This is a genomic window from Orlajensenia leifsoniae, from assembly GCF_004570845.1.
Taxonomy (GTDB): domain Bacteria; phylum Actinomycetota; class Actinomycetes; order Actinomycetales; family Microbacteriaceae; genus Orlajensenia; species Orlajensenia leifsoniae.
Map to the genome: position 1 here is coordinate 112,356 of NZ_SPQZ01000007.1, position 54,534 is coordinate 166,889.

Genomic DNA, 54,534 nt, shown 5'->3' on the forward strand with positions numbered 1-54,534 from the left:
GACGTCGTCGAAGGCGTAGGCGGCGTCGACGACACCGATCGGCTCGTAGGTGGCGCTGAGTGCGGACGCACCCTGCAGGTCGATGTCGATATCGCCGGCCTGCACCTGGGGGAACCTGTCGGCATCGGGGCCGAGCTGGCTCGCCGGGTACAGGTCGACCGTCAAGCCGACATCGGCATCCTCGAGCCGCTCCTTGAGCAACTCGACGCCGCAGTAGTAGTTCGGCGTCTGCTCGTTCTGGCTCGTCGCCACGGTGAGGGTCACAGGCTTGTTCTCCGAACTGGCCTCTCCTGTGTCCTCGGGACTGGCGCCGCCTCCGGCACAGCCGGTGACAGCGAGCGTGGTTGCTGCGAGTACCGACGCGGCGAATAGGCCTCGGCGCCTCGATCGGGCTGTGCCCATGGGACTCTCCTCTGTTCTGCGCACGTCTTCGTGCAAGTTCTGACGTGAGATTCGATGGCCGAAGCGCGACGCTCAGTCGACACCTTTCGCATTGGGCGAGATCGTCGTCGACCACGCTGTCGAGTTGCGGCCCGGTGGCAGTGCCGACTCTTACCGACTTCGAACAGTTCGCAAAGCGATGTCCCGTCGAATGGAACATGCCCTCCCGCGCCGCCGATCGGCGACGTCGCCGCTGAATGGAACGACTCCTAGGCGGCGGACTCATCCTGTCATACGCTCAGCTGGCACCGGCACGAAGGCGCCGATGCAGGAGGGACCCGTGACGCAGCCGCTTCGCATCGGAGTCGTGGGAGCCGGCTTCATGGGACGCCAGCACATCGATCTCATCTCCGCTTCGCCGGGTGCCGTCCTGGCTGCGATCGCCGACCCGGCAGCACCCCGCGACGGTGGGCTGGGGTGTCCCGTGTACGAGGACGCCCCGGCGATGCTGCACGCAGGGGGAGTGGATGCCGTCGTCATCGCCGATCCGACCCCCATGCACGCCGAGACCGCCGTCGAATGCCTCGAGGCCGGTGTCGCCGTGCTCCTCGAGAAGCCGGCCGCCATGGATTACGCCGAGTCCAGGCGGCTTGCCGACAGCATCCGACGCCTGAACGGGCGACTTCTCGTCGGCCACCACCGGCGCCACCATCCCGCCGTCGCTCGAGCCCGCAGCGCCATCCACGATGGCGAGCTCGGTGACGTCGTCGCGGTCAGCGGACTCTGGTCGGCGCGCAAGGACGACGCCTACTTCACCGACACCCCATGGCATCGTGCGCCCGGTGCCGGCGTGATGCTGATCAACGTCGTGCACGACCTCGATCTCCTGCGCCATCTCTGCGGCGAGGTGGCCGAGATCCAGGCCATCAGCAGTTCTCGCGCCCGTGGTCTCGAGGTCGAGGACACGGTGTCGCTCAACCTGAGGTTCGAGACCGGAGCCGTGGGCAGCTTCCTGGCCTCGGACGCCGCGGTCTCTCCCTGGGGCTGGGACCAGGCCACGGAGGAGACGCTCGCGTTCCCGTACCTGCCTGACGAGGTCGCCTACAGGATCGTCGGCACGCGCGCAGCATTGTCGGTTCCGAATCTCGCGCTGTACACGTACCAGCAGGCGGTGCCGCCCGACTGGCATTCGCCACTGTCGCGCACGTATCTTCCGGTCGAGCACCGGAGCTCGTTCCGGGCGCAGCTCGATCACTTCATCGAGGTGGCGCGAGGAACGGCGGAACCTCTCGTGTCGGCCGATGACGCCTCTCGGACCCTCGCGCTCGTGGAGGCGGCAGCGCGAGCGGCCAGCGAACGCACGACGGTCGACGTCGTCGCCTTCCGCGCCGCGATCGAGGCAGCGGAACCGACGTGAGTCCGACTCGCGACACCGGAGGCCCGACGTGACGACACGGAGCGACGAATTCGACGCGGTCATCGTCGGTGGAGGGCTCGCCGGCCTGGCGGCTGCGCAGCGTCTCGCCGCGCAGCACCTGAGTGTCGCCATCGTGGAGAAGCGCGATCGTCTGGGAGGCAGCTCTGCACTGAGCGGGGGCTGGTTCGCACTGTCCGGCACCGCGCGCCAACGTCGCGCAGGCATCGAGGACTCGGACGACCTCTTCCTGTCGGACATGGCGGACACGGGCGGGGGCTTCGCCGACGAGGCGCTGTTGCGAGCTCTCATCGACGGACAGGCGAACGCCGTCGCCGCGATCGACCATGCGGGGGTGTGGACCGACGAGCTGAAGATCAGTGCCGGGATGACCGTCGCCCGCGCACACCTGGTCTCGATGGGGGCGCTGCTCGCCCATCTCGAACACGAGGCTCTCGCCGCCGGTGCCGTCATCCTCCCCGCTCGCGCTGCCGTGGGACTCGTCACCGACGGGCCCCGCGTGGTCGGAATCACGTCCCAGGACGGACGCGCGCTCATCGGGCGGTCGGGGGTGGTGCTCGCGAGCGGGGGATTCTCCCGCTCACGTGAGCTTCTCGAGCTCTTCGTGCCCGGCCAAGCGGCCGCCATGCCCTACGGGGGCGCCGGCAACACCGGTGACGGGCTGCGGATGGCATGGATGCTCGGTGCCGGCCTGGCCGACATCGGGCACGTCTCCGGCACCTACGGGCAACACGCCGAGACGAAGGACGACGAGCATGAACTCCTGACCGCCAACTACCTCGGCGCGATCCTCGTCAACTCGCGGGGCGAGCGTTTCACAGATGAGTCCCAGTCGTACAAGGTTCTCGGATCCGCCGTGCTGAGCCAGCCTGACCGCATGGCATTCCAGGTCTTCGACTCGACCGTGAGGGCACGGTCGCGGCCCGGTGTCCCGCTCTCGGACATGGAGCGTCTCGAAGAGCTCGGACACCTCGTGAGTGCGCCGACCATCCCGGCATTGGGGCATGAGCTGGGGCTCCCGACGGGACGCCTCGAGGAGACCGTCGCCCGATACAACGACCACGTCATCGCCAGGCGGCAGGACCCGTTCGGCCGTCGCGGTCTCGTCAACGGTGTCGGTGACCTGGTTCCCGTCGCGCGCGGACCGTTCTACGCGTACGCGGCGGTGACGGCGATGACGTCGACCTACGGCGGGCTGAGCGTCGCCGCCGACAGCTCGGTCACGCGGGTGGATGGAACTCGCATCGACGGACTGTACGCCGCTGGCGAGATCGCCGGCGGCTTCCATGGCGCGTCCTACATGACGGGTACAGCGCTCACGAAGGCCCTGGTGTTCGGGTTCGTGGCCGCCGACGCCATCGCCCTCACCCTGTGATCGTGGGCACCAGCCGGTCGGCGGCGCGGATCCCCAGTTCGTATCCGTATACGCCTGCGCCCGCGATCACGACGCGTGCAGCCGACGAGATGAGGGAGTGCTGGTAGACGGCGTCGCGGGCATGGATGTTCGTGATGTGAACCTCGACGACCGGGGAGACGAGCATCTTGAGCGCGTCGAGCAGCGGCACGGACCGGAAGCTGAAGCCGGCCGGGTTGATCACGACGGCCGCATCCTGACGGAAGGCGTCGTGCACCCATTCCACGAGTTCGTACTCCGCATTCGTCTGCGCGAAGAACAGGTCGAATCCCAGCTCGTCCGCCACCCGCTCGCACTCGCCGCGCACGTCGTCGAGAGTCGTCGTGCCATACAACTCAGGTTGGCGCAGGCCGAGCATGTTGAGGTTCGAGCCGTTCAGTACGAAGAGTCTCCTGGCCATGGTCGTCCTTCTCTCTGGTTCTGGTCAGCCCTCGTCGATGCGTCCCCGACAGCGCTCGCTGCGCCGCGGGGACGCTCCGACGTCGTGTCGTGTGCTACATCAAGCCGAGCCACGTCGGCAGGCTCGTCACGATCACCGGGAACAGCGTCAACAGCAGGAGGACGATCCCGAGCGGGATGAGGAAGGGGAGGATGCCGCGGAACAGCTCGCCCATGGGCCTGCGGGTGATCGAGCCGACGACGAACAGCACCGCACCGACAGGTGGTGTGAGCGATCCGATCATCAGGTTGAGGATCATGATCACGCCGAGCTGGACCGGATCGATGCCGAACTGCCCGATGATCGGCATGAGGATCGGCACGAGCACCAGGATCACCGGCGGGGCCTCGAGCGGGATCCCCAGCAGGATGAGGAGCACGTTCAACATCAACAGGAACACGATCGGGTTGTCGGTGAAGCCGGTCAGCCACTCACCCAGCGCCCGGGACACCTGCTCGCGTGCCAGCACCTGGCCCATGAGGTTCGATGCGCCGAGGATCAGGAGGATTCCGGCGGAGATGACGACGGTCTCCTTACCGGCTCTCCAGAACACCCGCCAGGTCAATGTGCGATAGATCGCACCGAGGATGAGCATGTAGACCGCGGCGATGCCCGCGCTCTCGGTCGGCGTGAACAGCCCGCTGAAGATGCCGCCGAGGATGATCACGGGCAGCATCGCGGGTCCGATGACCCGGACGGCAGCCTTGGCGAGCATCGATCCGACGAACGGCTTGCTCTTCGCGACCTCGGGGTGGCGCCGCACCCAGAAGAAGACATAGGCGGCGAGCCCCAACGCCATGAGCATGGCGGGAATGATCGAGCCGGCGAACAGGGCGCCCGTTGAGATCGATGCCGTCGCAGCGAAGAGCACGGCCGGGATGCTGGGAGGCATCACCGTGCTCATCAGGGATCCGGATGCCGTGAGACCTGCCGAGAAGCCGTACGGATAGCCGGCCTTGAGCATCTGGGGAATCTGGACCTTGCTCGTCGAGGCCGCATCCGCGAGCGCCGATCCGCTGATCCACGAGAAGCCGATCGCGGTGCCGAGATTGACGTAGGCGAGGTTGCCCGGGAGTCGTGGCAGGAGGGCTCGAGCGAGGTCGTAGAGTCGCGTGGCGATGCCGAGCTGGTTGGCGACGGTGCCGACGAAGATGAAGAGCGGGACTGCGAGCAGGGGGAAGCTGTTGATCCCGTTCACGACCGACGAGATCGCGTAACCCGCCGACAGGCCGTGGCTGTAGAAGTACAGCATGCTCGATGCGATCATCGCGAAGGCGACGGGCACCCGGAGCAGGAGGAAGATGACGAACAGCAGGATGTAGAGCCAGAGGTCCAAGGATCAGCCTTCCATCTCGCCGATGTCGAGCTTGTGCTCCGGGCGATTCGCATACGGGATCTTGAAAGAGGAGTGGATCGCTGCCGACAGGAAGCCGACGAGGGCGAAGAGGTACAGCACGCCCACGGGCATGTGCATCGCCGCGCTCAGTCGTCCCCACTCGGTGTCGATCTTCACGAAGGCCTCGTAGGCGAGCGCGAGGCTCGTGGCGACCATGATGACCGCCGAGATGACGCGCAGCGCGACGAAGAGTCGAGTGCCGGCGAGCAGCTCATCGAAGATCTCGAGCACGATGTGGCCGTTTCGACCGACGAGGTATCCGGTCGTGATGAATGTCATGGCGATCATCGACATGAGTGCGACCTCACCAGCACCGACCCAGCCGATGGCCGGGAAGTAGCGGCCGAGCACCTGGTACATGACGCCGAAGACGATGAGGGCGAAGAGGGCGACGCCGATCGTGATCTCGATTGCCGAGAGCACGCGGATGAACGCGGGATCCGCTGGGACGCCCCGGTTCAGTTCGGGTCCTGCGAAGAAGGAGTCGGTATGCGGGAAGATCGAGTCGCCGAGCTCGGCCTCTGACGCCTTGCGAGGCACGTTCCCGGGTTCCTCGGGCCGCCTCTGCTCCGGGTCCAGCCCGCGCTCCTCGTCGGTCATGGCGTCACCGCCACGGTGTCAGGGTGCATGGTCAACCTCTCTGTTGATGCAGGGCCGAGCGTGCTCGCGCACACTGCTGCCTCTGCGACTCTGGACTGCGATCCGATGGGTGCAAAGTCGAGTCTCGCCGAATGGGACAGTTCCCGTACAGACCGATCCGTCCCCGTCGAGGATGACGGAGACGGATCGGCCGGCGAACGGACGGGTTTACTTGATGACTGTCACCGCCCCCGTGGAGGTGAGGCGCTTCTGGACACCCTCATGCAGGAAGTTCGCCTCGAACGTCAGCGAGGTCTTCCCCTCCGGCACATTGTTGTCGAGGTCGGCCTTGTCGAACTGCAGGACGAGCCACGTGCGCTTGGTCAGCTTCGTCAGCCACTTGCTCGTCGTCCGAACGCTCGACGCCTCGACAGGGTTCGTGCTCAGGGGCGTCACCAGTTGCGCTCCGCCCTCGTACACGTATCCGGCCGGGAGGTCGAAGGTCGCCGTCACCTTCTGATTGAGGCGACTGAGCAGGCCTCCCTTGTCGCCGAGATTCAGTCGGCTCGGCACGAACTTCAGGGCGCCCGCCACATCCGTCGGCTCGAGGTAGACCTCGATCTTGCCCGTCGGGCGAGGGTCGGTGCAGTCGTTGAAGAAGTACTCGCCTGCACGATCGAACGTGTGCTCGTACGTCTCTCCTGGCTGCAGCGTGACGTTGAACTCGCCTTCGAAGAACTGCGTCGCGCAATGCGGCTTCACGTTCGGGAAGCTGGGGAAGGTCTCAGCACCCGGATTGCGGAAGGTGACGGCGCTGCCGACGGGCACGCGGAGATGGGTCGGCTGCATCGCGTTCTGCGACACGCTGTCGCGCGCCGCGGCGGTGTCATCGGTGCGGTTGGCCCGTGCGAGGAGCACTGTGTTGCCGACGGTCTCGCCCGCGACGGCAGCACCGCCGACCGGGCGACGGATCGTCAGCGGGGCCGTGTCCGGTCCCTCGGGACTTCCGGACTCGGTGGTGTAGGAACCGCCGAGCTTGAACGCCCACAGGGAGTCGCCCTGCGTGACCGATCCGCCGTACGGGTTGGTCGACCCGGCAGCGAACACGGCGACGTACTGCTCGCCGTCGACCTCGTAGGTGACGGGCGCCGATGCGATGCCCGATCCCGTCTGGAAGCTCCAGAGTTCATCACCGTCCGCGGCATCCAGCGCCAGCATCCGACCGTCGATCTGTCCGACGAAGAGGAGATCGGATGCCGTCGTCAGCGGACCCTGGCCATGCGACATGTCGGTGCCGAGATGGTTGCTCCAGGCGACCTCCCCGGTCGACGCGTCGTAGGCGAGGATGCCCCCGGTCTGGTACTGCCCGATGGCACGCAGGCCGTTCGCCGATGCACCGTTGTAGTGCGCGACCGGGTTCGTTCCGTAGGGGAAGTAGACGAGATTCGTCTTGTGGCTGTACGAGTGGTTCGACCAGTCACCGCCTCCGTTCTGGCTCGTCGTCGAGAGGATGGGGGCGTCCCACTGCGGGTCGTACATGCATCCCTCGCGGTGTCCGGACGGGTGACCGTCAGGGTAGGTGAGGAATGGTTCGTCGACGGCGACGTAGCTGTCGGGGTTGAAGACGAGGTTGCCATCGGCATCCGGCTGGTAGCCGTTGTAGTTGGGCACGGCACGCCAGGGGTCGCCGGGAATGTTCTCCGGGTCGAGCTTCTCCCAGACGACGCACTCGGGCAGCAGCCGGTTCTCGGGGAACGGCTGGGTGGTGGCATGGTTCTGTCGGGAGTCGGTGATCATGGGCTTGTCGATCACCGGGAGCACCGGCTCACCGTTCGTGCGGTCGAGCACGAACTGATGGCCCGACTTGCTGCCGTAGAAGACCACCTTGCGCTCTTCGCCTCCGATCTCCAGGTCGGCGAGTGTCGGCGGGTGAACGTTGTCCATGTCCCAGACGTCATGCCGGATGGACTGGTAGTGCCACTTGTACTCGCCGGTCGCCGCATCGACGGCCACCATCGTGCTGGAGAAGAGGTTGTCGCCGGGACGCAGCGACCCGTTCTGCGAGGAGGTGCAGCTGCGGGCGTTGCCGAAGGTCATGTAGTACATGCCGAGCTCGGGGTCGACCGCGCCGTGCATCCACGACGTCGCGCCGCCCTCCTCGGCGCAGTCGGTGCCATCTGCGAGCACCGGACCCCACGTCTCCGACGCGTCGAACGTCTGTCCGTCCACGCCGGTGAATTCCTGGCCTCGCTTCGGCCCGCCGAAGAAGTGCCACAGGTACGACCCGTCGGCCGCGTCCAGGGCGACGACGGCACCGCGGTCGCCATCGGCGGCGTGGGCGTACACGATTCCGTCGGAGTACACGGTGGCGACCTTGCCGACGCGCCCGAGGTCCTCACCCGCCGGTCCGGCGACCTCGACCGCCCAGACCTCTTCGCCTGTGGTGTCGTCCAGGGCGACGACGCGATTGCCGCCTCCCAGGGTGAAGATCCTGCCGTCGCCCGCAGAGACTCCGCGGCGCGTACCGGAGAGTCCGTAGACGTCGTTCTCCCACTTCCAGAGGGGTTCACCCGTCGCGCCGTCGACTGCGGCCACACCGCCGCTGGGCGTATCGAGGTAGATGACGCCGTCGACGACGATGGGGGTCGTCTGCTGCCCTACGTCGTCGGATGCCGGTGCAACCGCCGACAGATGGGTTCGCCAGGCCGGGGCCAGATGTTTCAGGTTCCGTTTCGTGATCTCGGTCAGCCCGGAATAGTGCTGATTCCCGAGATTGCCGCCGACGGTGGGCATGTCCGCTCCGGTCGGCGCGAGCCCCGTCAATCCGCCCGGCGGAACCGGTTCCGTCGGGCTCGCCGACGCGATGCCGGGTGAAGCGGTGATGGTGAGGGCGATCAATGCCCCGATCCCCGCAATACCCCATCTCGTGGTCTGTCGTGTGCGCATCCCTTGCCTCCTTGATCATCGTTGATCCGCGGCGGTTGGACTCGGGTTCTTTCGCCGTTCCTTCAGAACCTGGCGATCCCTCCGATCCGAAGGTCGGCGAGATCAGCCAGCGCTCGGACGCTAACCCCGCGGTCTCGAGCCGGCAACCTCACGGCTCAGCGAGTGAGACAACTCCCGGGCCGAAGAAAGGGGCGCGGCGAGCGCCCCTTTCTGCCCAGTGGGACACGCTTTGGTAGCGGTGTCGGCGTGTGCGTAGCATGCGGCATCGGCACCAATGCCCATGGACGGAGTTGTCATGGCTGCTTCAGCACCCAGATCGTTGTCCCCTCAACAGGAGCAGGAACTCGATGATGTGTTCGCCCGCGCGAGGGCTGCGCTCGCGGTCATCGCCACCTATGACCAAGAGCGGGTCGACCGACTGATCCAGGCTGTCGCGTGGGCCGTTGCGAACCGCACTGCCTTCCACCGGCTGGTCGGGATGGGCATCGCCGAGTCGGGCCTCGGCGATTTCGAGAGTCGCATGAACAAGAGGATGAAGATCCGCGGGGTGCTGCGCGACGCTCTGCGGAGTCCCTCGGTGGGGATCATCGAGGAGGATGCGGCCAGGGGACTCGTCAAGTACGGCAAGCCGGTTGGCATCATCGGATGCGTAGTTCCGACCACGAACCCCGACCTGACGCCTGCCGGGAATGCGATCTACGCCATCAAGGCACGCGACGTCGTGGTGTTCTCACCGCACCCCCGCTCGAAGCACACCACTGCGGAGACGGTTCGGCTCATGCGGGAGGCGTTGGAGGCGGAGGGTGCCCCGGCCGACATCCTGCAGTGCATCACGCTTCCCAGCCTCACAGCCTCACAGGAGGTCATGAGGCGATCGGACCTCGTGATCGCCACGGGCGGTCAGGGGCTGGTGCGGGCGGCGTACAGTTCCGGCACCCCCGCCTACGGCGTGGGCGCCGGCAATGCGACCGAGTTCGTCGACGAGACCGCTGACCTCCAGGAGACGGCACGCAACTGCATGCTGTCCAAGACCTCGGACTTCGGCTCGGGGTGTTCGGCGGACGGAAACGTCCTCGTTCCGGCAGGCCGATACCGGGCGATGCTCGATGCGCTCCAGAGCGAGGGCGGCTACCTCGCGACATCGGACCAGCGGGCGGCGCTCCAGGCCGTGATGTGGGATGACGAGGGCCACCGCCTCCCGGACACGGTGGCGATCTCGCCCCAGGCGCTCGCGAACGCTGCGGGCTTCGACATCCCCGATGACCGCCGGTTCATCCTCGTGGAGGGGGATGGAATCAGCGAGGACAGGCAGTTCTGCAAGGAGAAGCTCACGACCCTGATGGCGGTGCACGCCTACGAGGGCAGTTTCGAGGATGGCGTCGAGCTTGCCAAGCGTCTCTACGACATCGGCGGCAAGGGCCACTCCTGCGGCATAGCCTCGACCGACGACGCCCACATCGACTACTTCGCACAGCACATGCCCGTCTCTCGGATCATGGTGCGTCAGCCGAACTCGAAGGCGAACGCGGGATCGTTCACGAACGGGATGCCGATGACCTCGTCGATGGGATGCGGCACGTGGGGCGGCAACATCACGTCCGAGAACATCTCCCTCCGTCACTACCTCAACACGACCTGGGTCTCGCGCGCGATCGCGGAGGATCGCCCATCCGACGACGAGCTGTTCGGAGACTTCTTCGACCCGGACCTCGAAGAAGCAGGCCAGGGCCGATGACCGAGGAAACGCCTGAGGAGGTGCTCGCCGAGGCGCGTCGCTGGTGGCACACCGACATCATCGATGTGCGTCCCGGCGAGATCGACCTGCGCGGCTACCCCGTGCAGGAACTGATCGGCACCGTCGGCTTCGTCGACACCATCTGGCTCATGCTTCGGGGAGAGCTGCCGTCCCACGCGCAGGCGGCGCTCCTCGAAGCCGCGCTCGTGGCATCCGTCGACCATGGTCCACAGGCGCCGTCCATCGCGATAGCGCGCATGGCCACCACGTGCGGCGCTCGGATCAACGGCGCGATGGCCTCGGCCATCAATGTCCTCGACGACATCCACGGCGGTCCCGGGCAGCAGTGCATGGAGATCTACCTCCAGATCGACGCGGAAGCGGAGCGGACGGGCGACCTCGGCGAGGCCGTCCGCCGCGTCCTGAAGCGCCAGAGCGATGCCGGCGTCGCGTACATCCCCGGCTTCGGGCATCGCTTCCATCCGCTCGACCCGCGGACCCCGCGCCTGCTGTCGCTCGTCGACGCCGCGGCGGCAGACGGGTCGGTGGACGGACGGTTCGCCGCGATCGGGCGGGCTGTCGAGGATGCCATCAGCGAGGGGAAATCGCGGCGCGTGCCCATGAACATCGACGGCGCCACCGCCGTCATCTACTGCGAACTCGGCTTCACGCCCGAACTCGGGCGGGGAGTCTTCATCCTCTCCCGCTCGGTCGGGATCCTCGCCCATGCCCACGAGCAGATGCAGCAGGGGGGCCGGATCAAAGGCCCCGTGCCGAAGTCGATCGGCTACACGTACACCGGGCCGGCACGACGATCCGTGCCGAACGAACGCGACAAATGAAGGAGAGCAACATGAAGGACCTGGTGTCCAACCAGATCGTCCGGTACCTGGAAGCGCGCGATGTCGAGCACATCTTCGGCTTGTGCGGGCACACGAACATCGCGCTGCTGGCCGCCGTGGAGAAGAGCGACAGCATCTCCTTCGTGAACGTGCGCCACGAGCAGATCGCCGCCCACGCCGCCGACGGGTACGCGCGCGTGACCAAGCGGACGGGGGTCGTGCTGACCCACCTCGGCCCGGGACTGACGAACGCCACCACGGGAGTGGCGAACGCTGCACTCGACTCCATTCCGATGGTCGTGATCGCGGGTGACGTGCCGACGCACTATTTCGGAAAGCACCCCCACCAGGAGATCAACCTTCACGCCGACGCCGCCCAGTACGAGATCTATCGACCCTTCGTGAAGCGAGCCTGGCGAGTCGACCAGCCCCACCTCATCGCAGAGGTTCTCGACAAGGCATTCACCCTGGCAGAGAGCGGTCGGCCAGGGCCGGTCCTGGTCGACGTGCCCATGGACGTCTTCTCCGCGGAGATCGAGGTCGCTCTGTTCGACAGGGTGATCGGCAACACCCGTTCGCTCGCCCGACCCAGCATCGATGAAGATGTCGCCGAGCGGATCGTGCAGAACCTGCTCGATGCCGAGAGGCCCGTCCTCTACGTGGGAGGCGGCATCGTCGCAGCAGACGCGGCGACCGAGCTGGCGGAGTTCGCCAACGCCCTGTCGTTGCCCGTCGCGCACAGTCTCATGGGCAAGGGCGCACTGCCCGACGACAGCCCCCTCGTCCTGGGCATGACCGGGTTCTGGGGAACGGCCTTCACCAACGAGACGACGCGGACGGCCGACTGGATCCTCGCGCTCGGCACGCGGTTCGCTGAGGCCGATTCCAGTTCCTGGTATCCCGAGTACACCTTCGACCCCTCAGTCACGAAGCTCATGCAGATCGACATCGACCCGGCCGAGCTCGGTCGGAACTACCCGCTCGACATCGGCGCGTTGGCAGATCTGAAGTCCGCGCTGAGAGTGCTCACGCGGGTTGCCCATCGTCTCGCCCCGACAGGAGTGCAACGCGACGACCTGCTGGCTCGGATCGCCGAGAATCGAGCATCCGCGAAGCTCCAGAACGCCGACGCCCGAGTCTCCGATGCCTGGCCGATGCGGCCGGAACGGATTCTGGCCGAGACCCGGGAGGTTCTCCCGCCGGATGCGATCATCACCACGGACGTGGGCTGGAACAAGAACGGAGTCGGCCAGCAGTTCGACATCCTCACTCCGGGAACCTTCCTCACCCCCGGCGGTTTCGCGACGATGGGATTCGGGGCACCGGCTGCAGTCGGGGCGAAGATCGCGCGCCCCGACCGCGTCGTCGTCTCGCTCGTGGGCGACGGAGGCTTCGGGCAGAATCCCGCGGTGCTCGCGACGGCGCGCGAGGAGAACGTTCCCGTCGTCTGGGTCGTGATGAACAACAACGCCTTCGGCACGATCGCCGGCCTCGAGAAGGCCGCGTTCGACACGACGTACGGGACCGTGTTCGGCACCGCCGATGATCCCATGTACACGAACTTCGCAGCCATTGCGGAGGCTTACGGTGTCACCGGAATCAAGGTCGAGACAGCGGCGGAGTTCAAGCCGGCCCTCGAGCGGGCGATAGCCCTCGGACGACCCGTCGTGATCGATGTGTCGATGGTCAACGTTCCGACACCGACCACGGGCCACTGGAACATCCTCGACATCTACACGCCCGGCGAGACCGTCGAGCATGTCGCGACCCACTGACCACTCTTCACCGACCGACCGACCCATCCGCGAGGCCCGACTCCCATGAACGTCGTACCCGGTCCTGAGAACGTCTTGATCTCGACGGTGTGCCTGTCCGGCACCCTCGAGGACAAGATGCGCGCCGCCGCAGCGGCGGGGTTCGCCGGGATCGAGATGCTCGACTACGACCTCGTCATGTCGCCGTGGTCGCCGTCTCGCCTGGCGGCCGAGGCCGGCGGTCTCGGTCTCACGGTCGACGTGTATCAGCCGTTCCACGTCGAGACGGTCCATCCCGAGCTGTTCGGTGCCGGCCTCCGCCACGCCGATCGCAAGTTCGACCTCCTGATGGAGCTCGGTGCTCGTGTCCTGGTGTGCTGTTCGTCCAGAACGGCGGGAGGGCTGGACGACGACGACCTCGCGGCGGAACAGCTGCACACGCTCGCGGAGCATGCCGAACACCGTGGTCTGCGGCTCGCTTACGAAGCTGTGCCCTGGGGGCGGGTACCCACGCACGAGGAGGCCTGGCGCATCGTCCAGTCCGTCGACCATCCGGCCCTGGGACTGTGCCTGGACAGCTTCCATGTCCTGTCGCGGCACAACGATCCGACCGTGATAGCCCAGGTGGACGCCGACAAGGTGTTCCACGTCCAGCTTGCGGATGCCCCTCGCGTCAACATGGACGTTCGCGAGTGGAGCCTCCACTCCCGCATGTTCCCGGGGCAGGGATCGCTCGACGTTGCCGGCTTCCTTCGTCAGCTGACGGCGATGGGCTACACCGGCCCGATGGCGCTCGAGGTCTTCAACGACGTCTACCAGCAGGAGGATCCGAGACACACCGCCACCGACGCCATGCGCTCCATGCTCGCCCTGGACGAGGTGGTGAATGAAGGTCGCGGGGGAGCGGACGCTCCGAAGCCATCTCGGCTGCCTCCGGCTCCTGCGCTCAGGGGGTTCGCCTTCGCCGAGCTCGCTGTCGACGAGGTCTCGGCCCCTTTGCTCTCGCGCGTCATCGCTGCCCTCGGTTTCGACCACGTCGGACAGCATCGCTCGAAGGAAGTGCAGCTGTGGGAACAGGCTGGCGCGCGACTTCTGCTCAACCTCGCTCCAGAACGCTCGATCGACCCCGCCAGTGCGTCGATCTGTGCGCTTGCGGTCGAGAGTTCAGACCAGATCTCGTCGATGGAACGCGCCGAGAGACTGCTGGCACCGAAGCTCGCCCGCCGCCGCAGGCCGGATGAGACCGACCTGAGCTCCGTGGCGATGCCGGACGGCAACGCCCTGTTCTTCTGCGATTCCGGTGCTCCTCGTCATTGGCTCGACGACTTCAGCCCCACTGGGGCGACGGTGGCGCCGACGCCCCTGATCCATTCGATCGACCATGTGTCGATCACCGAGTCGATCGACGATTTCGACCAGTCCGCATTGTTCTTCCGTTCGGTGCTCGGCCTGGTGCCGGGAGCATCTGCGGAGATCACCGCTCCGTTCGGGGTCATCCGCAGCTGGTCGGCGAGCGACCCGGGCGGACAGGTGCGCATCACGCTGAACACCAGCCCACTGAGGCGTGGCGATTGGGCGCCCGGGGTGTCGAGCCCGCAATTGGTCGCGTTCGCGACGGATGACGCGATCGCGTGCGCGCGGGTCATGCGTGAACGCGGGGTGCCGATCCTCGAGATGCCGAGCAACTACTACGACGACCTCGATGCCCGCCTCTCCCTGCCCGACCAGTTCATCGCCGCCCTTCGCGCGAACTCGATCCTCTACGACCGCGATGAGACCGGAGAGTTCCTGCACTTCTTCACGGAGATGCTGGGCTCGCGAGTGTTCTTCGAGGTCGTGCAGCGCATCGACGGCTACACCGGTTTCGGCGACCCCCGCAGTGTTCCGCTGCGCATGGCCGCCCACCGACGACAGCGACTGAGCATGCGTGCGAGTGCGCCGACGGAGGTCTCGTCGGAGCACCGCCACGACTATTCGCTCGCCCACCTGACCGCACTCAGCCTGTCGCCGCCGGACCTGGTCGATGCCGCTGCCGGCGCGGGGTACCGTTTCGTGGGTCTGCGTATGACGAGGGTCACGGCGCAAGAGCCCCATTACCCTCTGTCCTACGACGCTGCGCTGATGCGAGCAACGAAGACCCACCTCGCTGCGACGGGGATCGAGGTCCTCGACATCGAGCTCGCTCGCATGACATCGGGCGACAACCCCCGCGACTATCTCCGATTCCTGGAGGCCGGCGCCGAACTCGGGGCACGCCACGTCATCACGCAGCTGCCGGATGCGGACTTCTCACGGAAGGTCGACCGATTCGCCGAGCTGTGCGAGCTCGCCGCTCCGCTCGGCCTGACCCTCGACCTCGAATTCCCGTCGTGGACGGAGACGCCGAATCTGACCGAAGCCACCAAGGTCCTGCGGGCGGCGAATCAACCGAACGCCGGGATGCTCATCGACCTCCTGCACTTCGCTCGATCAGGATCGAGCGTGGACGACCTGCGAAAGCTCCCGTCCCAGTGGTTCCACTACGTTCACGTGTGCGACGCCCCCGGGGAGATTCCAGCCACGACGGCCGGCCTGATCCACACCGCGCGGTTCGAGCGGCTCTTCCCGGGCGAGGGTGAGATCGACATGCTGGGCATCCTCGAAGCGCTGCCGTCCGGGATTCCGTACGCCCTGGAGATCCCGCGAGCGATGCTCGTCGCCCAGGTCGGTGCGAAGGAACACGCGCGCCGCGCGCTCGCGGCCGCGCGCCACCACCTCGACGCGGCTCCTGTGCTCACCTGAAGTCAGGCGCGCCGATGGGACCGAGTATCGCCCACACCGTGGCCCCGGGTGGGCCCTCACGGTGCCATCAGCCTCCGGTGGTCGGCGGCCCGCCGATGACGCCGATGCCCACGGCCTCGTGATCGGGATCGGAATCATCGGGCTTCGCGGCGCGCGGTTCCTCGCCGGGATCGTTCTCCGTGCTCGGCTCGTCGAGTACCTCGTCGGAGGGAACCTCGGATTCCGGCGCTTCCTCCGCTGACTCAGCCGCCTGAGACGTGTCATCGCTCTCGGGTGTCCTGGCATCTGACATGGTGTCCTCCTCAACCGTGAACCTCGGTGCATCCAGCTTGCGACGGATACGTCGGGGTCGACCAGTGGCTTGACGGCGAGTGACAAGACGAGTATCCGCCGGCCGCACGGGGGAGACGGAAGGCCCCCGGATCCGCACGGGTCCGAGGGCCTGTCATCAGTGACGATCGAGTGTCCGTGTGATGCGACTACTCCGCGATCGTCGCCGGAGCGCTCTCGGTCGCCGGGACGGAACCGGTGCGCGGCTTGCTCCAGTCGATCGTCTGCTTCGGCTTGGCGAAGAAGAGCACGACGACGGCCGCGATGGCGAAGCCGATCACCGGGAGCCAGAGTGACTGGGCCATGGCGTCAGTGAATGGACCGGCGACAGCCGCGGGCATCGGCTCGCCCCCGGCACCGGCCTGGCCCGTCGCATTGGCGTCGTAGCCCGGCAGGTTCGCGACCAGGCGGGCGTTCAGCAAGGCCGCGATGGCGGCCGACCCGAACACCGACCCCACCTGGCGGGTCATGTTGTAGACGCCCGATCCGGCACCGGCCAGCCTGGGCGGCAGGTTGCGCGTCGCAGTCGAGGCGAGCGGCGCCCAGATGCCCGACATTCCGAGCCCGAGGAAGGCAGCGGGAATGAGCAGGATCCAGAGGTCGATGGCGGGCGTGATGATGAGTGCCATCCACGACAGGGCCAGAGCGATGATCGTGAAGCCGGTGAAGGCGATCCACTTGGGGTCGACCTTGTCGGTCAGGCGGCCGACGATCGGGGCCATGAAGAGCACGACGAGCGCCATCGGCAACAGCATGAGCGCGGCCTGCGTCGGTTCGAGTCCCCGAGCGATCTGATAGTAGAACGCGAGGGGGAGTGGCATCGCCACTACGGCGAGACCGGTGAGGGTGATGCCGACATTCGCGAGCGAGAAGTTGCGATCGCGGAATAGGCCGAGGGGAAGGAGTGGCTCCGCCCTGTTGAAGTGCTGCCAGACCACGAAGGCGACGAGCACGATGACGCCGGCGATGATGAGACCCCACACCGTGATCGGACCGGCGATCGTACCCCAGTCGTAGGTGGAGCCCTCCTGGATACCGAAGATCACCAGGAACAGGCCGACGGCGCTCAGCACGACGCCCAACCAGTCGAACTTGTGCGAGTGCGTGGTGAGGTTGGGAACGAGCCGCCACGCGAGGATGAAGCCCACGACGCCGACGGGCACGTTCACGAAGAACACCCACTCCCAGCCGAGCGAGTCTACGAGAAGGCCACCGGCGATCGGGCCGACGAGGGTGGCGATGCCGGAGACGGCGCCCCAGAGACCCATCGCCGTCCCGCGCTTGTCCGGCGCGAAGATGCGGGTGATCACGGCCATGGTTTGCGGGGTCATGAGCGCAGCGCCCAGGCCCTGCACCACGCGGGCCAGGATCAGCATCTCGATGCTGTCGGACAGGCCGCACCAGAGGGACGCCAGCGTGAAGACGACGAGGCCGATCAGGTAGATGCGTTTCGGGCCGAAGCGGTCACCGAGGCGGCCGGTGATCAGCAGGGGGACCGCGTAGGCGAGCAGGTAGGCGCTCGTCACCCAGAGCACCGCGGTGATGTCGGTGTCGAGCTCGCGCATGATCGTCGGGTTGGCGATCGAGACGATGGTCGAGTCGACCAGGATCATGAAGAAGCCGATGACGAGCGCCCAGAGGGCCGGCCACGGCTTGGTGATGTTCTCCATCAGTGGTTCTTTTCTGTGAGATGTTCGGGGATCGCGTCGGTCCAGGAGACCTGGCCGTTCGCGATGCGTTCGATGGTCGCGTCGAGCCAGGCGAGCTCGGCGCGCAGCATGGTGGATTGGTAATGGGCGTCCAGCCAGTACCGCTCGGGGATCTGCTTGGACTCGATGGCTTCCTTGGCGAAGCCCAGGGCTTTCAGATCGTCATGGAGGCTGGTGCTGCGTGAACGCAGCAGGGCGAGCACCTCGTCGACGGGCAGATTGTGGGCTTGGGCGACGGCATGCCGGAACTCGGGATACTCCTCGGCCGGCGTCGCGAGCATCGTGGCGACGCGGTTGTCGAGGGCTCGACGTCCGGCATCCGTGATGGCGTAACTGGTGCGTTCGGGCCGATTACCCTCGCGGTCCACCCCGACCGCATCGACGAGCCCTTCACGGGCGAGCCGATCGACGGCGTGATAGAGCGAGCCCGGCCGCACCTTGACGTTGCGGTCCTCTCGACGGTGCACGAGGGTCTGGTACATCTCGTACGGATGCATGGGTCGCTCGGCCAGCAGCGCGAGTGCCGCGATGCCGAGGGGAGTGAGTTCAGCCATGTCGAATCTTCCGTGTCGATTATTCCAGATGGAATATTACGCTCGGAAGATTCGAACAGTCAATCGAGTGGCACGTCCGAGAGGTCAGTCGCCCTCCGCGCGCGCGAACTCCGACTTCCATTGCCTGAAGCCGTCCTCGCTGCGGCCGCGGCGCCAGTAGCCCGAGATCGAGAGCTGATCCCGCTGCAGTCCGCGCTCGGTGCGCAGGTAGGGGCGAATCCCGCGCATGACCTCCTCGGCCTCTCCGTGTACGAAGGCGTGCACCCGGCCGTCGCGCCAGTCGACTGCGCGCACGGCATCCGTCAGCAGCCCGTCTCCTGTTCCGCCGTTGCGGTGCACGAAGGCGATCGAGGCGCCCTCCGGAGCCGCAAGCTGAGGCTCGTACTCCACCGACTCGACCAGCACGATGACGTGCGCCACGGCATCGCGAGGCAACACCTCGAGAGCCGCCGTCACCGCGGGCAGGGCTGACTCGTCGCCGACGAGCAGGTGCCAGTCGGCCGAGGGGTCTGGCCTGTAGGCGCCGCCCGGACCGTTGGCGAGCAGCACGTCGCCGATCTCGGCCGAGGCCGCCCACGGTCCGGCCGTTCCCTCATCGCCGTGCACCACGAAGTCGATGTCGAGGGTGCCGGATGCGACATCGGGATGCAGCGCCGTGTAGGTGCGCACGACGGGCAGGTCCTCCGGCGCCATCGTTCCGCGAAGTTCGCGCACATCGATCTGCTCGGGGTACTCGACTCCGGGCTTCGGGAAGACGAGCTTCACGTAGCGGTCGGTGAAGATGCTTTCGGCGAACCCCGAGAGGTCGTCGGTGTGCAGGCTGATGCGGCGCAGCGACGGAGTGATCCACGAGGTGGCTGTCACGGTGAAGCGGATGGTCGGCATTCTCGACTCTCTTGTACTGGTGCGGTGGTGCGATGGTGCGAGTGGCGCTGTGCGCGCAGCGATGCGTTGCGCTCGTCAACCCGTCTGGACGAGGGTGTATTTCGTGGAGAGGTACTCGTGAATCCCCTCGAGGCCGCCCTCCCTGCCGAGGCCCGACTGCTTGACTCCGCCGAACGGGGCTGCGGCGTCGGAGACGGCGCCGACGTTCAGTCCCATCATGCCTGTCTCGAGCGCCGCGATCATGCGCTGGCCCCTGGCCAGCCCCTCGGTGTGGACGTAGGCGACCAGCCCGTACTCGGTGTCGTTGGCGAGACGGACCGCCTCGGTCTCGGTGTCGAATTCCACGATCGTCGCGACGGGGCCGAAGATCTCGTGCTGCAGGATGCGGCTGCCGGCAGGCACGCCGGTGAGGACCGTGGGCTCGTAGAAGCTGCCGGGCCCGGCCACGCGCCGCCCGCCAGTGACGATGGCCGCACCATGGCTGACGGCGTCCTGAACCAGCTCGTCGACGGCATCGACGGCTCCGTCGGTGATCAGCGGTCCGATACCGACGCCGGGTTCGGTTCCCCGACCGGGTCGCAGCTCGCTGACGCGCACGGCGAGACACCGAGCGAACTCCGCCGCCACTGAGGAGTGCACGAGAAAGCGGTTGGCGGCGGTGCAGGCCTGGCCGGCGTTGCGGAACTTCGCCAGCATGGCTCCGTCGACGGCCTTGTCGAGGTCGGCGTCATCGAAGACCACGAACGGAGCGTTCCCGCCGAGCTCCATCGAGGTGCGGAGCACTGTGTCGGCGGCCTGCTTCATGAGTATCCTGCCCACGCGGGTAGAGCCGGTGAAGCTGAGCTTGCGCAGCCGCGGGTCGGCGATGATGCGCTCGCTCACGCCGGCGGCATCCGTCGTGGTGATGATGTTGAGCACGCCGGAGGGAAGCCCGACCTCCTCGAGGAGCCCGGCGAGGAACAGTGTCGTCAGGGGCGTCAGCTCGGCGGGCTTCACGACCACTGTGCAGCCCGCCGCGAGGGCCGGTGCAATCTTGCGCGTCGCCATCGCCAGCGGGAAGTTCCACGGGGTGATGAGGTAGCAGGGACCGACGGGCTTCCGCGAGACGACCATCTGTCCGGTGCCGTCGGGATTCGTGCCGTAGCGGCCTGAGACACGCACAGCCTCCTCGGCGAACCACCGCAGGAACTCGCCTCCGTAGGCCACCTCGCCTGCGGCCTCCGGGAGCGGCTTCCCCATCTCCAGCGTGATCAGCAGCGCAACCTCATCGCGCCGCTGCTGCAGTAGGTCGAAGGCGCTTCGCAATAGCTCGCCCCGCACCCGGGGGGCCGTCGCCGCCCACTCCGCGCTCGCGGCGACGGCGGCGTCGAGGGCACTCACGCCGTCGTCGGGAGTGGCATCAGCCACACGCTTCAGCAGGAGACCCGTCGCAGGGTCGAACACATCGAGAGTGCGGTCCGCGGATGCCCGCACCCAGCGGCCGCCGATGAACAGGCCATCCGGCACCGAGGCCAGCAGCTCCGCCTCAGTACGAGTCACGGTCATCGCCGATTCCAGTTCCGAACCGAGCCGCGAGCGCCTCGGACCCTCGCGCCAGCAGCGCGACGTCGGCGCCGACGAGCACCAATCCCGCGCCGGCGTCCAGATAGGCCTGCGCAACCGCTGGGTCGAATGCGTTCACGCCCACGGGCTTTCCGACGGCGCGGACGGCGTCGAACGCCCGCAGCACTGCTGCAGTCACGTCGGGGTCCGTCTGTCGACCGAGCAGGCCCATCGACGCCGCGAGATCCGACGGCCCCACGAACACGCCGTCGACACCGTCGACACCGGCAATCTCGGTTGCTGCATCCACTCCAGCCACCGTCTCGACCTGCACGAACAACGACACGTGCGTATCGGCATCGACCAGGTACTCGTCGACACGGTTCCAGCGGGCGGACCGAGCCAGCGCTGATCCCACGCCGCGCACTCCTCGCGGCGGATAGCGCACTGCTCGGACGACACGCTCGGCCTGTGCCGCGGAGGACACCATGGGCACGAGCAGGTTCTGCGCGCCGAGGTCGAGCACCTGCTTGATGACGACGGGGTCATCCGACGGCACCCGCACCATGACCCTCACAGGGTAGCCGGCCACGGCCTGCAGCTGCGCGAGGGTCGCCGGGAGGTCGTTCGGCCCGTGCTCCTGGTCGATGAGCAGCCAGTCGATTCCCGATCCGGCGAGGATCTCGGCGACGAGCGGGCTGCCCGAGCTCACCCAGAGCCCGGCGAGCGGCCGATCGGTGGCTGCGAGTGCGGCGCGTAGGGTCGGGCTCAGACGAAGCGGCACGAGATCGTCCCCAGCTCCCGGTAGTCGGCGAACACTGTGTCGCCCTTCTCGACCCACATCGGCCGGGTGAATGACCCGGCGAGCACGATCTCGCCTGCCTCGAGCCTGTCACCGTGGGCCGCCAGTTTGTTGGCGAGCCATGCGATTCCGGATGCCGGATGCCCGAGCACGGCTGCGGCAACGCCGGTCTCCTCGATGACCTCGTTGCGGTACAGCAGCGCCGAGACCCAGCGCAGGTCGACGTCGTCGACCTTCACCGGGTTGCCGCCGTAGACCACGCCACCGAAGGCCGCGTTGTCGCTGATGGTGTCGACGATCGTGCGACCGGGAAGCTCGATGCGCGACGACAGGATCTCCAGGGCCGGCACGACGTGGTTCGTTGCGCGCAGCACGTCGAAGATGGTGACGTCGGGACCCGCGAGCGGCTCGGCCAGCACGAAGGCCAGCTCCACCTCGATCCGCACGTTCGAGAACCTGTCGTGTTCGATCGCGGAGCCGTTCTCGAACACGGCGTCTGCGAAGATCGCCCCGTAGTCGGGCTCGGTGATCCCGGTGGCGACCTGCATGACCTTGGAGGTCAGGCCGATCTTGCGACCGACCGGGCGCCGGCCTGCCGCGATTCCGCGGCGCCGCCACTCGTTCTGCACCGCGTAGGAGTCCTCGACTGTCATCTCCGGATGCCGCGCTGTGAGCAGTGGCACTGTGGTGCGGTCGCGCTCAGCTGCGGCGAGCTCGTCGGCGATGGTGATGAGTGCGGCTTCATCCAGCACGGTCACTCCCCGCGATCGTTCTCGAAGCGGGCGCGCCACTCGGTGTTGAGTGGGAAGAGTCCTTCGAGTGCTGCGCCGGCGGCGACCTGGCGGGCGATCCAGGCGTCCTCGACCTCCTGCGCCAGGGCGGCGTCGACCACCTCTTCTGCGATGCCCGGTGGGATGACGATCACGCCGTCGACGTCGCCGACGATGATGTCGCCGGGCTGCACGGTCGTGCCGCCGCACGCGATGGTGAGGTCGGAGTCCCACGGAACGTGCTTGCGACCGAGCACTGCGGGGTGGGCGCCGGCGGAGTAGACCGGAAGGCCAACGGCGGCGACGGCGACGTAGTCGCGCAGCCCGCCATCCGTGACGATGCCGGCGGCTCCTCTGGAGTGCGCCCGGAGCGCGAGGATGTCGCCGAGCGTGCCCGATCCGGCCTCACCACGCGCCTCGATCACGATGACCTCACCCTCGGCGACGGAGTCGAACACCCGCTTCTGGGCGTTGAACCCGCCGCCGTGGCTGACGAAGAGGTCCTCCCGGTTGGGGACGAAGCGCAGGGTTCTGGCGATGCCCACGAGAACGGCATCCGGATGCGTCGGACTGACGCCGTCGATGCTCACGTTGTCGAGTCCGCGCTTGCGAAGCTGGGCCGACAGGCTGGCGACCGGGGCAGCCGCGAGCTTCGCGCGGAGCTCGGCGGTCAGAGGTGTGAGCGGCAGGCGCGGCTTGGGTACTGGCTTACTCATCAGTGCACGCCGAGGAACTGCTCGAGGGTCTGCGGATTCGCGTGCAGCAGCGGCTCATGCAGAGTCGAGTCTGGGAACTCGGATGCCTCGAAGAACCAGCGGCGCGACGCCGGCATGCCCCACAGCTGGGCGCGTTTCGGGTTGCTCACGTCCCAGCGGATGGGCACCTCCTCCAGGTCGATGAACTGGTAGTGGGTGGTGAACAGCTCGATGCGGTGTTGGTCGGGATCGCGCAGGTACAGGAAGAGAGCGTTGCTGATGCCGTGTCGGCCGGGTCCGCGGTCGATCTCCTCACCGAAGCCGAGGGCGCCGGCGACATCCGCCGCGTGCAGCAATGAGGAGGCATCCGGAACCGTGAAGGCGAAGTGATGGAGCCGGGGTCCGACGCCGTTGGTGAAGACCAGGTCATGGGTGTTTCCCTTGACCTCCATCCACGTTCCCCAGAGTTCATCGGTGCCGTCGCTGGCCGTGTACTCCGACATGCGCATGCCGAGACCGGTCCAGAAGTCCGTGGCCGTCTGCACGTCGTGGGTGACCACCTGGTAGTGGTCGATGCGCTGGGGAGCCCCCGAGACGAACTCGTCGAAGTTCTGCATCTTGCGCTGCACCTGGTCCATCGAGCTGGTGAGCTCCATGCGGGTGCCGACGGGGTCTGTGAACTGCAGGGTCGGCCCCTGGTGGGCCCTCTCGACGCGCTCGTGTTCAATTCCCGACGAGGCGAAGTACTTCTCTGCGGCAGTGATGTCGGCGTAGGTGCGCACACGGAGTCCGACGCGCAGCGCCTTCGCGGCGGCGCCCCGTTCCAGCACGAGACTGTGATGCGACGATTCCTCGAGGCCGCGCAGGTAGACGGCGTCCTCGGTCTCCTCGGTGACAACGAGCCCGACCACGTCGCGGTAGAAGTCGCGGCTGGCCTCGAGGTCGGTGACCGCGAGCGACACGTGACTGGCTCGGGTGAGGGCGAACGGCGGCTGGGAATTCGTTGTCGGCAACATCGGCGGCTCCTGATCGTGCGGTGGTCTGCTCTGTCAGGCTGTCAGCCGGATGCCGCTGGCGGTAGAACCGAGTCGGTCTGGAGGCCATAGCCCAAAGCTATGGCGGGTGCAGCACTATGCTCTGAATCATGGAGCTCCGTCATCTCCGCTATTTCTCCGCCGTCGTCGAGGCAGGGTCGTTCACCGCTGCCGCCGCGCGGCTGCACATCTCCCAGCCTCCGTTGAGTGTCGCCATCGCGAAGCTCGAGGAGGACGTGGGCGTACAGCTCCTGGTGCGCACGTCGCGCGGGGTCGAGCCGACCAGCGCCGGACGCTACCTGCTCGACGCCTCGTCGCGTGTGCTGGGCGAGATCGACGACATCGTCTCGGCGCTCGGTAGATTCGGCGCGGGCACCGCCGGCGCCCTCACGATGGCCGCGGTTCCCGCCCTCATGTGGCATCGCGTGCCCACTCTGGTGCGGGCCTATGCCGCCGAGGTGCCGGAGGTGGAGATCCGACTCGTCGATCCACCACCCTGGACCGCGATCGACATGCTTCAACAGCGCACGGCCGACGTCGCTGCCATCATGGTGGCCGACCCGAAACGATTCGCCCGACGCCATCGTGGCACCCTCGACATCGTCGAGTGGGGAGAGATCCCGCTAGTCGGAGCCCTCCCGCCCGACGAGCACCAGGCTCCCGACCCTCTGCCGCTGAGCACCTTCGAAGGTCGGATCGTCCTCCTTCCTCGACGAACCGCCGCGGTCCCGAGCCTGCCCGAGGCCGTCGAAGCCGCATTCCGCCGCCACGGGGTGGCGCCGGCATCCGTTCGCACCGTCGAGACCATCCAGACCAGCGTGCCGTTGATCGAGGCCGGCGTCGCCTGCGCGATCCTGCCCGACCCCGACGGCGCGAGCCTGTCGAGGTTCAACCTCACCGTGCGCCGGCTCGAGCCGCAGCCGACTCCCTTGCGAGCCCTCCTGCTCGCGCGCGCTGGCGTGGCGCACGACTCGACCGTCGCGCGGCTCCTCGAACGCATCGCGTCCCCTCCCACGGATCGTGTGCGATAACAGATAGGATCGAGGATGATTCAACCGGATACCGCCGAAGGGGGCGCCGCTCGTGGCCGACAGCAAGTCTGAGCAGGCCTACCAGATCCTCAAACAGCGGATCATGGACGGAACGTACGGGCCGGGCAACCGCTTGGTCATCGATCAGCTGCGACGTGAGTACGACATCAGTTCGATCCCGTGGCGTGAATCGCTCCGCCGTCTCGAGGCCGAGGGCTGGGTCGACATCGTGCAGAACGCCGGAGCCGTCGTCAAGACCTTCGACACCGAGTCGTGGCAGCGCACCATGCGCCTGCTCGCCCGATTGAACGCCCTCGCCACGGCCCTGTCAGCCGAATACCTCACTCCCGAGGACATCGCTCTGGGACGCGAGCTCAACCGCGAGATGGGTGACGCCCTGGCGAACTTCGACCCGCGCAGATTCGGCGCCCTGAACCGCCAGTTCCACAACCTCCTCAGTTCGCGCTGCGACGACGAACGCCTCAACGACCTCGTCGAGGCCGAGTGGACCCGGCTGGAACTCGTGCGTCGTTCGGCCTTCTGGTACGCCCCGGGTCGCGCGCTCGCGTCCCTGGCCGAGCACGATGCCATCCTCGACCTCATCGAGGGTGGGGCGACGGCCGAGATGATCGAGACGGCGTCACGCCGCCACGACATCAACACCCTCGAGGCCGTCACTCACTACGACGCCGAGCTGTCGAAGACCGAGACCCCAGCGGTCACTCGCGCCTTCGGCTGAGCCTGGATCCGACCGGGCGGTGGCATCGCTGGTTTCCATGCGAGACATGCGAATGCCCGGTGGCGGCGGCAATCGTGCCCGCAGCCGTCACCGGGCGTTCCGTCACGCTCAGCCGGCCATCCAGAGCTCGGTGAAGTCCTTCGTATAGGTCGTCGGACCGAACCATTCACCCGAGCGCTGCGCCTCCTCGGTCAGCGGCACGCCCCCGATCGAATCGCGCGTGAACAGCCTCACCGGAATCGTGTATTCGGGAAGCTCGAGATCGAGGCTGAGGCGAATGGCTGCGTCAGCGTCGACCCAGCCCTGGAAGGCGGATGCCTGGGCAGCCGCGGCGTACAGGAAGTTGTCCGACGCCAACATCTGCAGAGCGCCCAGTTGCGCCGCACCGGTCAGACCTTTGATGGAGTCGGCGAGGCCCGCCTGCTGCACCCCGGTCTGGGTCGGCTGGAGGAACTGCTCGTACTGCGAGAAGACGTAGCCGATATCCGGGTTCCTGAGCAGCTCCGAGCTGGTTGAGGACGGCACCAGCGTGAAGGTCGATGTCGAGACTTCGTTGACGGCGACCGTGCAGTCGGCGCAGACCCGTGCGAATTCCTCTTCGCCGGCCGCGGTGTACACAGCCGAGGACGAGCCGTCCGTGCTTTGGTTGATCAGCACGTCGGCATCGCCTCCGGAGTCGAGAGCGATCCATTGGGACAGTGCGACCTGCATCGCCGAACCCGCCGTCGCGATGTAGGCGAGTGTCGGCGATGCCGGGTGCGCAGCGTCGGGGACCTGATTGCTGATGATCACCGGGATGCCCGCAGCCTGAGCGGCATCGAAGGCATTCTGACCGAGGCCGTAGGGAATCGCGTCAGTGATGATGGAGGCGGCGTCCGCCTCCGTCGCCTGAATGATGCACGCGCCGATGTCAGTGGGCGTTCCCTTGCCGTCGCAGACCTGGATGTTCATGCCCACAGTGTTCAGCGCATCGGTGAGTGCCTGCTGCGTGACGCCGAATTGAGGGGCTTGGAGTGAGATCGGAATGTAGTACACGGTCTCGCCGGCGAGGGCGGCGGCCCCCGGGATGGGTTCGGTCGGAACCGGGTAGGCGTCGAGCGGCTCCTGCAGTTGCGCGACATCAGCCGCAAGGTCGGCGTTCGCGCCGGATGCGGTCGTGGACCCCGAGCCGGAGCCCCGGTCGATGCCGGCATCCGCCTCGCATCCGGTCAATGCGATCATCGCGATGATCAAGGCGCCTGCTGCGCCGAGCGCACGAGTACGCCGGCCCGTGGATGGGGATGTTGAATTCATGTTCATTCTCCTTCTTGACGACAGTGGCAATGGGAAGTCGGTACGAATAGCAGTGGGGACGAACGTGGCGGCGGATCAGATGGGCTGCGCCATCACCTCCATGACGTGGTTCGTTGCCGCGACATTGTCGAAATCGTCCAGTCGACCCATCTCCCATTCGCCGATCGCAAGGGATGTGTCGACGATGAGTTTGCAGCGATCGAAGCGACGGTCGAGATACTCGGAGAACGCCGCCTCGAGATCCTCGTGCTTCGAGAGACAGTCGGCGAGAACCACCCCGTCCTCGATCGCCTGTGCGGCGCCCTGGCCCATGTGGGGCGTGATGGCATGGACGGCGTCGCCCAGAAGGACGACCCGTCCGCGGTGCCATGGCCCGGGTGCGATGAGCGACTCCTCCGGGCGCAACACGACGGCGGCCGGATCCTTGATGTGCGCATCCCGCACTCGACCTGTCAGGCCGCCGAACGGAGCGAGATGCTGTTTCAGGACCTCGGCCAGATCGGCATCGTCCGGCCGGTCCGACCGGTCCATCTGGGCGTTGTAGAAGAGGTAGGCGAGATCGGGTCCGATCGGAACGAAGCCCGCCATCCCATGAGGGCCCTCTTGCAGGATGATCCGGTCGATCTCGGGCTCGCGGGGGATGTTCACACGGAACGCGGACTGTCCGATATAGCGAGGCTGGAGTTCCGCGTCGAGAACGAAGCGACGGACCTTCGAGCGCACGCCGTCGGCGCCGACGACGAGGTCCGCCTCCTCGGTCGTGCCGTCGGCGTACCTGACGAGGACGACATCGCCGTCGTCCTCGAGCCTCTCGAATGACGTCGAATAGCGGATGTCGACGCCGACGTCGTCGGCCCTGCTCGTCAGGATCTCGTGAAGTTGAGGGCGGGTGAGGCCGTTCAGCGGCGGCAGATCCGATCCCGCGATGCGCGCCCCCGGCATGGAGTGCAGAAATTTCCCATCGACGTCGTACATGCTGCCCCAAGCCGTGGCCGGGAATCCGACGGTCATGCAGGCCTCGGCGCATCCGATCGCATCCAGCGCCCGGAGGGCATTGATCGGCTGGATGATTCCGACCCCGTACACGGATGAATGGAGATCGTGGTTCCGTTCGACGACTGTGACGTCGAGACCGACATTCCTCAATGCGATCGCGGTGGAGAGTCCTCCGATTCCGCCGCCGATTACGAGTACTTTTCCGTGCATCATCGCTGCTTCCCTACGTCGTTGTGAGAGCGTCGCCATGCACAAGCGTGCATGTCTCTGTTGTCTGTCATTATGACAGACAACTGGCATCTTACCAGAAGCCATCCTTCTCCGGCGCAGGCGTGCGCACGGAACAGGCGTCGGCACCGATGACGGCTGCAACTGGACGACGAGCAGGGTCTGACGGCGAGCAGGGTCAGGCGACGAACCGAGTCAGGCGACGGGCAGGGTGAGGCGACGAGCGGAGTCAGGCGTCCCGGATCGGCCAGAGCGCTTCCATGGGACGATCGCTGCCTTCGAGGTCGAGCAGGATCCGTCTGAGCTCGACGATCAGGTGATCCGCGCCGCCGCTGGACAGTGTCCCGGTCAACCGATCCGTCACCTTCGCCATGCGAGCGGTGCCCTCTCGAACGCCTTCTCGGCCCCGATCCGTGATCGTGAACAGGACGACGCGGCCATGAACGGGGTGCGGTTGATGCTCGACCCAGCCGATCTTGTCCAGTCGGGAGAGGGCGGTCGCCACGCTCTGCGGCGTGACGTGGATGCCCCGCGACAGATCGGAGGCCGACAGGGGTCCGAGCTCGTCAAGGTGCACGGCCAGGCCGAGCTGGGTCACGTTGACGCCGAGATCCTTGATCGCACCCAGGAGGTGGCGGTTGACGGCATTGTCCGCTCGCCACAGGACGTAGGGGAGGCTTTCGCGCCACGAGAATCCCTCAGAATGATTGGGCGTCGTCGACACAGTTTCCCTCCAGGCGTGGTCCACTCATGCTATCGACGTTCACGAGACCGATCGGACTCCCTCCCGCGTCGGGCTCGACCGTCCATCACCTGTCAGACGAAGCGCCATTCCCGATCTGGGCGATGTACGCCTTCCCATAGTCGTTTCCGTTGGGCAGGCGCAGCGTCGTGTGAACGTGGAAGCGGGCGGGCAGCCTGTTGTTGAGCCACACGCCTGCGTGGTGGTCGAGTTCGGCGATGATCACCGGGCTCTGGATGCGGAAGTAGAACGGCTGCGAACCGTCGGTAGCGCCGTACCAGGAGAACCAGGTGTCATCGACATGCGCGTCGACGTCGGCGAGGGTCGCCGCACGCTGGTCAGCGACGAGCAGGAGGAGGAAGTCCTCGACGATCGCATTCAGCAGCCCGCGCTGATGCTCGGTGAGGTGCCCGGCGTTGATGCCCTCGTACGGGATGACCCGATTGTCGCGGAAGGCCCCTGCGACGTGTCTTTCGTCGGCCGGATGCAGCCTGTCGGCCGGCATCGTGGGATCGAGTACGGACTCGTAGACGACAGCCACCTCTCGTTGCTCTGCATCTAGCGACGCAGCCAGCGATAATGCGAGTTGCTCCCGCGCTCCGAAGAGCGGGGGATGGTCGGCATCCGACAGGGCAGGCTCGGCCCCGAGGAAGACCGGTGCGATGACGTGCCGCCCTCCCACGCTCACGAAGTTGAGGGCGACGTGGTGGCCGAAGAGCTGCCACCCCCACGCGGCATCCGTCGACGGAGTTCCGTAGAGGGCGACCCAATAGCTCTGCTCGTTCATGATCGCCGGAAGGTCGACGAGTTCGCCGAGGAAGCCATTGAGTGCCATCGCTTCGCGCACACGCTCGAAGCCCTCCGGGCTGAGCGAGGCTCGCACCATCTCGAGGATCGCCTCGACGGCATCGAAGCTCAACCGCTCGAGGCGGAGTCCGACCGCGTAGATCACGAACTCCGGGTTGCTCCACGCCCGCCACTCCGGGGCGTCGACCGGATAGCGGAACTGTTCCAGCTGCTCCGGGGTGAGCGTGGCGAGCACCTTCTCGGCAGCCGTGACGAGAGCGGCGGCATCCGGAGTCTGGCCTGTCTGGTCCGAGAGCGGGTACAGACCCTCCTGCACCGCCCCGTCGGTTGTGATCCCCACGAAGGGCTCACGGTACAGGCCATCCCAGTAGGCGAGGAGCTCCTGCAGGAACGGTGCCTGGTTGCGGTCCTCGGCGAACTCCTCGAAGTCCAAACCGCGACCGCCGGCGAGCACCGGATCGTCGTGGTCGTAGAGGAACTCGAGATAGTCGCCCTGAGGCAGCTCGATCGCCCCGGCACGTCCTATGACCCTGGCCGTCGAGAAGAAGTCGTCGATGTCGTCGGGGGTCGGCTCGGCAGTCACGTCGCCCTGCTCGTTCACGGGGAACCCGATCAGATCGGGAGGTTGAACAGGCGCTTGGCGTTGCCGTACATGACGGCCTCGCGATCGGCGTCACTGATGTCGAGCGTGTTGTTCATGAACTCGACGCCCTGGCTCATCCAGCCGTAGACGACCGGGAACGACGACCCGAAGAGGTAGTGGTCGGCGCCGTTCACCGCGAGTGCGGCCTCGACCTGGATCTTGCCCCAGGAATGCGGATGCGTCAGGTCGAAGTAGATGTTGTTCTCGAGGTAGCTCTTGATCTTGTCGCCGCCGGTGGGGTCGAGGCGGTCCATGGCCTCCTTCTTGTTGGAGGCATGCGGGGTGAGCAGGGCCGTGTTGGCGAACCAGTTGCCGCCGAGCATGGTGTGGATGAATCGGAGTCCGGGCATCCGGTCGAACATGCCGCTGAAGAGTTCTCGGCCGACGGCTGTCGCCTGGTCGGCGATGCGGCCGTACTCGCGGCGCAGGTTCGTGTAGTCGATGACCGATTTCCACTCCACCGGCAGGGGAGTGTGGTGGACCACCACGGGGATGTCGAGCTTCTCGATCACCTTGAGGTACGGCTCGAAGGCCTCGTCATCGAGATAGAGCTGGCCGTAGTGGCAGGCCAGCTGCACGCCGACGGCGCCGAGGTCGCCGACGCAGCGCTCGAGCTCGTAGATGTTCTCCTTGCCACCCCACGGCGGGACGCACGCTGTCGCGAACAGGCGGCCGTTCGACCGCTTCGTGATGTCGAACGCGTTGTCGTTGACCTCCTTGCACGTGTCGAGTGCCAGCCACTCCTGCCAGACGGGAACCCGCATGACCCCGTAGTCGACCCCGGCGTCATCCATGGCGGCGAGCTTCGACTCGACGGAGTAGTCGCCCTCGACGTAGTTGAGGTTCTGGAAGCCCTTGGGCTTCTCCAGGATCAGCTGTTTCTTGCCGCTCTCCATCGTCTCGACCCTGGCGATCTCGCCGAAACCGCGCGGCGCCGTGTCGAGGAAGCCGTTGAGGGTCCTCTCGTTGGTGAAGAGGTCCTCGGGCAGATGGTGGATGTTGATGTCGACGACGGTCATTCGCGGTGTTCCTTTTCCTTGGTGCGGTTCTCTAGAGTTTCGGCTGTCGCAGGCGCGAGCGCGAGCCGTTGGTGTAGATCGCCTCGACGATCGAGTCCGGGCTGAGATCGCCCGTCAGCTCCTGGCGCACGACTCCGTCGCCGAAGACGAGGATGCGATCGCAGAGCAGGGCGAGTTCGTTCTCGTCGGAGCCGGCGACGATGATGGCCCGTCCGTCGCGCGCTGCGGCGCGGATCGCGGCAACGAGGGTGTGCCGCGCACCGACGTCGACGGCCTGCGTCGGCTCGTGCAGGATGAACAGCATCGGCGCCGTGGCGAGCCACTTGGCCAGCAGAATCTTCTGCTGGTTGCCGCCACTGAAGGTCTTGACGAGGGCTTTCGGCGCGCGCGGGCGCACGTCGAGCCGGTTCATCCACTCGGCCACTCGGTCGCTCTCCGGCCCGCGCCGGATGGGGAGGAGCGCGCGCTTGGATCGACTCGTCTCGGGGAAGGTGGCGTTCTCGGCTGCAGACAGATTCATCGCCAGTCCGGAGAACTCACGTCCTTCCGGCACGAGGGAGATGCCGGCCTCGATCGCCGTCGCTGGCGACAGACCCTTGAGGGCGACGGTACCGCTGGGGAGCGTCACGCTGCCGGCGGTCGCCGGGGTGACGCCGCTCAGCAGGTAGGGGATGTCCTCGTAGCCGGAGCCGACGAGGCCGGTGAGGCCGAGCACCTCGCCCGGGGCCACCTCGAGGGAGACATCTGTCACGCCGAGCCCGGTGAGACCCTCGACGCGCACGGGCACGGCATCCGCTGCGATGACTGGGAGCTCACGTCGATCGAGGTCGTCGAGATTGCGGCCCAGCATGAGCGCGGTCAGGTCGGCTTCATTCAGGCCGACGACCTCCCGGCCGCTCTCGACCACTCGCCCGTCGCGGAGCACGGTCACCCGGTCTGCAGCGTCGACGATCTCCTCGAGACGGTGGGTGATGAGGAGCACGGCGGTGCCCGTCGCCACGATCTCATCGAGGATCTGGAAGAAGTGCTCGAGCGAGCGTCGGCCGAGGGCGCGGGTCGACTCGTCGAAGATGATCAGTCCGGTGCCGGCGTGGGCGTCCTGCAGGGCTCGGGCGATGGCGACAGTGGCCCGCTCCTCCTCGCGCAGGGTGCCGACCTTGGCGTCGAGCGGCACCGACCGGCCGAGCCGCTCGAACACGTCGGTCGCTGCCTGACGCTCGCGACGCCAGTCGATGCGGTGCAGGAACCTGGAGCCGGTGAGACGCCCGACGCGCATGTTCTCCAGTACGCTCTCGCTGTCGACCAGACCGAGGCTCTGGTGCACGACGGCGACGCCGCGGGCACGCGACTCGTCCGGACGCACCGGAAGCTGCAGCGGCACTCCGTCGACCGCGACGCTGGCGCCGGGGTCTGGCGTGTACAGGCCGGTGAGCACCTTGGCCAAGGTCGACTTGCCCGAGCCGTTCTGCCCGATGAGGCCGTGGATCTCGCCCGGACGTACGTCGATGGCGACATCGCGCAGCACCCTGTTGTTGGCGAACGTCATCCACAGGGACTCGACCGACAGGCGTGGTACCGGAGGCGAGAGCGTCGCCGCTCCCGCCTCCGATGGCTGGGACAAGGTCACTTGACGCCCCAGAGTGCGCTGAACTGCTCGGGGAAGTCTGTCGGGCCGTACCATTCGCCCGACAGTTCGGCCTCCTCTGTGAGGGTGACATCAGCGATGGTGTCCTGGGTGAACAGGCGCACCGGGATGCTGTACTCGGGAAGCTCGACGCCGGCGATGAGGCGCAGGGCGGCGTCGGCATCGACCCAGCCCTGGAACGCCGCAGCCTGGCCGGCGGCAGCGTAGAGGAAGTTCTTCGCCTGGAGCTGCTGCAGGCCGCCGAGCAGTACCGAGCCCGTGACGCCCTTGATGGACTCGACGCCCGACTGCTGCACACCCTCCTGCGTGGGCTGGAGGTACTGCTGGAACTGCGACTCCACGTAGGTGATGTCGGGGTTCTTGAGAAGCGCAGAGCTGGTCGACGAGGGAATCAGCGACTGGTTGGCCGAGGAGACCTCGTTGATGGTGATGGTGCAGTCGGGGCACTCGCTGTCGTAGACGGCCTGGCCGGCCGCGACGAAGACAGCGGGTGCTGGGCCGTCAGTGCCCTGGTTGATGAGGACGTCTGCTGCGGCGCCGGAGTCCAGAGTGATCCACTTCGCGAGGGCCTCCTGCATCGCGGACCCGCCGGCCGGAATGTAGGCCAGGGTGTCGGAGGCGGGGTGCTTGTCATCGATCACCTGGTTGCTGATGATGACCGGGATGCCGGCAGCCTGAGCAGCGTCGAAGGCGTTCTGGCCGATGCCGTAGGGGATGGCGTCGGTGATGATCGCCGCGGCCTGGGCCTGGGTGCCCTGGGTGATGCAGGCGCCGATGGCCGTCGGTGTTCCCTCACCGTCGCAGACCTGGACGGTGGCTCCGACGCTGTCGAGAGCCGCGGTCAGCGTCTTCTGCGTCACCGCGAACTGTGGTGACTTGCTGGTGACGGGGATGTAGTAGAACACCTTGCCCTTCGCTCCGCTCACATCGGAGACGGGCTCGGTGGGCACGGGATAGGCGTCGAGCGGCTTCTCCAGCGCGGCGACGGAGGTGGCGAGCTCCGAGTCCGCCGCGGCGGTGGAGGTCGAGTCACCCGCCGATGCGGCACCGGTGGAGTCTGCCTCGCACCCGGTGAGTGCGAGCGCCGTGATTGCGATGGTGCCAGCCGCGGCGAGCATGCGAACCCGTCTGGTGCGGATCAGTGAGGCTGTGTTCATGGTCGTTCTCCTATTTGACAGCATTGGCAAGGGATGAATCAGAAGGGCGGATCAGGACTGCATGGGTCGTGCGGACAGTTGACTAGCGGGCTTTCTTGTTCAGGACGGTCGAGATGGTGACGGCGATCACGAGCACTCCGCCGTAGAACACACTCGAAACCCACGAGGTGGCTCCGAGCAGCTGGAGTCCCAGCACGCCGGTCGCGAGGAAGTACACGGCGATGAGCGTGCCGAGGGGGTTGAAGCGGCCCGGCGTGAGGATTGCTGTGCCGAGGAAGGTGGCGGCGAACACCGGCAACAGGTAGCTCTGCGAGACGGCGGGGTCGAACCCGCCCGTCGCGGCCGCGGAGATCACGCCGCCGAGCCCGGCGATCAGGCCGGCGAAGGTGAAGGCGCCGAACCGCACCCGCGTCACCCTCACCCCGGCGAGCCGACTCACCTCGCGGTTCTCACCGACGAAGCGCATGTTCCGCCCGAGCGGGGTGAAGCTCAGGATGTAGGCGAAGCCGAGCATGAGAACGACACCCAGGTAGAAGCTCACCGGCAGTCCGCCGATCTTGAACAGCGCGATCTGCGAGAAGTACGGCGGCAGGCCGCTAACCGGGGTGAGATTGCTGATCCAGAGGGCGATGCCCAGGATGAACGTGCCCATGCCCAGGGTGACGACGATCGTATTGACCCCGAGTTTCACCACGAGCCAGCCGTTCAGTGCTCCCACCGCCGTGGAGACGGCGATCGCGATCACGGCGGCGACCCAGGTCAGAACGTTGTAGTTCACGTTCAGCACGGTGACGAGGATGGCTGCGAGCCCGAAGTTCGAGGCGACGGAGAGGTCGACGAACTCGCCGACGATGATCGTGCAGAGGAGGGCGGCCGTGAGGAACACGAGTGCCTGCTGGCTGCCGAAGATGGTGCGGAACGAACCGAGCGTGAGGAAGGTCGTCGGCTCGAGAAGTCCGAACAGGATGATCAGCAGAATCCACACGCCGATGACGGCGAAGCGTGAGCTGAACCAGCCCAGCGAATCACGGAACGATCTCTGCGACGGAGTGTGCGCGTTCACCGCTCCCGTATAGGGATCGGTGGTTGCTGTCGCGGCGCTCGAGGTGTTGGTCATCCGGTCGTGCTCCCAGTTCTCGCTCTCTGCGCACGGCTGTGTACGCATCGACACTCGCCGGCTGCATCGCTGGAACCGAAGAGATATCGTGTGCGAAATCATATGCGGATCCGGAGCTCATCTGTAGCAATTTCTCGCTCATTTTGGAGCGTTCTCTGTTAAATACCTGTTCAGAAGGGTTATATGAATTTCGGCTGCGATGTAGTGCTCGCAACACGAAAGGTGGGATGGAACACTCTTTGGTTGAAATCGTGTGCGATCTTCCATACGATCAACGCACGCCTCACAGCTGAGCGCGGGTCAGCCGGCCCTCGAACCCGCTGCGGGATGTCGATGCAGAGAGAAGGGCGACAGATGGGAGACCTCATCTCACGCGATGTCGGCTACAGCCATGACGGATGCAGCATGCTCGGCTATCTGGCACTGCCCGACACTTCCGATGATGCCGAGCCTCTGCCCGCGATCCTCCTGGTGCACGATGCCTTCGGACTGACCGGCGACATGATCGCCACGGCCGAGCGCTATGCGGCGCTCGGCTTCGCCGTGCTCGCCGCCGATGTCTGGGGCGATCGCACCACGCCGGCGACGGAGCCCGAGATCGGCCCATTGATCGGTGGCATGGCTCGCGATCGCGAGCGGTGGATGGGCCGCATCGCCGCGGCGCACGAGGCACTCATCGTGCTGCCCGAGGTGGATGCTGCATCGGTCGTCGCGATCGGCTACTGCTTCGGAGGCTCCTCGGCGCTGGAATACCTGCGTATCGGCGGCGACATTCGCGGTGCCGTCAGTATCCACGGCGGACTGGATCTTCTCGCTCCTGACTGGAGCGCCTGGCCGGCGACGGATGTGGTGACGGATGAAACGACATCCGTTCACGTGCTCCTCTGCACCGGCGCCGACGACCCGATGGCAACGGCGCCCATGCGGACGCAGCTCGAGTCGTCGCTGAGCGCCGCCGGCGTCGACTGGGAGACCGATCTCTACAGCGACACGAAGCACGCCTTCACCAATCCGAAGTCGGCCTTCTCGCCGATGCCCGACGTCGTCGCCTACAACCCGCGGAGCTCGGCTCGCGCGTGGGCGTCGACAACTCGATTCCTGGCAGAACTCTTCCCGGAGGCGCAGCTGGCCTGACCGGCGCACCCACATCGAACCACCCGTGCCGTGACCATGGCGGTCAGGCGCAGAGAAAGAGGAACACGTGACCACCACACTCGACATAGCCATCATCGGCGCCGGGCCCGCCGGCCTCGCTGCCGCGCTTCGCCTGCACCAGCGCGGCTTCCGCCCGCGTCTGTACGAATCAGTTTCCGAGCTGAAGCCGCTCGGTGTCGGGCTCGACGTGAAGGTCTACGGCACCAAGGAGTTCGACGAGCTCGGTCTGCTCGAGGAGTTCCGTGCGATCTCCGTCGACGCGCAGGAGTCGATCTTCTACAACAAGTACGGCCAGGAGATCTACGCCGAGCTCTGCGGCACCCACATGGGGTACCTCTACGAACAGCGCTTCGTGCACCGCGGTCGCCTGCAGATGCTGCTCTACCGCACCGTGATCGAGCGCCTCGGCGAGGATGCCGTCGTGCAGGGCGCCCGCTGCCTCCGCTACACGAACCACGACGACAGCGTCACGCTCGACCTGCAGCACACCGACGGCACGACGTCGCAGATCGAGGCCGACATCGTGATCGCCGGCGACGGCATCAAGTCGGTCGTTCGACGCCAAATGCACCCCGAGAGCTCGGAGCCCACGTACTCGGGCATCACCATGTGGCGGGGCACCACCCTCATGGAGCCCTTCTTGACCGGTGGCACCATCCTGCACATCGGCGCCCCGCAGATCTCGAGCATGATCGTCTACCCGATCGCCGACGACTTCGAGGGCTCGGGCCTCACCCTGGTGAACTGGGTGGTCGAGGCCACGCGGGACGAGACCGTGGAGGACTGGAACCAGCTCGGCACGGTCGAGGAGATCCTGCCCTACTACGACGAGACCGACCTGCCCTTCCTCGACGTGCAGCAGATGCTCCGCGACGCCCGCGAGGTGTACCTGTTCCCGCTCATCCGTCACGAGCCGCTGGAGTCCTGGGTCGACGGGCGGGTCGTGCTCATCGGCGACGCCGCTCACGCCATGTACCCGCGGGGAGGCAATGGTGCCTGCCAGTCGATCGTCGACGGGGCGGTGCTCGCCGAGAAGCTCGCGACGATCGACGACCCCGCCGAAGCGCTCCAGGCCTTCCAGGACCAGCGCCTGACCATCGTGAACAACATCGTGCTGTCGCACCGCGGTGAGGGCTACGAGGTGATCCGCCGCATGGTGGAGGAGCGTACGGACGGCGAGCGCTTCAGCGACATCGAGGACGTGCTGCCGCTCACCGAGGCCGACGAGATCTTCAGTAAGTACCACGCCCTCGCCGGCCAGCCACGTCCTGGCCACGAGACCGGCCAGGCGACGGGCTTCCGCACCTGGCAGCTCGCGGAACGATGAGCACGGACATGCCTGTCCAGACACCGGATGCCGCCACGCGAGCGGAGCTCCTCGCCGTCGAGGAGCGCCGCTGCCAGGCGCTGCTCGCCGCCGACGTCGCGACGCTCGACGAGTTGTTCGACGACAGCATCGTGCACATCCACGCGCCGGGGCTGACGCACGACAAGGCCCAATTGCTGGAACACGTCGCCACCCGCCAGGCCTACCTGAGCATCATCCGCGGCGAGCTCGACGTCAGGCTGGTCGGTGACGTCGCCATCCTCACCGGACCGATCTCCAACCGCCTGCGCAACCCCGACGGCAGCGAGCGTACCGTCGAGGGCGTCGTCACCCAGGTGCTGCGCCGAGACGATACCGGAGTCTGGAGCTATCTCAGCTTCCAGATGACACCCATCGGCGAGCAGGTGTGGGGTGTGCTGCCCTCGCAGCAGGTCGAGGACGACGAACAGGAGACCTCATGAAGCTCGCCCGATTCCGCGTCGGGGACGGCCCCACCCGCATCGGTCGCGTCGATGCCGGCCGGATCACCGATATCTCAGATGTGCCTGGCGTCGGCACCTCGTTGCGGGCGATCCTCCCCGAGCTCACCACCTTGGCGCCGGCGATCCTCGCGGCTGATGGCGAGAGCCATCCGCTCGAGGCCGTCGTCCTCGAGGCTCCCATCGACGACCCGCAGAAGTATCTCGGAATCGGCATGAACTACAGGGAGCACGCCGAGGAGGCGCGAGCTGCCGGCATCCCCACACCCACGACCCAGCTCTGGTTCAACAAGCAGGTCTCCTGCATCGGCGGACCCTACGATCCGATCGTCAAGCCCGATGTGTCTGATGCCCTCGACTACGAGGTCGAACTCGCCGTCGTCATCGGCCAGCGGTGCAAGCACGTCGCCGTCGAGGATGCGCGTGCGGTCATCGCCGGCTACCTCGTCGCCAACGACGTGTCGGTGCGCGACTGGTTGCAGAAGCTCTCACCCACGTTCACGCTGGGCAAGTCCTTCGACACCCACGGCCCGATCGGCCCCTGGCTGACGACTGATGACGAGATCGACGACCCCCTGGCACTTCGGATGCAGCTCTCGGTCAATGGCGAGGTGCGCCAGGACTGGACCACCGACGACATGATCTACGACATCTACGAGCAGATCGCCTATCTCACCCAAGTGATGACCCTCATGCCCGGCGACATCCTGGCCACGGGAACCCCAGCCGGCATCGGCGCTCCGACCGGGCGCTTCCTGAAGGTCGGCGACATAGTGCGCGCCGAGATCGACGGCCTGGGCGCCATCGAGAACCGCGTCATCGCCGAGAGCCGCTGACCTGTGCCACGTCGCGAGAGCATCGAGCTGCCGGGGTTCGGCCACGCCAACCCGATCCCGGCAGCGAGCCGCATGGGCCCCTTCCTGTTTTCCGGGGTGCTCACCGGCCGGGATCCCGAGACCCATCGGATGGCGAAGACCCTCGACGAACAATGCGCCAACGTGTTCACCCACGTACGCGCGCTGCTCGCCGCCGCCGGCGGAAGCACCGACGACATCGCCAAGATGACGTTCTGGCTCGCCCACTACCGCGACCGCGACGCACTCAACCGCGAATGGGTCGCGATGTTCCCGGATGCCGCCAGCCGACCTGCCCGCCAGGCGATGGCGGCGCAGCTCGACGGCGGCTCCCTCGTCCAGTGCGACCTGGTAGCCGTACTCGACTGAATCGTGCCGCGGCAACGAGTGGCAGGGCGCGACCGTGCTCAGGGAACGACGATGTTGAAGCCGGGGTCGCCCTGGTCGAGCACGCCGAGCAGGGTCGTCAGAACAGACCCGTCACCCGTGATGTCGAGACCGGGAGAGCTCATGTCGCCGGCCAGGACCCCGAGCAGCCGACCCTTCGTCGTGCTGATCGACGCCGTCGCGTCAGGGTCCGCCGACGCCTTCCGGGAGATCAGCACCCCGTTGCGGAGGGTGAGGCGATAGGCCGTGTCCAGATCGGTGAACGTGACGTTGATCGACAGGTCGAGGTCCCAGGCCTTCGGGCCGTCGACGCAGATGGCGATGGCGTCGAAGAGCTGTTCCGGTGTCAATTGAGCCAGGATCGCCGGCGCGGAGGTGGCGGTGGGAGTTCCGAAATTGCCGTCCCGCAGCTCGGTGGCACCCGAGAGGAAGAAGTTGCGCCACGTTCCGTTCTCCGACCCGTACGCCAACTGCTCGAGGGTGTCGGCGAGCAGCTCGCGTGAGGGTCCGTGGTCCGGATCGGTGAAGACGGCATTGTCGAGCAGGGTCGCCGCCCACCGGAAGTCCCCGCTGTCGAAGGCAGCCTGGGCGAGCTCGACGACGCGGTCGAGACCGCCGATCGCGTCGACGTAGCGCTTCGCCTGCTCGGCCGGCGGATGCGGCCAGAGCCGGGCCGGGTTGCCATCGAACCACCCCATGTACCGCTGGTAGATCGCCTTGACGTTGTGGCTCACCGAGCCGTAATACCCGTGGGTGTTCCAGGCCGCCTCGAGTGCTGGCGGCATCTCGATCATCTCGGCGATCTCGGCGCCCTGATATCCCCGGTTGATGAGCCGGAGGGTCTGGTCGTGCAGGTAGGCGTAGAGATCGCGTTGCAGCGACAGGTACTCCACGATGCGCTCCCCGGTCCATGTCGGCCAGTGGTGCGAGGCGAAGGCGACATCCGCTCGGTCAGCGAAGGTGTCGATCGCCTCCGTCAGGTATTGCGACCAGATGTGCGGGTCGCGCACGAGAGCTCCCCGCAAGGTCAACAGGTTGTGCAGGGTGTGGGTCGCGTTCTCCGCCATGCAGAGCGCGCGGTACTTCGGGAAGTAGAAGTGCATCTCCGACGGCGCTTCGGTGCCCGGCGCCATCTGGAACTCGATCTCGACGCCGTCGATGACGTGAGTCTCGCCGGTGGTGGTGACCTCCAGCGTCGGCGGGATGACCCCGACCTCACCGGCGGATGTCGTCTGTCCGAGGCCCGCACCGACCTGACCCTGCGGTCCACGTGCCAGGACGGCACCGTACATGTAGCCGGCGCGGCGTGACATCGCGGTGCCCGCATAGACGTTCTCGGAGACGGCGTGCTCGATGAATCCTTCGGGCGCGATGATCTGCACTGTGCCGGCTTCCACCTCCGCCTCGCTCGTGACGCCGAAGACACCGCCGAAGTGATCGACATGGCTGTGGGAGTAGATGACGGCGACGACCGGCCGTTCGCCTCGCTGAGCGCGGTACAGCCCCAGAGCAGCTGCGGCGGTCTCGGTCGAGATGAGCGGGTCGATCACGATGATGCCGGTGTCACCCTCGACGAAGGTGACGTTCGAGAGGTCCAGGCCGCGCACCTGGTAGATCCCCTCCACCACCTCGTACAGCCCTTGCTTCGCGACGAGCTTCGACTGACGCCACAGGCTCGGGTTCACGGATGCCGGCGCCTCACCCTCGAGGAAGGCATAGCTCCCGGCATCCCACACGACGTGGCCATCCGGGCGACTGATGATGCCCGGTTCCAGTGCTGCGATGAATCCGCGATCGGCATCCTCGAAGTCGGCGGAGTCGTGGAATGGCAGGGACGCCGCGGCGAGGCGCTGTGCCTCCTCGACGATCGGGGTGACGGGCTTGCTGTTCATGGTTGCCTTTCGTCGAGGGCAGGAGGCCACTCTCGACTATGGCACCGGTGCGCAACGCAAATCCATCATCGGGACGAATCGTGGTTCACGAGTCCGACGCGGACAGGCCTGAGGGGGCCATCCGGCCCCCTCCGACGCGACCAGGCCCGTGGTCGGGAGGGTTCGGGTCGCCCCCGACCACGGACCCGTGCACCGCGGTGCAGCCCCTGTACGCTCCCGAGGCGAAAGCCTCGAGAGTTCCTGCGGGATGTCCCGCAGGTACGAGAAGTGCCACCACCTGACAGTGCCAGGCCGCTCGAGCTCCAGCCCGAGGACGGGATCGCCGCTCGGACCGAAGCGTCGATGCTCACGAGCCTCCGGGGGTGAGGTCACCGATCCGAGGACTCGTAGCACTCACGATACGTGTCCTCCAAAATGAGGACAACGAGGTTCCCGGCCCCACTTCGGGGATCGGACGCCCCGGCATCCGTTCGAAGAGTCAACTAGGGAGGCTCTCGGATGCCGGCCGCGACGCGAAGAGGTTGAGGCCGAGCGCCTTCGACAGGAAGCGGGTGGCGCTCTGGCCGCGCACGCTGTTGCCGGCGGCGTCGAGTCGAGGGGAGTAGGTGGCGAGGCCGCCCTTGCCCGGCGCGATGGTGATGATGCCGCCGGACACACCGCTCTTGCCGGGCATCCCGACCTCGAAGAGCCACTCCCCGGACATCTCGTAGAGGCCCGTCGTCGCCATGACGGCGAGGGTGTCCGCGCACACCTCCTCGCCGACCACACGTCGGCCCGTCACCGGGTTCACCCCGCCGTCCGCGAGGGTCGCCGCCATGACGGCGAGGTCGCGGGCGGACACCAACAGCGAGCACTGCATCGTGTAGATGTCGGTGACCTCGATCGGATCGCCCGGCAGGTGGCCGTAGCTCTGCAGCAGGCGGGCGATCGCCTGATTGCGATGATTGGCCGCGGCCTCGGACTCGTACACCACGGTGTCGATCTCCAGCTCACGGCCGGCGAACGCCGAGAGTCCGTCGCGGATGAACGCCCAGCGGGACACGGCCGTCTCGCCGGGTGCGAGGGCCGTCGTGGCGAGGGCACCGGCGTTGACCATGGGATTCATCGGCCGGCCGCCGTTCAGCTCCAGTGCCATCACGGAATTGAACGGAAGCCCGGTGTTGTTGACTCCGATCGCCCGCCACACCTGCTCGTGGCCGAGCGCCTCGCAGACCAGCGCGAAGACGAACGCCTTCGAGATCGACTGGATCGAGAACAGGTGATCGGCGTCGCCGACAGCGCGCGCGTCGCCGTGCACCCCGACGATCGCCAGCCCGAACAGTGCAGGATCCGCCGTGCCCAACGACGGGATGTAGTCGGCGACGGCGCCGTCGTCCAGTGACGCGAACTGATCGTGTGCCTGCTGCATGAGGGCTGCGACGCGCTCGGCGTTCGGCAGTGAGCCCGTCGAGACCTCCCGTGGCAGGTCCGTCTGGAGTTCGGTGTCCCGACCGCTCACATGCAGCTGGGCTCGTGCCTCATTGCGCTCCGTCTGCGGCATCGTCTACTCCGATCTGAAGTTCATTGCGAAGTCGACGAGCAGACGCGCCCCGAACCCTGTGGCGCCCTTCGATCTCCAGGCCTCGTCCGTGGTGGACTGCATCGTGCCGGCGATGTCGAGATGCGCCCACGGGATGCCGTCCACGAACTCGGCGAGGAACAGGGCAGCCGTCGTCGCGCCGGCGTGGGGTCCGCCGAGGTTCGAGATGTCGGCGATGTCGGAGTCGAGCTGCTTGCGGTAGCTCTTCTCCAGGGGAAGCTGCCAGACCGATTCTCCGGATGCCGCCCCTGCATCCTTCACGCCCTCGATGACAGCCTCGTCATTGCCGAGGAGGGCGGCGGTCGCCCCGCCGAGTGCCATGAGCGCGGCTCCGGTCAGCGTCGCGATGTCGACGATGGCGTCGGGCTTGCCCTCGCTGGCGAGCACGAGCGCATCCGACATGACCAGACGACCTTCGGCATCGGTGTTCTTCACCTCGATGGTGGTGCCGTTGCGTGCGGTGAGCACGTCGCCGAGCTTGTAGGCGGAACCGGACGGCATGTTGTCGGTGCACGACAGGAACGCCGTGACGGCGGTGGGGGAGTCGAGGTCGCGCAGAGCCGTCACAGCACCGAGCACGGCGGCGGCGCCACCCATGTCCATCTTCATGAGCAGGTGCATGGGGTCCGATGGCTTCAGGCTGATGCCGCCGGAGTCGTACATGATGCCCTTGCCGACGAACGCGACGTGGCGGCCGTTGGCGGAGGACGGCGCCGGCGTGAAGCTGAGCCTGATCATGCGCGGCTCCTCAGCGCTGCCGGCGTTGACGCCGAGCAGGCCGCCGCACCCCATCTCGATGAGCTGGGCCTTGTCGTACGACTCGACGTCGAAGCCGAACTCGTCGCCGAGCTGCGCCGCGATGTCGGCCAGGTCGGTGGCGGTCAGGTGGCTGGGTGGGGCGTTCGCCAGGTCGCGGGCGAGTGCGGCGCTGCGCGAGGTCACGACGCCCCGCCGGATACCCGTGGCGAGTTCGTCGACGGATGCCTCGGCCACGGCGATCTCGACCGCAGCGAGGGGCGTGTCCTTCGGAGCCGACTGGAGGGCGGAGAATCGGTACCGGGCGAGCAGGATTCCTTCGGTGATCACGGCACCGGCCTCAGCGGCCGAGACGGCCGGGTTCCCGGGCACGACCAGCCCGATGCGGGCGGACGCCTTCGCTGCACGGGCGAACGCCGCCGCGACATCGCGCAGCGTCGAGCCCGTGAGCGCAGCGTCGCCCGCACCCACGGCGATGAGCTCGGCGCCGTCGTTCGTGGGCACCAGCAGCGTCTCGCCCGTCTTGCCCGTGAAGCCGGCGCGGCCGAGGGCGGCGCGGTCCAGGCCGACCGCGGCGGGCACGTCGCCGTCGGTGCCGATGACGTAGCCGATCGCCTCGAGGGCGGCATCCGGAGTCTCGACAGCCGCCACTGCGATGGCGCGCCAGGCCTCGAGCGACGGGATGGCCGTGAAGGTGGCCGGGATGATCTTGTAGGCGCTGGAGGTCATGCGCTGTCCTTCCGGGTGGTGGCCGCAGCGGTGAAGCCCGCAGCGGTGTATCCCGCAGCCGCGGCGTCCTCGTCGGCATCGGAGATGGTGTCGTCGACGATCGCGTCGGGATCATCGGGCTCGAGTCTCTCCGGGAGTTCGTCGCGCATCCGTCCGGGCATCCGTCCGGCCGGGATGATCGCCAGAAGCGCCAGGAAGGCGAGGGCGAGCAGGGAGATCTGCAGGGCGCGCAGGCGCGCGTCGGCGTTGACAGCCAGGGCCGCGACCACCTGCAGGGGAGAGGCGGATGTCTGAGAGAGCACGTCCTTCAACTGGGCGTTCGTGATGAAGTTCGTGTTGTCGAGATTCACCTGCGAGATGAGGGCCGGCGGGAGTTCGGGATGCTCCTCGGCCGTGGTCGCGACGATGCCGCTCAGCACTCCGACGGCGAAGACGCTGATGACGGCGATGCCGACGCTTCCCGACAGGTTGTGCACCAGCCCGCGCCAGGCGCCCACGTCGCCGGCGAGCTCCTTCGGCGCCGCCGAGAGCAGCGTGTTGAAGACGAGCGCGACGATGGCACCCTGGCCGAGGCCGAGCAGGATGAGTCCGAGCACCACCAGGAACTGCCCCCAGTCGTTGCGGATGGTGAACGCCAGCAGAGTGAGGGCTGCGGCCACCACGATGAAACCGCCGCGAGCGAGTTGGCGCGGAGGGAAGCGCGAGTACAGGGTGGCCACGAACGTGCTCGCCACGAAGATCGACAGCGTGTACGGGATGATCGAGAACGACGTCTGGATGCTCGAACGGCCCTGCACCACCTGGATGTAGAGCGGGATGAGGAAGTTGGCCGCGGTGCCGACGAAAAGCATGATCGCCATGCAGGCCGTGACAGCCCGCTCGGATCCTGTCGCGAGCACGCGCAGGTCGAAGATGCGGGGGAGCTTCGCGGCCTGACGGCGTCGGAGCCAGAGGAAGAATCCCTGACCCACGATGAGGCCCAGCACCACGAGGATCGGCGCGGGCGAGACGCCGAGGATGTCGAAGGGGGCCTGATCCGTGGCCAGCACGAGGCCCCACGAGTTGAGGCCGCTGAAGCCGAAGCTCAGCAGGATGATGGCGATGGCCGCGAGCACGGCGCCGGTCCAGTCGATCTGCAGCAGCGGCTGCGAATCGACCTTCTTGAGCCTGAAACTGAGCAGCAGGTTCACCGCTCCGAGTGCCGCAACGAGGGCGAAGGAGTAGCGCCAGCCGATCGTCGAGGCGAAGGTTCCGGCGATGAGGAGCGCGAGCACACCGGCAGCGGGGATGGCGGCGGCGAGGAGGCCGATCGCCTGGGCCTGCTGCTTGCCGTTGTAGTTGCTGGCGATGAACACGACGAGGGCCGGGGCGATGAGGGCGATGACGGCACCGGATGACGCCTGCGCGACGAACAGCATCGCCGGGCTCACGCTCAGGGCGACGGCCAGCATCGCGACAGCGTGGATGACGACGGCGATCTGGAACACGCGCCGGCTGCCGAAGCGGGCTCCGAGCTTGGCGCCGAGCAGGATGAAGGCGGCCATCGCGAAGGTGCCCGCCGTGATGGCCGTTCCCACCGAGGTGGCCGGGGTGTCGAGGTCCGTCGTGATGCCCTGCATCGAGACCGTCAGCGCGTTCACGGCGAAGGATGCCTGGATCTGCGTGAGGACGACGACGATGAGCGGCAACCAGCTCGTCGCTCGGATCGCGGTGGATGCCGCCGGGTTCGCCGGAACACTCATGGGGACCTCCGTCTGCAGGGTGTGGGTGCACCCGTTATGGCATCAGTCTGGCCTACAGCCGAGAGGTGGGGCCAGTGACGCGGCGGGCGAAGATGAATATCCGTCGACCCGCTCGGCTACAGTCGGCGCTGTGACGGATTCCGCGCTGACGCTCATCATCCTGGCGTTGGCCGTGGTCGCCTTCATCAGCGGGCGCATCCCCACCGGGCTCGTCGCCATCGGCGTCTCGCTCGCCCTGCTCGCCACGGGCGTCATCGACCTGCCCCAGGCATTCGCCGGGTTCGCCGATCCGGCGGTCATCCTCATCGCGGCGTTGTTCGTCGTGGCGGAGGGACTCGACGGCACGGGCCTCACCGCCTGGGCCGGCCAACAGCTCGTGCGCCGCGGAGGCGGCGACCTGCGCAGGCTGACCGTGCTCGTGATGATCGTCGTCGCCGTGCTCTCGGCCCTCATCAGCGTGAACGGCGCCGTCGCCGCACTGCTGCCCGTCGTCGTGGTCATCGCATCGCGCATCCTGGTCGCTCCCGCGAAGCTGCTGCTGCCACTCGCCTTCGGCGCGCACGCGGGGTCGCTGCTCACCCTCACGGGCAGCCCGGTCAATGTGCTCGCCTCGGAGTACGCCGACGACGCGACGGGGCATCCTTTCGGCTTCTTCGACTTCGCCGTGGCAGGCCTGCCCATCGTCATCGGATCGGTGCTGCTCGTGCTCGTCCTGCAGCGATTCGTCATCCCCGCCCGCACCCCGGCCACGATGCCGCGCGACCTCAGCGACCAGGCTCGGGTTCTCCTGCGTGATTACCCCGGACTGCGAACGGATGCCGCACAGCCGCCCCTGCTCGACGCCGAGTCGGGCGTTGCCGAGGTGCTCGTGCCTCCGCGGTCGGCGTTCGTCGGAGCGACCGTGTTCCCCGGCATGGTGACCGAGAGCGGCGACCTGGTCATCCTGGCGGTGCAGCGAGCCGGCGAGCAGCTGGAGAACGGCGACATCGTGCTCGAGGTGGGAGACGTGCTGCTGCTGCAGGGCGACTGGGACGCCCTCGATGCGAACCTCACCGACCCGGCCGTCGTCGTGGTCGATGCGCCGAACGCGGTGCGTCGTCAGGCCGCCCCGCTCGGCCGTCGTTCCTGGACGGCGCTGGTCATCCTCGTGCTCATGGTGGTCGCGCTCGCCACGGGCGTGTTCCCGCCCGCGGTCACCGGCCTGCTCGCCGCCGGGGCGATGGTGCTCACCCGCAGCGTGACCGTCGAGCGGGCGCACCGCTCCATCTCCTGGACCACCCTGCTGCTCGTGGCCGGCATGATCCCGATGTCGACGGCCATCACCCAGACCGGAACCGCCGAGCTGATCGCCACAGGGCTCATCGGCATCGTCGGCGACTCCGGTCCGCTCGTCGTGCTCGGCGCGCTCTGCCTGGTCGCGCTGGTGTTCGGCCAGCTCATCAGCAACACCGCGACGGCGCTCATCATCCTGCCGATCGCCATCTCGGTCGCGACGGAGATGCAGGTCTCGCCGCTGCCGTTCCTCATGGCCGTCGCCGTGGTCTCGGCCGCAGCTCTCCTCACGCCTGTCGCCACGCCGGCGAACCTCATGATCCAGGGCCCGGCCGGCCTCCGCTTCGGCGACTACTGGAAGCTCGGGCTGCCCGTGATGGTGGTCTTCTACGCCGTGGCCGTGGGCATCGTGCCGCTGGTCTGGCGGTTCTGAGCGGCGCGAGCGCTCGCTCGCTCCGATCGCTCACTCCGGAACGACGTCGCCGGGCCTCTTGTCGGATCGGATGCCGCGCCACGTCGGATGCCGCAGGCTGCCGGTGCGCGTCCATCCGGAGAACTCCACTTCGCCCACGAGGGTCGGCGCCACCCAGTGAGCATCGCCGGCGTCCTCGCGCGGCACGGAGATGAACGGGTTCTCGGTCTGGGCGAGGGGCTCGAGGCGCTTCATGACGCGCGCGAGGTCCTGGTCGCGGAGCCCGCTGCCGACGCGGCCGACGTAGCGCAGCCCCTCGGGAGTCGGCAGTCCGACGAGCAGCGACCCGAAGGTTCCCGCGCGGTTTCCCTTGCCGGTGCGCCAGCCGCCGATGACCACCTCCTGAGTGGAGAGGTGCTTGATCTTGATCCAGACGCCCGACCGCCGACCCTCCTCGTAGTGCGAGCCGGTCTCCTTGGCGACGATGCCCTCGAGCCCGAGGTTCCTGCTGAACTCGATGGCGCTCTCGGCGTCGCCGTCGAAGGCGTCGGGGACGGCGATGGGCGAGCCCCGAGGCGCGTCGATCACCTTCGCGAGCTGCGTGCGGCGGGTCGAGTAGGTGTGCGCCGTGAGGTCTTCGCCGTCGAGTTCGAGCACGTCGAACAGGAACAGGCGCACGGGGCGCCGCTTCCTGGCCGCCTCGATCTCGCCGGGCTTGACCAGGTTCATGCGCTCCTGCAGGAGCCCGAAGTCGGGCCGGCCTGCGGCATCCGTCGCCACGATCTCGCCGTCGAAGACCCCGGAGCGCACGTGGGCGACGTCTGACAGGGCGATGAGTTCGGGATAGGCCGCCGTCACGTCGTTTCCGTTGCGCGTCATGAGGCGCACGGAGTCTCCTTCGATGGAGGCGATGGCACGGATGCCGTCCCACTTCATCTCTATGGCCCACTCCGGCCCGTTGCCGAGGTCGGCGAGGGAGCCGGCCCGCGCGAGCATGGCCTGGTGCGCGGCCGGCGGCACCGGCGCGTAGCGGCGCCGAGCTGCGGGGGAGTAGTGCGGGGTCGTGGACTTCATGCGGTGCAGCAGCCAGTTCGACTTCGCGCCGTCACCGGCACTCGTGCGGATGAGCGCGATGCGCACGGGCTCGCCGAGTCCGCCGGCCGCCGAACCCGTGAGGGTCACGATCACCTCGTCGTCGCGCCACTTCTCGAGCTCGTAGCTGCCGGAGTCCCAGATGCGCATGGTGCCGGCGCCGTACTCGCCGGCGGGGATCGTGCCCTCGAAAACGCCGTACTCGAGCGGGTGGTCCTCGGTCTGCACGGCGAGGTGGTTGCGCCCGGGATCGGCCGGAACCCCCTTGGGCACGGCCCAGCTCACCAGCACTCCGTCGTGCTCGAGGCGCAGGTCGTAGTGCAGCCGACGGGCGTGGTGCTCCTGGATGACGAAGCTGCGGCCGTCGGTCTGCGTGCCCACGGCGTCGGGAACGGGCTCGGGGGTCTTCGCGGCGTCGCGCTTCGCCCGGTACTCGCTGAGTCGATCGCTGCCGGATGCCGCAGCCGCCGTGGCGCGCTCACCGTGCGTGGCAGCATCCGGAACCGGACCCACGCCGGCATCGATGGCGGCCAGCGCATCGCCCTGCTTCGCCACCCTGGTGAGGACCTCGTCGTACTCGAGCTGTGCGAGGCTCGGCGACGACAGCTCCTTCCAGGTGCGCGGAGCCGCCACGGTCGGCCGGAAGCGCCCACGCAGGGAGTACGGAGCGATCGTGGTCTTGTTGCCGTTGTTCTGGCTCCAGTCGACGAGCACCTTGCCCGTGCGCAGGGTCTTCTTCATGTCGCTGACCACGAGGTCGGGGTGATCTGCCTCGAGAGCGCGGGCCAGCTCGCGGGCGACGGCCGAGACCTGGTCGGAGGTCTGCCGCTCGTCGAGCTGCGCATAGAGGTGGATGCCCTTGCTGCCGCTCGTGACCGGCAGCGGGTCGAGGCCCATGCCCATGAGGATGGTTCGGGCGAGACGGGCGACCTCGGCGCATTCCGCGAGTCCGATGCCGTCGCCGGGGTCGAGGTCGAGCACGATGCGGTCGGGATTCCGGCGTGCGCCATCGGCGGTGAACCGCCACTGCGGCACGTGGATCTCGAGGGCAGCCGCCTGGGCCAACCAGGCGAGAACGGCCGCATTGTTCACGAGGGGATAGGTGTTGTCGTGATCGGAGTGCGGGATGTCGGCTCGCGGAACCCAGTCGGGCGTGCCGGCGGGCAGGTCCTTCTGGAAGAACGTCTGGCCCGGAGCATCCGGCGTCCCGACTCCGTGCACCCAGCGCTTGCGCGTGGCCGGGCGGAAGATCACGTGCGGGAGCATCACCGGGGCGATGGCGGCGTAGTACCCGAGGACGTCGGCCTTCGTGGTACCCGACTCGGGGTAGAGGACCTTGTCGAGATTGGAGATCTTGAGGCGGTGCCCGGCGACGCCGACGAGCTGCGAACCCGAAGCCTTCGCCATCACATCCTCCAGCCGAGCCTGTCAACCCACGCGGCAAACCTAGCCGATACGGGTGTTGCGGGTGTGTACTGGTCGGATGAGGTCCATCTGGAAGGGCGCGCTCTCGTTCGGGCTCGTCAACGTGCCGGTGAAGCTGTACAGCGCCACGGAGGATCACGACGTGGGTCTGCATCAGGTTCACGACGCCGACGGCGGTCGCATCCACTACGAGCGGCGCTGCGACGTGTGCGGCAAGATCGTGCCGTACGCGCACATCGACAAGGCCTACGACGACGGCGAGCGCACGGTGGTGCTCACGGCCGACGACCTGGCCGCCATGCCCGCGGAGCGCTCGCGCGAGATCGAGGTCGTAGAGTTCGTGCCGAACGAGCAGATCGATCCGATCATGTTCGACAAGAGCTACTTCCTCGAGCCAGACGGCGCGTCGCCCAAGGCCTACGTGCTGCTGCGCCGCACCCTCGAGTCGACGGACCGCACGGCCATCGTGCGTTTCGCCCTCCGCCAGAAGACGCGACTCGCCGCCCTGCGCGTGCGAGGCGACGTGCTCGTGCTGCAGACGCTGTTGTGGAGCGACGAGGTGCGCGAAGCGGCGTTCCCGGCGCTCGACGAGACCGTGCGCATCTCGAGCAAGGAGCTGGAGCTCTCCTCGAGCCTCGTCGACTCCTACGCCAGCGACTTCACGCCCGACGAGTTCGTCGACGAGTACCAGAAGGAACTGCGCCTGCTCATCGAGCGCAAGCTCGAGCAGGGCGACGCCATCGACACCGAGGCGACGTTCGGCGAGGTCCCCGAGAAGGAGGAGGGCGGCGGCGAGGTCATCGACCTGATGGACGCCCTGCGCCGCAGCGTCGAGAGCGCTCGCGGGTCGAAGTCCGGCGATGGCACGAAGTCCTCGGGTGCCGGTACTGCTGCGAAGAATGGATCGGGTTCTTCGAGCTCGACTGGCTCGTCGGGTTCATCGAAGGCGAGCGCGTCGAAGAAGGCAGCCCCGAAGAAGGCCACGGCGTCGAGGAAGACATCCGCCAAGTCGGATTCCGACTCGGATGCCGCCCCGAAGCGGAAGGCGCAGTGATCCGCGCAGCAGGGGGCGCGTCGTGGTGCGCCTGAGGCACGTCGAGCCGTACACCAGCCCCGGGTACACCCGTCGACGCTCCGGCAAGGGCTTCAGGTACCTGGACGGCGCCGGGCGCGCACTCGAGTCGGACGAGCGTGCACGCGCCGAGGCCCTCGTCATCCCGCCGGCCTGGACGGACGTGTGGATCGCCGACAGGCCGAACGCGCACATCCTCGCCGTCGGCGTCGACGATGCCGGGCGACGGCAGTACATCTACCACCCCGACTGGACCGCCGCCCGGGACGCCGTGAAGTTCGATCGCATGCGCGAGCTCGCCGCCGCCCTGCCTACTGCACGTGGGCGCGTGACGCGCGACCTCGCCGTCGAGGGGCTCTCACGCGAGCGCGTCCTCGCCACCTCGTTCCGCCTGCTCGACCTCGTGGCAGTGCGGGTCGGAGCCGAGGCGTACTTCGAGGCGAACGGGAGCTTCGGGCTCTCGACGCTCCTGGTGCGTCATGTGAAGCTCGACGGCGAGGTCATGCGCCTGGCGTTCCCGGCGAAGAGCGGCCAGAAGATGCAGGCCGAGGTGACGGATGCCGCCCTCGCCGCGGTCTCCGCGGAACTCCTGGAGCGCACCCCGCGCTCCCGCTACCTGGCGTGGCAGGACGAGAACCGCTTCAGGGCCCTCGGCGGCGCGCAGATCAACGAGTACGTGCGCACGGCCACCGGGGGAGACTTCACGGCCAAGGACTTCCGCACTCTGCGCGGCACGATCGCCGCGGCGTCGGCGCTCGCTGCGGCCGGTCCGGCGTCATCCGAGCGGGAGGCGAAGCAGGCGGTGCGCGCTGCGGTGGTCGCGGCATCCGAAGTTCTCGGGAACACCCCGACTGTCGCGAAGGGCAGCTACATCGACCCGACAGTCATCGACCGCTATCTCGCAGGGGAGACCATCGCGCTGACGGGTTCGCCCGAGAAGGCCCTGCTCGCTCTGTACGAGCGCGACTGAACCGGCTCGTTCAGGCGAGCGGGCGTCAGGCGAACTGGCGTCAGGTGTTCAGCGTCAGGCGCTCAGCGTGTGCCGGACGGAGGCGTCCTCGTATCCGCCGAGGGTGCCGATGAAGGCGGCCTGTCCGGGGTTGTAGGGCAGACCGGGGAATGCCGGGGCGCCGGGGTAGGCCGGGTACCCACGCGAGGAATGTCCATAGGCCCGCACCAGGCGGTCGTCGACGATGGTGCCCAGGTAGTCGCCATCGGGGGTGACGGCCTCGGCATCGCCCCAGGGGAACCAGCCGATCCACTCACCGGTCGGATCGAAGAGATACGTGCTCTCGGTGGTCGCCCTGAAGGCGATCCAGTCGCCGGAGAGGTCGTAAAGGTACTCGGTCATTCTGATTCGCCTTCGTTACGCGTTTCGGGTCGCGGGAGGTGAATGAAGTAGGGGGTTCAATCAGGAGAATCATGCCGCCCGAACGGGGGCGACGCAAGCATTTCCGTCATATTTCCTTCCATCGAGTCAGGATTTCATCAATTCCCGCGTCCGAGGGGCACGAAATCGTCCTTTCCAGGGTCCGGATGCCGCAGATCGGCGCGCTGCGTGTCGATCAACCCCGAGCGATCCTCATCATCCGCTGGTCGAGTAGCCCCCGAGCGCAGCGAGGAGGCGTATCGAGACCACTTCTCGGCCGGCCGCACCCGACCGATCCGCAGGCAATGCTCCCGTCCTCGATTCGCCGCCTGATCGGGACTCCTCCCCAGTCAGCAATCTCAGAATGTTGTCCCGATTCGCCCTGAGGGACCCTCGTTTTTGAGACAATGGATTCATGCCCGCACCGGCCCAGTTGCTCACCGGAATGACCGCCTCTCTGGCGTCGTCCGGGGTGTGTGCGGCCACGTTCGCGGCGTTGGCCGATGACGAGTTGCTGTCGACGCAGAGCGCGTTGACGGGGCCTCGGCAGGTACTGGATCGGTGGGCGGCATTGGCTGCGGCCGAGATCGCCCGCCGCTCCACCCCCGAGCACGGTCTGGGGTCGTTGGCGCGCCGATCGGGCTTCACCGACGCCGACACGCTCGTCGTCTCGATGACGGGGTCGACGAAGGCTGAGGCGCGCTCGTTGGCCAGGGTGGGTGAGATGATTGCGGTGACGGATGCCGCCACCGACCTGGCCGCAGCCCGCGACGCCCACTCTCGGGCAGACACCGATCTTGCCGCCGCGGTGCCGCCGGTGGAGGTGCCCTGGTACGCCGCCCTGGCCGACGCCGTCACCGCCGGGCGGATCTCGGTCGCGGTGGCCGACGTGATCCAGACTGGTCTCGGCGAGCCCACAGACGACGTCACGCCCGAGTCCCTCGAAGGTGCCCTGACCGACCTCCTCGCCGAACTGCTCGGACCCGACGGCACTCGACGCGTGCATGTGTCCGAGGCGCGGAGAGCGGCGCGGGCAGCGCGAGACGACATCGACACGGCCGGGGTTGTGGTGCGGGAGGCGGTGTTGCGGAACAAGCAGTACTGGCGCACCTGGACCGCAGCCGACGGGATGTTCCACGGCGAGTACGCATTAGATCCCGAGAACGGTGCCCTGGTCACTGCCATCCACCACCAACTGACTCACCCACGACGGCATGCGACCGGAGCCCGGCGTCCGTTCGGTGCTCCGCCGAACCGGCAGGACCAGTACGTCGACCGCTCCATCCGGGAACGCGACGCCGCTGAAGGGCTCGTCCAGCTTCTCAGGGCAGGCGCATCCGTCGACCCGATGCGCCTCCTCGACGCTGAAGCTCCGTCGGTGCGGGTGGTCGTCAACGAACAGGCGCTGCGCACCGGGGACGGGTTCGGTGCCGTCGAGGGCCACCCGGGCGCCGTCTCCCTGGCGAGCGTCGAACGCGGACTGTGCGCCGGCTACCTGCCCGTACTGTTCTCCTCGACCGGGCAACCGTTGAACCTCGGACGCGACGAACGC

Annotated in this window: 44 protein-coding genes and 1 pseudogene (1 of these 45 cut by a window edge); 17 read left to right on the forward strand and 28 right to left on the reverse strand. The window is 67.2% G+C overall.

Going from position 1 to position 54,534, the window contains the following annotated elements; genetic code table 11:
* A protein-coding gene (dctP, locus tag E4M00_RS15945; protein ID WP_167756927.1) for a TRAP transporter substrate-binding protein DctP crosses the window boundary here: on the reverse strand, positions 1-264 show its start. Its footprint begins 654 nt before the window's first position; only the first 264 of its 918 coding nucleotides appear in the window; it begins with the start codon at positions 262-264; its stop codon lies off the left edge, out of view.
* Positions 265-721: 457 nt separating this feature from the next.
* Here dctP and E4M00_RS15950 point away from each other — a divergent pair, with 457 nt between their 5' ends.
* Positions 722-1,798, forward strand: coding sequence for a Gfo/Idh/MocA family protein (locus E4M00_RS15950; protein WP_167756928.1), 1,077 nt, complete (start codon positions 722-724; stop codon positions 1,796-1,798).
* Between the two features lie 28 nt (positions 1,799-1,826).
* Positions 1,827-3,191 (forward strand): FAD-dependent oxidoreductase, encoded by a 1,365-nt coding sequence (locus E4M00_RS15955; RefSeq protein ID WP_167756929.1) that lies wholly within the window; start codon positions 1,827-1,829, stop codon positions 3,189-3,191.
* On the opposite strand, the gene E4M00_RS15960 is transcribed toward E4M00_RS15955, so the two are convergent.
* The 4 genes from E4M00_RS15960 to E4M00_RS15975 all read right to left on the reverse strand — a co-directional run bounded on the left by E4M00_RS15960 (position 3,181) and on the right by E4M00_RS15975 (position 8,590).
* A complete protein-coding gene (locus E4M00_RS15960; protein ID WP_135121468.1) occupies positions 3,181-3,630 on the reverse strand; it encodes a type II 3-dehydroquinate dehydratase in 450 nt (149 codons plus the stop codon). The genes E4M00_RS15955 and E4M00_RS15960 overlap by 11 nt on opposite strands.
* Before the next feature lie 94 nt (positions 3,631-3,724).
* Complete coding sequence (locus E4M00_RS15965; protein ID WP_135121469.1) at positions 3,725-5,005, reverse strand: TRAP transporter large permease; 1,281 nt, start codon at positions 5,003-5,005, stop codon at positions 3,725-3,727.
* A gap of 3 nt (positions 5,006-5,008) precedes the next feature.
* Positions 5,009-5,665: a TRAP transporter small permease gene (locus E4M00_RS15970; protein WP_135121470.1), complete on the reverse strand. Its 657-nt coding sequence runs from the start codon at positions 5,663-5,665 to the stop codon at positions 5,009-5,011.
* A 207-nt stretch (positions 5,666-5,872) separates the two neighbouring features.
* The gene (locus tag E4M00_RS15975) at positions 5,873-8,590 is read right to left on the reverse strand and encodes an outer membrane protein assembly factor BamB family protein (protein ID WP_135121471.1); all 2,718 of its coding nucleotides are present in this window, start codon (positions 8,588-8,590) and stop codon (positions 5,873-5,875) included.
* Positions 8,591-8,885: 295 nt separating this feature from the next.
* On the opposite strand from E4M00_RS15975, the gene E4M00_RS15980 reads away from it, so the two are divergent.
* Genes E4M00_RS15980 through E4M00_RS15995 form a run of 4 tightly spaced genes read left to right on the forward strand, consistent with a single transcriptional unit; the run spans position 8,886 to position 15,702 of the window.
* A complete protein-coding gene (locus E4M00_RS15980; protein WP_135121472.1) occupies positions 8,886-10,325 on the forward strand; it encodes an aldehyde dehydrogenase family protein in 1,440 nt (479 codons plus the stop codon).
* Positions 10,322-11,167: a citryl-CoA lyase gene (locus tag E4M00_RS15985; protein ID WP_135121473.1), complete on the forward strand. Its 846-nt coding sequence runs from the start codon at positions 10,322-10,324 to the stop codon at positions 11,165-11,167. The genes E4M00_RS15980 and E4M00_RS15985 overlap by 4 nt, the downstream gene beginning before the upstream one ends.
* Positions 11,168-11,178: 11 nt before the next feature.
* Positions 11,179-12,942 carry a thiamine pyrophosphate-binding protein gene (locus tag E4M00_RS15990; protein ID WP_135121474.1) on the forward strand — a complete coding sequence of 588 codons (1,764 nt, stop codon included), beginning with the start codon at positions 11,179-11,181 and terminating at the stop codon, positions 12,940-12,942.
* A gap of 45 nt (positions 12,943-12,987) precedes the next feature.
* Positions 12,988-15,702, forward strand: coding sequence for a TIM barrel protein (locus E4M00_RS15995; protein ID WP_193555601.1), 2,715 nt, complete (start codon positions 12,988-12,990; stop codon positions 15,700-15,702).
* A 67-nt stretch (positions 15,703-15,769) separates the two neighbouring features.
* Here the strand turns inward: E4M00_RS15995 and E4M00_RS16000 are convergent, their stop codons facing one another.
* The 9 genes and pseudogenes from E4M00_RS16000 to hpaD all read right to left on the reverse strand — a co-directional run bounded on the left by E4M00_RS16000 (position 15,770) and on the right by hpaD (position 24,005).
* Complete coding sequence (locus tag E4M00_RS16000; RefSeq protein ID WP_135121475.1) at positions 15,770-15,994, reverse strand: hypothetical protein; 225 nt, start codon at positions 15,992-15,994, stop codon at positions 15,770-15,772.
* A 187-nt stretch (positions 15,995-16,181) separates the two neighbouring features.
* Complete coding sequence (locus E4M00_RS16005; RefSeq protein WP_135121476.1) at positions 16,182-17,702, reverse strand: DHA2 family efflux MFS transporter permease subunit; 1,521 nt, start codon at positions 17,700-17,702, stop codon at positions 16,182-16,184.
* Positions 17,702-18,295, reverse strand: a complete 594-nt coding sequence (locus E4M00_RS16010) for a PadR family transcriptional regulator (protein ID WP_135121477.1) — start codon at positions 18,293-18,295, stop codon at positions 17,702-17,704. The genes E4M00_RS16005 and E4M00_RS16010 overlap by 1 nt, the downstream gene beginning before the upstream one ends.
* Positions 18,296-18,379: 84 nt before the next feature.
* Complete coding sequence (locus E4M00_RS16015; RefSeq protein WP_135121478.1) at positions 18,380-19,180, reverse strand: siderophore-interacting protein; 801 nt, start codon at positions 19,178-19,180, stop codon at positions 18,380-18,382.
* A gap of 75 nt (positions 19,181-19,255) precedes the next feature.
* A complete protein-coding gene (locus tag E4M00_RS16020) occupies positions 19,256-20,725 on the reverse strand; it encodes an NAD-dependent succinate-semialdehyde dehydrogenase (protein ID WP_135121479.1) in 1,470 nt (489 codons plus the stop codon).
* A complete protein-coding gene (locus E4M00_RS16025) occupies positions 20,706-21,506 on the reverse strand; it encodes an HpcH/HpaI aldolase family protein (RefSeq protein ID WP_135121480.1) in 801 nt (266 codons plus the stop codon). The genes E4M00_RS16020 and E4M00_RS16025 overlap by 20 nt, the downstream gene beginning before the upstream one ends.
* Complete coding sequence (gene hpaH / locus E4M00_RS16030; protein ID WP_135121517.1) at positions 21,491-22,276, reverse strand: 2-oxo-hept-4-ene-1,7-dioate hydratase; 786 nt, start codon at positions 22,274-22,276, stop codon at positions 21,491-21,493. Before hpaH ends, E4M00_RS16025 begins: the two co-directional genes overlap by 16 nt.
* A 2-nt stretch (positions 22,277-22,278) precedes the next feature.
* Positions 22,279-22,968, reverse strand: a pseudogene (locus tag E4M00_RS16035) (RraA family protein); the annotation flags it as partial.
* Between the two features lie 41 nt (positions 22,969-23,009).
* A complete protein-coding gene (gene hpaD / locus E4M00_RS16040) occupies positions 23,010-24,005 on the reverse strand; it encodes a 3,4-dihydroxyphenylacetate 2,3-dioxygenase (RefSeq protein WP_135121482.1) in 996 nt (331 codons plus the stop codon).
* 128 nt (positions 24,006-24,133) lie between these two features.
* Between hpaD and E4M00_RS16045 the strand changes: the two genes are divergently transcribed.
* A complete protein-coding gene (locus E4M00_RS16045; RefSeq protein ID WP_135121483.1) occupies positions 24,134-25,054 on the forward strand; it encodes a LysR family transcriptional regulator in 921 nt (306 codons plus the stop codon).
* Positions 25,055-25,106: 52 nt separating this feature from the next.
* Positions 25,107-25,793, forward strand: coding sequence for a GntR family transcriptional regulator (locus E4M00_RS16050; RefSeq protein WP_240037217.1), 687 nt, complete (start codon positions 25,107-25,109; stop codon positions 25,791-25,793).
* Between the two features lie 108 nt (positions 25,794-25,901).
* Here E4M00_RS16050 and E4M00_RS16055 read toward each other — a convergent pair whose 3' ends face one another.
* The 8 genes from E4M00_RS16055 to E4M00_RS16090 form a co-directional block, all read right to left on the reverse strand.
* A complete protein-coding gene (locus tag E4M00_RS16055; RefSeq protein WP_204773026.1) occupies positions 25,902-27,086 on the reverse strand; it encodes a sugar ABC transporter substrate-binding protein in 1,185 nt (394 codons plus the stop codon).
* 75 nt (positions 27,087-27,161) lie between these two features.
* On the reverse strand, positions 27,162-28,397 hold the full coding sequence (locus E4M00_RS16060) for an FAD-dependent oxidoreductase (protein WP_135121484.1): 1,236 nt from the start codon (positions 28,395-28,397) through the stop codon (positions 27,162-27,164).
* Positions 28,398-28,539: 142 nt separating this feature from the next.
* The gene (locus E4M00_RS16065) at positions 28,540-29,034 is read right to left on the reverse strand and encodes a MarR family winged helix-turn-helix transcriptional regulator (RefSeq protein WP_135121485.1); all 495 of its coding nucleotides are present in this window, start codon (positions 29,032-29,034) and stop codon (positions 28,540-28,542) included.
* An 85-nt stretch (positions 29,035-29,119) separates the two neighbouring features.
* Positions 29,120-30,442: a DUF3500 domain-containing protein gene (locus E4M00_RS16070; protein WP_135121486.1), complete on the reverse strand. Its 1,323-nt coding sequence runs from the start codon at positions 30,440-30,442 to the stop codon at positions 29,120-29,122.
* A gap of 29 nt (positions 30,443-30,471) precedes the next feature.
* On the reverse strand, positions 30,472-31,521 hold the full coding sequence (locus tag E4M00_RS16075) for an amidohydrolase family protein (RefSeq protein WP_135121487.1): 1,050 nt from the start codon (positions 31,519-31,521) through the stop codon (positions 30,472-30,474).
* A gap of 31 nt (positions 31,522-31,552) precedes the next feature.
* Positions 31,553-33,067, reverse strand: coding sequence for a sugar ABC transporter ATP-binding protein (locus E4M00_RS16080; RefSeq protein ID WP_204773027.1), 1,515 nt, complete (start codon positions 33,065-33,067; stop codon positions 31,553-31,555).
* A gap of 77 nt (positions 33,068-33,144) precedes the next feature.
* Positions 33,145-34,323, reverse strand: coding sequence for a sugar ABC transporter substrate-binding protein (locus E4M00_RS16085; RefSeq protein ID WP_204773028.1), 1,179 nt, complete (start codon positions 34,321-34,323; stop codon positions 33,145-33,147).
* An 82-nt stretch (positions 34,324-34,405) separates the two neighbouring features.
* Positions 34,406-35,440, reverse strand: coding sequence for an ABC transporter permease (locus tag E4M00_RS16090; protein WP_135121489.1), 1,035 nt, complete (start codon positions 35,438-35,440; stop codon positions 34,406-34,408).
* Between the two features lie 354 nt (positions 35,441-35,794).
* Between E4M00_RS16090 and E4M00_RS16095 the strand changes: the two genes are divergently transcribed.
* From E4M00_RS16095 to E4M00_RS16115, 5 genes are all read left to right on the forward strand, one after another.
* Positions 35,795-36,574, forward strand: a complete 780-nt coding sequence (locus E4M00_RS16095; RefSeq protein ID WP_167756930.1) for a dienelactone hydrolase family protein — start codon at positions 35,795-35,797, stop codon at positions 36,572-36,574.
* A 67-nt stretch (positions 36,575-36,641) separates the two neighbouring features.
* Positions 36,642-37,922: an FAD-dependent monooxygenase gene (locus tag E4M00_RS16100; RefSeq protein ID WP_135121491.1), complete on the forward strand. Its 1,281-nt coding sequence runs from the start codon at positions 36,642-36,644 to the stop codon at positions 37,920-37,922.
* A gap of 8 nt (positions 37,923-37,930) precedes the next feature.
* On the forward strand, positions 37,931-38,383 hold the full coding sequence (locus E4M00_RS16105; protein WP_204773029.1) for a nuclear transport factor 2 family protein: 453 nt from the start codon (positions 37,931-37,933) through the stop codon (positions 38,381-38,383).
* Positions 38,380-39,237, forward strand: a complete 858-nt coding sequence (locus E4M00_RS16110; protein WP_135121493.1) for a fumarylacetoacetate hydrolase family protein — start codon at positions 38,380-38,382, stop codon at positions 39,235-39,237. Before E4M00_RS16105 ends, E4M00_RS16110 begins: the two co-directional genes overlap by 4 nt.
* Before the next feature lie 3 nt (positions 39,238-39,240).
* On the forward strand, positions 39,241-39,624 hold the full coding sequence (locus tag E4M00_RS16115; protein WP_240037219.1) for a RidA family protein: 384 nt from the start codon (positions 39,241-39,243) through the stop codon (positions 39,622-39,624).
* Between the two features lie 38 nt (positions 39,625-39,662).
* Here E4M00_RS16115 and E4M00_RS16120 read toward each other — a convergent pair whose 3' ends face one another.
* The 4 genes from E4M00_RS16120 to E4M00_RS16135 form a co-directional block, all read right to left on the reverse strand.
* Positions 39,663-41,534 carry an alkyl/aryl-sulfatase gene (locus E4M00_RS16120; RefSeq protein ID WP_135121494.1) on the reverse strand — a complete coding sequence of 624 codons (1,872 nt, stop codon included), beginning with the start codon at positions 41,532-41,534 and terminating at the stop codon, positions 39,663-39,665.
* Positions 41,535-42,012: 478 nt separating this feature from the next.
* Positions 42,013-43,074 carry a glutaminase A gene (gene glsA, locus E4M00_RS16125; RefSeq protein WP_135121495.1) on the reverse strand — a complete coding sequence of 354 codons (1,062 nt, stop codon included), beginning with the start codon at positions 43,072-43,074 and terminating at the stop codon, positions 42,013-42,015.
* A gap of 3 nt (positions 43,075-43,077) precedes the next feature.
* Complete coding sequence (locus tag E4M00_RS16130; protein WP_135121496.1) at positions 43,078-44,598, reverse strand: leucyl aminopeptidase; 1,521 nt, start codon at positions 44,596-44,598, stop codon at positions 43,078-43,080.
* Positions 44,595-46,340 (reverse strand): MFS transporter, encoded by a 1,746-nt coding sequence (locus E4M00_RS16135; RefSeq protein WP_135121497.1) that lies wholly within the window; start codon positions 46,338-46,340, stop codon positions 44,595-44,597. Before E4M00_RS16135 ends, E4M00_RS16130 begins: the two co-directional genes overlap by 4 nt.
* Between E4M00_RS16135 and E4M00_RS16140 the strand changes: the two genes are divergently transcribed.
* Positions 46,276-48,045 (forward strand): SLC13 family permease, encoded by a 1,770-nt coding sequence (locus E4M00_RS16140; RefSeq protein ID WP_135121498.1) that lies wholly within the window; start codon positions 46,276-46,278, stop codon positions 48,043-48,045. The genes E4M00_RS16135 and E4M00_RS16140 overlap by 65 nt on opposite strands.
* A 30-nt stretch (positions 48,046-48,075) precedes the next feature.
* On the opposite strand, the gene E4M00_RS16145 is transcribed toward E4M00_RS16140, so the two are convergent.
* Positions 48,076-50,523: an ATP-dependent DNA ligase gene (locus tag E4M00_RS16145; protein ID WP_135121499.1), complete on the reverse strand. Its 2,448-nt coding sequence runs from the start codon at positions 50,521-50,523 to the stop codon at positions 48,076-48,078.
* 76 nt (positions 50,524-50,599) lie between these two features.
* Here E4M00_RS16145 and ku point away from each other — a divergent pair, with 76 nt between their 5' ends.
* Entirely contained in the window at positions 50,600-51,595 is a 996-nt protein-coding gene (gene ku, locus E4M00_RS16150; protein WP_135121500.1) for a non-homologous end joining protein Ku, read from the forward strand.
* Positions 51,596-51,617: 22 nt separating this feature from the next.
* Positions 51,618-52,583, forward strand: coding sequence for a DNA topoisomerase IB (locus tag E4M00_RS16155; RefSeq protein WP_240037221.1), 966 nt, complete (start codon positions 51,618-51,620; stop codon positions 52,581-52,583).
* Positions 52,584-52,637: 54 nt separating this feature from the next.
* Here the strand turns inward: E4M00_RS16155 and E4M00_RS16160 are convergent, their stop codons facing one another.
* The gene (locus tag E4M00_RS16160; RefSeq protein ID WP_135121502.1) at positions 52,638-52,964 is read right to left on the reverse strand and encodes a hypothetical protein; all 327 of its coding nucleotides are present in this window, start codon (positions 52,962-52,964) and stop codon (positions 52,638-52,640) included.
* 433 nt (positions 52,965-53,397) lie between these two features.
* On the opposite strand from E4M00_RS16160, the gene E4M00_RS16165 reads away from it, so the two are divergent.
* On the forward strand, positions 53,398-54,534 hold a 1,137-nt coding region (locus tag E4M00_RS16165), incomplete at its 3' end, for a DUF222 domain-containing protein (protein ID WP_135121503.1).

What these genes read in the sequence shown, in the direction of transcription:
- E4M00_RS16015 (WP_135121478.1), bottom strand. Translation starts at nt 19,180, where the DNA reads ATGCCGACCATCCGCTTCACCGTGACAGCCACCTCGTGGATCACTCCG.
- E4M00_RS16130 (WP_135121496.1), bottom strand. Translation starts at nt 44,598, where the DNA reads ATGACCTCCAGCGCCTACAAGATCATCCCGGCCACCTTCACGGCCATC.
- E4M00_RS16080 (WP_204773027.1), bottom strand. Translation starts at nt 33,067, where the DNA reads ATGACGTTCGCCAACAACAGGGTGCTGCGCGATGTCGCCATCGACGTA.
- E4M00_RS16055 (WP_204773026.1), bottom strand. Translation starts at nt 27,086, where the DNA reads ATGAATTCAACATCCCCATCCACGGGCCGGCGTACTCGTGCGCTCGGC.
- E4M00_RS16120 (WP_135121494.1), bottom strand. Translation starts at nt 41,534, where the DNA reads ATGAACAGCAAGCCCGTCACCCCGATCGTCGAGGAGGCACAGCGCCTC.
- glsA (WP_135121495.1), bottom strand. Translation starts at nt 43,074, where the DNA reads ATGCCGCAGACGGAGCGCAATGAGGCACGAGCCCAGCTGCATGTGAGC.
- E4M00_RS16135 (WP_135121497.1), bottom strand. Translation starts at nt 46,340, where the DNA reads ATGAGTGTTCCGGCGAACCCGGCGGCATCCACCGCGATCCGAGCGACG.
- E4M00_RS16160 (WP_135121502.1), bottom strand. Translation starts at nt 52,964, where the DNA reads ATGACCGAGTACCTTTACGACCTCTCCGGCGACTGGATCGCCTTCAGG.
- E4M00_RS16105 (WP_204773029.1), top strand. Translation starts at nt 37,931, where the DNA reads ATGCCTGTCCAGACACCGGATGCCGCCACGCGAGCGGAGCTCCTCGCC.
- E4M00_RS16020 (WP_135121479.1), bottom strand. Translation starts at nt 20,725, where the DNA reads ATGACCGTGACTCGTACTGAGGCGGAGCTGCTGGCCTCGGTGCCGGAT.
- E4M00_RS16010 (WP_135121477.1), bottom strand. Translation starts at nt 18,295, where the DNA reads ATGGCTGAACTCACTCCCCTCGGCATCGCGGCACTCGCGCTGCTGGCC.
- E4M00_RS16090 (WP_135121489.1), bottom strand. Translation starts at nt 35,440, where the DNA reads ATGACCAACACCTCGAGCGCCGCGACAGCAACCACCGATCCCTATACG.
- E4M00_RS15975 (WP_135121471.1), bottom strand. Translation starts at nt 8,590, where the DNA reads ATGCGCACACGACAGACCACGAGATGGGGTATTGCGGGGATCGGGGCA.
- E4M00_RS16075 (WP_135121487.1), bottom strand. Translation starts at nt 31,521, where the DNA reads ATGACCGTCGTCGACATCAACATCCACCATCTGCCCGAGGACCTCTTC.
- ku (WP_135121500.1), top strand. Translation starts at nt 50,600, where the DNA reads ATGAGGTCCATCTGGAAGGGCGCGCTCTCGTTCGGGCTCGTCAACGTG.
- E4M00_RS16085 (WP_204773028.1), bottom strand. Translation starts at nt 34,323, where the DNA reads ATGAACACAGCCTCACTGATCCGCACCAGACGGGTTCGCATGCTCGCC.
- E4M00_RS16005 (WP_135121476.1), bottom strand. Translation starts at nt 17,702, where the DNA reads ATGGAGAACATCACCAAGCCGTGGCCGGCCCTCTGGGCGCTCGTCATC.
- E4M00_RS15990 (WP_135121474.1), top strand. Translation starts at nt 11,179, where the DNA reads ATGAAGGACCTGGTGTCCAACCAGATCGTCCGGTACCTGGAAGCGCGC.
- E4M00_RS16145 (WP_135121499.1), bottom strand. Translation starts at nt 50,523, where the DNA reads ATGGCGAAGGCTTCGGGTTCGCAGCTCGTCGGCGTCGCCGGGCACCGC.
- E4M00_RS16060 (WP_135121484.1), bottom strand. Translation starts at nt 28,397, where the DNA reads ATGGCTTCTGGTAAGATGCCAGTTGTCTGTCATAATGACAGACAACAG.
- E4M00_RS15985 (WP_135121473.1), top strand. Translation starts at nt 10,322, where the DNA reads ATGACCGAGGAAACGCCTGAGGAGGTGCTCGCCGAGGCGCGTCGCTGG.
- hpaD (WP_135121482.1), bottom strand. Translation starts at nt 24,005, where the DNA reads ATGTTGCCGACAACGAATTCCCAGCCGCCGTTCGCCCTCACCCGAGCC.
- E4M00_RS16110 (WP_135121493.1), top strand. Translation starts at nt 38,380, where the DNA reads ATGAAGCTCGCCCGATTCCGCGTCGGGGACGGCCCCACCCGCATCGGT.
- E4M00_RS16140 (WP_135121498.1), top strand. Translation starts at nt 46,276, where the DNA reads ATGAGCGGCAACCAGCTCGTCGCTCGGATCGCGGTGGATGCCGCCGGG.
- E4M00_RS16000 (WP_135121475.1), bottom strand. Translation starts at nt 15,994, where the DNA reads ATGTCAGATGCCAGGACACCCGAGAGCGATGACACGTCTCAGGCGGCT.
- E4M00_RS15970 (WP_135121470.1), bottom strand. Translation starts at nt 5,665, where the DNA reads ATGACCGACGAGGAGCGCGGGCTGGACCCGGAGCAGAGGCGGCCCGAG.
- E4M00_RS15960 (WP_135121468.1), bottom strand. Translation starts at nt 3,630, where the DNA reads ATGGCCAGGAGACTCTTCGTACTGAACGGCTCGAACCTCAACATGCTC.
- E4M00_RS15980 (WP_135121472.1), top strand. Translation starts at nt 8,886, where the DNA reads ATGGCTGCTTCAGCACCCAGATCGTTGTCCCCTCAACAGGAGCAGGAA.
- E4M00_RS15995 (WP_193555601.1), top strand. Translation starts at nt 12,988, where the DNA reads ATGAACGTCGTACCCGGTCCTGAGAACGTCTTGATCTCGACGGTGTGC.
- E4M00_RS16045 (WP_135121483.1), top strand. Translation starts at nt 24,134, where the DNA reads ATGGAGCTCCGTCATCTCCGCTATTTCTCCGCCGTCGTCGAGGCAGGG.
- E4M00_RS16095 (WP_167756930.1), top strand. Translation starts at nt 35,795, where the DNA reads ATGGGAGACCTCATCTCACGCGATGTCGGCTACAGCCATGACGGATGC.